The organism is Methylophaga sp. OBS4, from assembly GCF_026319305.1.
Classification (GTDB): Bacteria; Pseudomonadota; Gammaproteobacteria; order Nitrosococcales; family Methylophagaceae; genus Methylophaga.
The window spans coordinates 1-52460 of record NZ_JAPDMV010000006.1 but is presented as its reverse complement, the minus strand read 5'-3'; the positions used below and the strand labels follow the sequence as shown (position 1 = coordinate 52460).

At 51.7% G+C, this 52460-nt stretch carries 75 protein-coding genes and 2 tRNA genes (1 of these 77 running past the window's edge); 32 read left to right on the top strand and 45 right to left on the bottom strand.

The genetic code is table 11. From position 1 onward, the window contains the following. The 3 genes from rnr to OMP95_RS02870 form a co-directional block, all read left to right on the top strand. Nucleotides 1-1258: the 3' portion of a ribonuclease R gene (gene rnr / locus OMP95_RS02880; RefSeq protein ID WP_266325751.1), read on the top strand. It extends 911 nt beyond the left edge of the window; the window shows 1258 of its 2169 coding nt (coding positions 912-2169); the start codon falls outside the window, past its left edge; it ends in the stop codon at nt 1256-1258. Nucleotides 1259-1419: 161 nt separating this feature from the next. Continuing rightward, nucleotides 1420-1495 (top strand) — tRNA-His (locus OMP95_RS02875). 191 nt (nt 1496-1686) lie between these two features. Continuing rightward, a tRNA-Thr gene (locus OMP95_RS02870) sits at nt 1687-1762 on the top strand. Between the two features lie 344 nt (nt 1763-2106). Here OMP95_RS02870 and OMP95_RS02865 read toward each other — a convergent pair. The 36 genes from OMP95_RS02865 to OMP95_RS02695 all read right to left on the bottom strand — a co-directional run bounded on the left by OMP95_RS02865 (nt 2107) and on the right by OMP95_RS02695 (nt 27399). After that, the gene (locus OMP95_RS02865) at nt 2107-2646 is read right to left on the bottom strand and encodes a glycoside hydrolase family 108 protein (protein WP_266325749.1); all 540 of its coding nucleotides are present in this window, start codon (nt 2644-2646) and stop codon (nt 2107-2109) included. Further along, entirely contained in the window at nt 2643-2765 is a 123-nt protein-coding gene (locus OMP95_RS02860) for a hypothetical protein (RefSeq protein ID WP_266325747.1), read from the bottom strand. Before OMP95_RS02860 ends, OMP95_RS02865 begins: the two co-directional genes overlap by 4 nt. Then, the gene (locus OMP95_RS02855; RefSeq protein WP_266325745.1) at nt 2762-3211 is read right to left on the bottom strand and encodes a DUF1353 domain-containing protein; all 450 of its coding nucleotides are present in this window, start codon (nt 3209-3211) and stop codon (nt 2762-2764) included. The genes OMP95_RS02860 and OMP95_RS02855 overlap by 4 nt, the downstream gene beginning before the upstream one ends. Continuing rightward, complete coding sequence (locus OMP95_RS02850; protein WP_266325743.1) at nt 3208-3612, bottom strand: hypothetical protein; 405 nt, start codon at nt 3610-3612, stop codon at nt 3208-3210. Before OMP95_RS02850 ends, OMP95_RS02855 begins: the two co-directional genes overlap by 4 nt. A gap of 68 nt (nt 3613-3680) precedes the next feature. Continuing rightward, nucleotides 3681-4211: a hypothetical protein gene (locus OMP95_RS02845; protein ID WP_266325741.1), complete on the bottom strand. Its 531-nt coding sequence runs from the start codon at nt 4209-4211 to the stop codon at nt 3681-3683. Next, nucleotides 4211-4987 carry a hypothetical protein gene (locus OMP95_RS02840; protein WP_266325739.1) on the bottom strand — a complete coding sequence of 259 codons (777 nt, stop codon included), beginning with the start codon at nt 4985-4987 and terminating at the stop codon, nt 4211-4213. The genes OMP95_RS02845 and OMP95_RS02840 overlap by 1 nt, the downstream gene beginning before the upstream one ends. Next, nucleotides 4987-5625 carry a hypothetical protein gene (locus tag OMP95_RS02835; RefSeq protein WP_266325737.1) on the bottom strand — a complete coding sequence of 213 codons (639 nt, stop codon included), beginning with the start codon at nt 5623-5625 and terminating at the stop codon, nt 4987-4989. Before OMP95_RS02835 ends, OMP95_RS02840 begins: the two co-directional genes overlap by 1 nt. A gap of 86 nt (nt 5626-5711) precedes the next feature. Beyond that, nucleotides 5712-6842, bottom strand: coding sequence for a hypothetical protein (locus OMP95_RS02830; RefSeq protein ID WP_266325735.1), 1131 nt, complete (start codon nt 6840-6842; stop codon nt 5712-5714). Continuing rightward, nucleotides 6842-8905 carry a hypothetical protein gene (locus tag OMP95_RS02825; RefSeq protein ID WP_266325733.1) on the bottom strand — a complete coding sequence of 688 codons (2064 nt, stop codon included), beginning with the start codon at nt 8903-8905 and terminating at the stop codon, nt 6842-6844. The genes OMP95_RS02830 and OMP95_RS02825 overlap by 1 nt, the downstream gene beginning before the upstream one ends. A 3-nt stretch (nt 8906-8908) precedes the next feature. Further along, nucleotides 8909-9541 carry a hypothetical protein gene (locus OMP95_RS02820; RefSeq protein ID WP_266325731.1) on the bottom strand — a complete coding sequence of 211 codons (633 nt, stop codon included), beginning with the start codon at nt 9539-9541 and terminating at the stop codon, nt 8909-8911. 65 nt (nt 9542-9606) lie between these two features. Beyond that, nucleotides 9607-11394, bottom strand: a complete 1788-nt coding sequence (locus OMP95_RS02815; RefSeq protein WP_266325729.1) for a hypothetical protein — start codon at nt 11392-11394, stop codon at nt 9607-9609. Further along, nucleotides 11394-11534: a hypothetical protein gene (locus OMP95_RS02810; RefSeq protein WP_266325727.1), complete on the bottom strand. Its 141-nt coding sequence runs from the start codon at nt 11532-11534 to the stop codon at nt 11394-11396. The genes OMP95_RS02815 and OMP95_RS02810 overlap by 1 nt, the downstream gene beginning before the upstream one ends. Nucleotides 11535-11608: 74 nt before the next feature. Beyond that, nucleotides 11609-12046 carry a phage tail assembly chaperone family protein, TAC gene (locus OMP95_RS02805; protein ID WP_266325725.1) on the bottom strand — a complete coding sequence of 146 codons (438 nt, stop codon included), beginning with the start codon at nt 12044-12046 and terminating at the stop codon, nt 11609-11611. Further along, nucleotides 12046-12528: a phage tail tube protein gene (locus OMP95_RS02800; RefSeq protein ID WP_266325723.1), complete on the bottom strand. Its 483-nt coding sequence runs from the start codon at nt 12526-12528 to the stop codon at nt 12046-12048. Before OMP95_RS02800 ends, OMP95_RS02805 begins: the two co-directional genes overlap by 1 nt. Before the next feature lie 262 nt (nt 12529-12790). Next, the gene (locus OMP95_RS02795; RefSeq protein ID WP_266325721.1) at nt 12791-13144 is read right to left on the bottom strand and encodes a DUF3168 domain-containing protein; all 354 of its coding nucleotides are present in this window, start codon (nt 13142-13144) and stop codon (nt 12791-12793) included. Next, nucleotides 13141-13668 carry an HK97-gp10 family putative phage morphogenesis protein gene (locus OMP95_RS02790; RefSeq protein ID WP_266325719.1) on the bottom strand — a complete coding sequence of 176 codons (528 nt, stop codon included), beginning with the start codon at nt 13666-13668 and terminating at the stop codon, nt 13141-13143. The genes OMP95_RS02795 and OMP95_RS02790 overlap by 4 nt, the downstream gene beginning before the upstream one ends. Then, nucleotides 13668-14030 carry a phage head closure protein gene (locus OMP95_RS02785; protein ID WP_266325717.1) on the bottom strand — a complete coding sequence of 121 codons (363 nt, stop codon included), beginning with the start codon at nt 14028-14030 and terminating at the stop codon, nt 13668-13670. Before OMP95_RS02785 ends, OMP95_RS02790 begins: the two co-directional genes overlap by 1 nt. Further along, on the bottom strand, nt 14030-14374 hold the full coding sequence (locus OMP95_RS02780; protein WP_266325715.1) for a head-tail connector protein: 345 nt from the start codon (nt 14372-14374) through the stop codon (nt 14030-14032). Before OMP95_RS02780 ends, OMP95_RS02785 begins: the two co-directional genes overlap by 1 nt. Beyond that, the gene (locus OMP95_RS02775) at nt 14371-14985 is read right to left on the bottom strand and encodes a methyltransferase domain-containing protein (protein WP_266325713.1); all 615 of its coding nucleotides are present in this window, start codon (nt 14983-14985) and stop codon (nt 14371-14373) included. Before OMP95_RS02775 ends, OMP95_RS02780 begins: the two co-directional genes overlap by 4 nt. Next, nucleotides 14954-15553: a sulfotransferase family 2 domain-containing protein gene (locus OMP95_RS02770; protein ID WP_266325711.1), complete on the bottom strand. Its 600-nt coding sequence runs from the start codon at nt 15551-15553 to the stop codon at nt 14954-14956. The genes OMP95_RS02775 and OMP95_RS02770 overlap by 32 nt, the downstream gene beginning before the upstream one ends. Then, on the bottom strand, nt 15537-16364 hold the full coding sequence (locus OMP95_RS02765) for a hypothetical protein (RefSeq protein WP_266325709.1): 828 nt from the start codon (nt 16362-16364) through the stop codon (nt 15537-15539). Before OMP95_RS02765 ends, OMP95_RS02770 begins: the two co-directional genes overlap by 17 nt. A gap of 157 nt (nt 16365-16521) precedes the next feature. Then, complete coding sequence (locus OMP95_RS02760; RefSeq protein WP_266325707.1) at nt 16522-16983, bottom strand: hypothetical protein; 462 nt, start codon at nt 16981-16983, stop codon at nt 16522-16524. A 47-nt stretch (nt 16984-17030) separates the two neighbouring features. Further along, nucleotides 17031-17345 carry a hypothetical protein gene (locus OMP95_RS02755; RefSeq protein ID WP_266325705.1) on the bottom strand — a complete coding sequence of 105 codons (315 nt, stop codon included), beginning with the start codon at nt 17343-17345 and terminating at the stop codon, nt 17031-17033. A 64-nt stretch (nt 17346-17409) separates the two neighbouring features. Next, nucleotides 17410-18648: a phage major capsid protein gene (locus tag OMP95_RS02750; protein ID WP_266325703.1), complete on the bottom strand. Its 1239-nt coding sequence runs from the start codon at nt 18646-18648 to the stop codon at nt 17410-17412. Continuing rightward, nucleotides 18648-19307, bottom strand: a complete 660-nt coding sequence (locus tag OMP95_RS02745; protein WP_266325701.1) for an HK97 family phage prohead protease — start codon at nt 19305-19307, stop codon at nt 18648-18650. The genes OMP95_RS02750 and OMP95_RS02745 overlap by 1 nt, the downstream gene beginning before the upstream one ends. After that, nucleotides 19297-20568 carry a phage portal protein gene (locus OMP95_RS02740; RefSeq protein ID WP_266325700.1) on the bottom strand — a complete coding sequence of 424 codons (1272 nt, stop codon included), beginning with the start codon at nt 20566-20568 and terminating at the stop codon, nt 19297-19299. The genes OMP95_RS02745 and OMP95_RS02740 overlap by 11 nt, the downstream gene beginning before the upstream one ends. After that, nucleotides 20565-22310 carry a terminase large subunit gene (locus OMP95_RS02735; RefSeq protein WP_266325698.1) on the bottom strand — a complete coding sequence of 582 codons (1746 nt, stop codon included), beginning with the start codon at nt 22308-22310 and terminating at the stop codon, nt 20565-20567. The genes OMP95_RS02740 and OMP95_RS02735 overlap by 4 nt, the downstream gene beginning before the upstream one ends. After that, a complete protein-coding gene (locus OMP95_RS02730; RefSeq protein ID WP_266325696.1) occupies nt 22307-22759 on the bottom strand; it encodes a P27 family phage terminase small subunit in 453 nt (150 codons plus the stop codon). Before OMP95_RS02730 ends, OMP95_RS02735 begins: the two co-directional genes overlap by 4 nt. A gap of 170 nt (nt 22760-22929) precedes the next feature. Continuing rightward, nucleotides 22930-23187 carry an HNH endonuclease gene (locus OMP95_RS12525; protein WP_416234625.1) on the bottom strand — a complete coding sequence of 86 codons (258 nt, stop codon included), beginning with the start codon at nt 23185-23187 and terminating at the stop codon, nt 22930-22932. 98 nt (nt 23188-23285) lie between these two features. Continuing rightward, complete coding sequence (locus OMP95_RS02725) at nt 23286-23489, bottom strand: hypothetical protein (RefSeq protein WP_266325694.1); 204 nt, start codon at nt 23487-23489, stop codon at nt 23286-23288. 84 nt (nt 23490-23573) lie between these two features. Continuing rightward, nucleotides 23574-23834 carry a hypothetical protein gene (locus OMP95_RS02720; protein WP_266325692.1) on the bottom strand — a complete coding sequence of 87 codons (261 nt, stop codon included), beginning with the start codon at nt 23832-23834 and terminating at the stop codon, nt 23574-23576. A 106-nt stretch (nt 23835-23940) separates the two neighbouring features. Next, entirely contained in the window at nt 23941-24393 is a 453-nt protein-coding gene (locus tag OMP95_RS02715) for a hypothetical protein (protein WP_266325690.1), read from the bottom strand. Beyond that, on the bottom strand, nt 24393-24806 hold the full coding sequence (locus tag OMP95_RS02710; RefSeq protein ID WP_266325669.1) for a hypothetical protein: 414 nt from the start codon (nt 24804-24806) through the stop codon (nt 24393-24395). The genes OMP95_RS02715 and OMP95_RS02710 overlap by 1 nt, the downstream gene beginning before the upstream one ends. A gap of 18 nt (nt 24807-24824) precedes the next feature. Further along, nucleotides 24825-25607: an ATP-binding protein gene (locus OMP95_RS02705; protein ID WP_266325667.1), complete on the bottom strand. Its 783-nt coding sequence runs from the start codon at nt 25605-25607 to the stop codon at nt 24825-24827. Between the two features lie 2 nt (nt 25608-25609). After that, entirely contained in the window at nt 25610-26518 is a 909-nt protein-coding gene (locus OMP95_RS02700; protein ID WP_266325665.1) for a hypothetical protein, read from the bottom strand. A 344-nt stretch (nt 26519-26862) separates the two neighbouring features. Then, the gene (locus tag OMP95_RS02695; RefSeq protein ID WP_266325663.1) at nt 26863-27399 is read right to left on the bottom strand and encodes an AAA family ATPase; all 537 of its coding nucleotides are present in this window, start codon (nt 27397-27399) and stop codon (nt 26863-26865) included. Between OMP95_RS02695 and OMP95_RS02690 the strand changes: the two genes are divergently transcribed. Continuing rightward, a complete protein-coding gene (locus tag OMP95_RS02690; protein WP_266325661.1) occupies nt 27372-27797 on the top strand; it encodes a hypothetical protein in 426 nt (141 codons plus the stop codon). The two genes, OMP95_RS02695 and OMP95_RS02690, sit on opposite strands and share 28 nt — an antisense overlap. Nucleotides 27798-27915: 118 nt before the next feature. Here the strand turns inward: OMP95_RS02690 and OMP95_RS02685 are convergent, their stop codons facing one another. Beyond that, the gene (locus OMP95_RS02685) at nt 27916-28335 is read right to left on the bottom strand and encodes a helix-turn-helix domain-containing protein (RefSeq protein WP_266325659.1); all 420 of its coding nucleotides are present in this window, start codon (nt 28333-28335) and stop codon (nt 27916-27918) included. 91 nt (nt 28336-28426) lie between these two features. Between OMP95_RS02685 and OMP95_RS02680 the strand changes: the two genes are divergently transcribed. Further along, nucleotides 28427-28633, top strand: a complete 207-nt coding sequence (locus OMP95_RS02680; protein WP_266325657.1) for a hypothetical protein — start codon at nt 28427-28429, stop codon at nt 28631-28633. Between the two features lie 2 nt (nt 28634-28635). Here OMP95_RS02680 and OMP95_RS02675 read toward each other — a convergent pair whose 3' ends face one another. Then, nucleotides 28636-28833, bottom strand: coding sequence for a hypothetical protein (locus tag OMP95_RS02675; protein WP_266325655.1), 198 nt, complete (start codon nt 28831-28833; stop codon nt 28636-28638). After that, a complete protein-coding gene (locus OMP95_RS02670; RefSeq protein ID WP_266325653.1) occupies nt 28830-29009 on the bottom strand; it encodes a Cro/CI family transcriptional regulator in 180 nt (59 codons plus the stop codon). Before OMP95_RS02670 ends, OMP95_RS02675 begins: the two co-directional genes overlap by 4 nt. A gap of 71 nt (nt 29010-29080) precedes the next feature. Between OMP95_RS02670 and OMP95_RS02665 the strand changes: the two genes are divergently transcribed. Continuing rightward, nucleotides 29081-29788 (top strand): helix-turn-helix domain-containing protein, encoded by a 708-nt coding sequence (locus OMP95_RS02665; protein ID WP_266325651.1) that lies wholly within the window; start codon nt 29081-29083, stop codon nt 29786-29788. A gap of 25 nt (nt 29789-29813) precedes the next feature. Here OMP95_RS02665 and OMP95_RS12520 read toward each other — a convergent pair whose 3' ends face one another. Then, nucleotides 29814-30089, bottom strand: coding sequence for a DUF2845 domain-containing protein (locus OMP95_RS12520; protein WP_416234626.1), 276 nt, complete (start codon nt 30087-30089; stop codon nt 29814-29816). A 109-nt stretch (nt 30090-30198) separates the two neighbouring features. Further along, a complete protein-coding gene (locus OMP95_RS02660) occupies nt 30199-30906 on the bottom strand; it encodes a type VI secretion system-associated protein TagO (RefSeq protein WP_266325649.1) in 708 nt (235 codons plus the stop codon). Between the two features lie 197 nt (nt 30907-31103). Here OMP95_RS02660 and OMP95_RS02655 point away from each other — a divergent pair, with 197 nt between their 5' ends. The 20 genes from OMP95_RS02655 to OMP95_RS02565 all read left to right on the top strand — a co-directional run bounded on the left by OMP95_RS02655 (nt 31104) and on the right by OMP95_RS02565 (nt 42752). Further along, nucleotides 31104-31250 (top strand): hypothetical protein, encoded by a 147-nt coding sequence (locus OMP95_RS02655; RefSeq protein ID WP_266325647.1) that lies wholly within the window; start codon nt 31104-31106, stop codon nt 31248-31250. A gap of 97 nt (nt 31251-31347) precedes the next feature. Continuing rightward, the gene (locus OMP95_RS02650) at nt 31348-31620 is read left to right on the top strand and encodes a sigma factor-like helix-turn-helix DNA-binding protein (RefSeq protein WP_266325645.1); all 273 of its coding nucleotides are present in this window, start codon (nt 31348-31350) and stop codon (nt 31618-31620) included. Continuing rightward, entirely contained in the window at nt 31617-31925 is a 309-nt protein-coding gene (locus tag OMP95_RS02645) for a hypothetical protein (protein ID WP_266325643.1), read from the top strand. The genes OMP95_RS02650 and OMP95_RS02645 overlap by 4 nt, the downstream gene beginning before the upstream one ends. Then, entirely contained in the window at nt 31922-32260 is a 339-nt protein-coding gene (locus OMP95_RS02640) for a hypothetical protein (protein ID WP_266325641.1), read from the top strand. The genes OMP95_RS02645 and OMP95_RS02640 overlap by 4 nt, the downstream gene beginning before the upstream one ends. Then, on the top strand, nt 32257-32454 hold the full coding sequence (locus OMP95_RS02635) for a hypothetical protein (protein ID WP_266325639.1): 198 nt from the start codon (nt 32257-32259) through the stop codon (nt 32452-32454). Before OMP95_RS02640 ends, OMP95_RS02635 begins: the two co-directional genes overlap by 4 nt. 8 nt (nt 32455-32462) lie before the next feature. Next, nucleotides 32463-32978, top strand: a complete 516-nt coding sequence (locus tag OMP95_RS02630; RefSeq protein WP_266325637.1) for a hypothetical protein — start codon at nt 32463-32465, stop codon at nt 32976-32978. A gap of 514 nt (nt 32979-33492) precedes the next feature. Beyond that, the gene (locus OMP95_RS02625) at nt 33493-34119 is read left to right on the top strand and encodes a hypothetical protein (protein WP_266325635.1); all 627 of its coding nucleotides are present in this window, start codon (nt 33493-33495) and stop codon (nt 34117-34119) included. 196 nt (nt 34120-34315) lie between these two features. Beyond that, entirely contained in the window at nt 34316-35902 is a 1587-nt protein-coding gene (locus OMP95_RS02620) for a DNA cytosine methyltransferase (RefSeq protein WP_266325633.1), read from the top strand. Continuing rightward, nucleotides 35899-36042: a hypothetical protein gene (locus OMP95_RS02615; protein WP_266325631.1), complete on the top strand. Its 144-nt coding sequence runs from the start codon at nt 35899-35901 to the stop codon at nt 36040-36042. Before OMP95_RS02620 ends, OMP95_RS02615 begins: the two co-directional genes overlap by 4 nt. Beyond that, nucleotides 36039-36563: a hypothetical protein gene (locus OMP95_RS02610; protein ID WP_266325629.1), complete on the top strand. Its 525-nt coding sequence runs from the start codon at nt 36039-36041 to the stop codon at nt 36561-36563. The genes OMP95_RS02615 and OMP95_RS02610 overlap by 4 nt, the downstream gene beginning before the upstream one ends. 12 nt (nt 36564-36575) lie before the next feature. Continuing rightward, complete coding sequence (gene csrA / locus OMP95_RS02605) at nt 36576-36764, top strand: carbon storage regulator CsrA (protein WP_266325627.1); 189 nt, start codon at nt 36576-36578, stop codon at nt 36762-36764. A 172-nt stretch (nt 36765-36936) separates the two neighbouring features. Further along, on the top strand, nt 36937-37152 hold the full coding sequence (locus OMP95_RS02600) for a hypothetical protein (RefSeq protein ID WP_266325625.1): 216 nt from the start codon (nt 36937-36939) through the stop codon (nt 37150-37152). Next, a complete protein-coding gene (locus OMP95_RS02595; protein ID WP_266325623.1) occupies nt 37125-37448 on the top strand; it encodes a hypothetical protein in 324 nt (107 codons plus the stop codon). The genes OMP95_RS02600 and OMP95_RS02595 overlap by 28 nt, the downstream gene beginning before the upstream one ends. 21 nt (nt 37449-37469) lie before the next feature. Beyond that, complete coding sequence (locus OMP95_RS02590) at nt 37470-37796, top strand: hypothetical protein (RefSeq protein ID WP_266325621.1); 327 nt, start codon at nt 37470-37472, stop codon at nt 37794-37796. Beyond that, the gene (locus tag OMP95_RS02585) at nt 37796-38197 is read left to right on the top strand and encodes a hypothetical protein (protein ID WP_266325619.1); all 402 of its coding nucleotides are present in this window, start codon (nt 37796-37798) and stop codon (nt 38195-38197) included. The genes OMP95_RS02590 and OMP95_RS02585 overlap by 1 nt, the downstream gene beginning before the upstream one ends. Before the next feature lie 81 nt (nt 38198-38278). Further along, nucleotides 38279-38482 (top strand): DUF4224 domain-containing protein, encoded by a 204-nt coding sequence (locus OMP95_RS12515; protein WP_416234624.1) that lies wholly within the window; start codon nt 38279-38281, stop codon nt 38480-38482. Nucleotides 38483-38629: 147 nt separating this feature from the next. Next, entirely contained in the window at nt 38630-39790 is a 1161-nt protein-coding gene (locus OMP95_RS02580) for a site-specific integrase (RefSeq protein ID WP_266325617.1), read from the top strand. A 2-nt stretch (nt 39791-39792) separates the two neighbouring features. Continuing rightward, nucleotides 39793-40002 carry a hypothetical protein gene (locus OMP95_RS02575; RefSeq protein ID WP_266325615.1) on the top strand — a complete coding sequence of 70 codons (210 nt, stop codon included), beginning with the start codon at nt 39793-39795 and terminating at the stop codon, nt 40000-40002. 322 nt (nt 40003-40324) lie between these two features. Further along, nucleotides 40325-40516 carry a hypothetical protein gene (locus tag OMP95_RS02570; protein ID WP_266325613.1) on the top strand — a complete coding sequence of 64 codons (192 nt, stop codon included), beginning with the start codon at nt 40325-40327 and terminating at the stop codon, nt 40514-40516. 472 nt (nt 40517-40988) lie between these two features. Beyond that, on the top strand, nt 40989-42752 hold the full coding sequence (locus tag OMP95_RS02565; protein ID WP_266325611.1) for a SulP family inorganic anion transporter: 1764 nt from the start codon (nt 40989-40991) through the stop codon (nt 42750-42752). A 13-nt stretch (nt 42753-42765) separates the two neighbouring features. Here the strand turns inward: OMP95_RS02565 and OMP95_RS02560 are convergent, their stop codons facing one another. Continuing rightward, nucleotides 42766-42966, bottom strand: a complete 201-nt coding sequence (locus OMP95_RS02560; RefSeq protein WP_266325609.1) for a ribbon-helix-helix protein, CopG family — start codon at nt 42964-42966, stop codon at nt 42766-42768. Nucleotides 42967-43342: 376 nt separating this feature from the next. On the opposite strand from OMP95_RS02560, the gene OMP95_RS02555 reads away from it, so the two are divergent. From OMP95_RS02555 to OMP95_RS02545, 3 genes are all read left to right on the top strand, one after another. Then, entirely contained in the window at nt 43343-43864 is a 522-nt protein-coding gene (locus OMP95_RS02555; protein WP_266325607.1) for a SixA phosphatase family protein, read from the top strand. Nucleotides 43865-43992: 128 nt separating this feature from the next. Then, nucleotides 43993-44355, top strand: a complete 363-nt coding sequence (locus tag OMP95_RS02550; protein ID WP_266325605.1) for a DUF2089 family protein — start codon at nt 43993-43995, stop codon at nt 44353-44355. 313 nt (nt 44356-44668) lie between these two features. Then, complete coding sequence (locus OMP95_RS02545; protein WP_266325603.1) at nt 44669-45550, top strand: CHAD domain-containing protein; 882 nt, start codon at nt 44669-44671, stop codon at nt 45548-45550. A 124-nt stretch (nt 45551-45674) separates the two neighbouring features. On the opposite strand, the gene OMP95_RS02540 is transcribed toward OMP95_RS02545, so the two are convergent. After that, the gene (locus OMP95_RS02540) at nt 45675-46106 is read right to left on the bottom strand and encodes an RrF2 family transcriptional regulator (protein ID WP_266325601.1); all 432 of its coding nucleotides are present in this window, start codon (nt 46104-46106) and stop codon (nt 45675-45677) included. A 135-nt stretch (nt 46107-46241) separates the two neighbouring features. Between OMP95_RS02540 and OMP95_RS02535 the strand changes: the two genes are divergently transcribed. Genes OMP95_RS02535 through OMP95_RS02525 form a run of 3 tightly spaced genes read left to right on the top strand, consistent with a single transcriptional unit; the run spans nt 46242 to nt 48867 of the window. Next, nucleotides 46242-46538, top strand: coding sequence for a metal-sulfur cluster assembly factor (locus OMP95_RS02535; protein WP_266325599.1), 297 nt, complete (start codon nt 46242-46244; stop codon nt 46536-46538). 6 nt (nt 46539-46544) lie between these two features. After that, entirely contained in the window at nt 46545-47660 is a 1116-nt protein-coding gene (locus tag OMP95_RS02530; protein ID WP_266325597.1) for a hypothetical protein, read from the top strand. Further along, nucleotides 47647-48867, top strand: coding sequence for an NnrS family protein (locus OMP95_RS02525; RefSeq protein WP_266325595.1), 1221 nt, complete (start codon nt 47647-47649; stop codon nt 48865-48867). Before OMP95_RS02530 ends, OMP95_RS02525 begins: the two co-directional genes overlap by 14 nt. 10 nt (nt 48868-48877) lie before the next feature. Here OMP95_RS02525 and OMP95_RS02520 read toward each other — a convergent pair whose 3' ends face one another. Further along, complete coding sequence (locus OMP95_RS02520) at nt 48878-50602, bottom strand: bifunctional protein-serine/threonine kinase/phosphatase (RefSeq protein WP_266325593.1); 1725 nt, start codon at nt 50600-50602, stop codon at nt 48878-48880. 349 nt (nt 50603-50951) lie between these two features. Next, complete coding sequence (locus OMP95_RS02515) at nt 50952-52418, bottom strand: NarK family nitrate/nitrite MFS transporter (protein ID WP_266325591.1); 1467 nt, start codon at nt 52416-52418, stop codon at nt 50952-50954. Nucleotides 52419-52460: the final 42 nt, after the last annotated feature.

The following is a 52460-nucleotide window of genomic DNA, read 5'->3' as shown; positions in this document are numbered from 1 at the left end:
CGATGTTTCTCATTATGTAGAGCCGCAAAGTCCGTTGGATGTAGATGCGCAGGAACGCGGCACTTCCGTTTACTTTCCAAGTCAGGTCATTCCGATGCTGCCGGAAGCCTTGTCCAACGGGCTTTGCTCGCTGAATCCGACCGTGGACAGACTGTGCATGGTCTGTGAAATGGAAATCAACACCGATGGTAAAACAGAGTCGTACCGCTTCCATGAAGCTGTGATGCACTCCAAAGCCAGACTGACCTACGACAAGGTTGCCGCCATTCTGGTCGACAAAAACAAGACGCTCAGTGATGAATATTCACACGTTCTGCCTGCGCTGGAAACCATGTTTGAGCTGTACCAGACCATGCTCAAAGCACGTGATGAACGTGGCGCCATCGATTTCGAAATGACTGAAACCCAGTTTCTGTTTGATGAAAACCGCAAGATCAAATCCATTGAACCACGTGAACGTAACGACGCTCACCGTCTGATCGAAGAATTCATGATTGCGGCGAATGTCAGCGCCGCCTGCTTCCTGTTGGAAAATAAACTTCCCGTTCTCTACCGGGTACATGAACTGCCGTCCGCGGAGAAATTATCCGGCCTGCGTGATTTTCTTGGTGAGCTGGGTTTATTTCTGGGCGGCGGTGATGAACCCGAGCCGCGTCACTATGCATCCCTGCTGACCACAGCCAGTAAACGTCCTGACGGACATCTTATACAAATAGTCATGTTGCGCAGTATGAAACAAGCTATGTACAGCCCAGACAATATCGGACACTTTGGTCTGGCGCTGGAGGCGTATGCGCACTTTACTTCGCCGATCCGTCGTTACCCTGATTTGCTGGTGCATCGTGCCATCCGTCATATCATCGCCGGCAAAAGCGGAAAGAAATGGCGTTATTCCCACGAAGATATGGTCCAATTGGGTGAACACTGCTCGATGACCAGCCGCCGTGCTGATGAAGCCACCCGTGATGTCAGTGACTGGCTCAAGTGTGAATATATGCGCGATCGGGTTGGTGAAACCCATGCAGGTGTTATCAGTGGCGTCACTGGTTTCGGCCTGTTTGTTGAACTCAGTGATATCTATATTGAAGGTCTGGTACACGTCACATCGCTGAAAAACGATTATTACCAGTTTGATCCCACCGGTCACCGCCTTACCGGCGAACGCACCCGTAAAGTGTATCGGCTCGGCGACACGCTCACGGTAAAAGTGGTCAGAGTAGATCTCGACGAGAAAAAAATCGACCTGGAACTGGTATAGGGTTTGCTGGCGTACAAAAACAGTCCCCGCAGTGGTAAATACGAGATACCCACAAACCCTAAAAAACACAGATTTTCCTTGACCAGAAAAATAAAGGCAGTAGAATTACTTTCTTTCCCAAGCACGGGGTTATCAACCCCGTTATCTTGCAGCAATTAATGGTGAGTGTAGCTCAGTTGGTAGAGTCCCGGATTGTGATTCCGGTTGTCGTGGGTTCGAGCCCCATCACTCACCCCACCTCTTTGCGATATCCGAAACTAACCATTATAAAATACGTATTCGCAAATTAGCCGTTGTACAAAAGCTGGGCTGATAGCCAAAATTCAAGTTTGCACTAAATGAAACAAAGACTTGGCTGACACGGTCTGCATCGTGGCCCATTTCGCTTGCATGGTCATTCCGGCATCCGTATAATGCGCTTCTTCATTGCCGGTGTAGCTCAGTTGGTAGAGCAGCTGATTTGTAATCAGCGGGTCGTAGGTTCAAGTCCTATCACCGGCTCCAATGATATCAAGGGTTTAGCGTGAATTGCTAAGCCCTTTTTTATTGCCTCCCTAAAATACTCCCTAAAATAAAATTGAATTAATCCATTTATCCGGGGATGCGCCGGGAGTAAAATAGAGTATGTAGGACACTCTATTTACATGGCCATCTGGAGGCTGTAATGGAACGGTGCAGATACTATCGGGCAGGACTGAAAAAGAGCAGTGAACTCTCCGTGATGATTAAACATGCGGTTGGCACGAAGAGATGCACACATAAAGACTACACCCCACGAGCAGGAAAGCGGCTGGCGTGTGAGGGTGATCTTTCAAAATGTGAGCTACAAAACCCACCTTATTGACGGCTTACAGTGAAACCCTGTTTCGGATCCAGCCATAAAGAAACTTGCGGTCTTTCTTTCTGGCTTCGGTGAGTGCCAGGTATCGGTCTCCCTGGGTGCAATTCAGTGCGGTGAGCAAAACCCGCTCCCCTTCTTGCCCACGTTTGTGCAGATAGGCGGCAAGCGCATTGATTGTGATCCTGCCGACACGGCCATCAACGAACAGATCCTGATGCTCACCGAGATTGAACCCGTTGAGCCAGCGCTGCAGGAACTCTGACGCACGATGCGGGCCCATGTTGATGCCGGTGTCTATCAGTTCGGCAGCGATAGGCTCGCTGTAATCAAGCACCAGGTGAAAGTTGGGATCGTTGATGTAGCGCTTTGTGTAGATCTGTCTGGCGAATGACACTGGCATATCGATCATCGGGCCGTGATAGCCGTTTTCTCTTGCCACCTCGATGGTGATGCCGTAGTTCGTTTCGCCGCCGGAGTCATGCCGGTCATGCACATAGCCGCCTTCGGTCGCCAGCACGTCATCAATAATGCGGTCGACACGGATCATTGCCGGTCACCCCTGTCGCGCCGTTTATACCTGCCTCGCAGAATCAGGGCTGCGAGCAGGGAGACGCCACCACCGGCGATGGCGGCGACCAGTAGCCAGAAATCAAAAGCTGTTGTCATGTCAGTGCCGCTCCATAAAACGGGTTACCCAAACGCCGGGCGCGCTTGTTGTAGAACCGCCAGCCACCGGCACGAACGCCTGCATAGGCGGCATAGGCTTTTGTGGGGCGCATGCCGGATTGCTTGATGATGCCGTGGAAATGCTGGTCAGCTTCTTTGCGGACTATCCAGTCGTTTTCAATCTGCTGGATCTCATAGAGATAGTCATGCACCAGCGCGGCGATATTGATGTGCCGATCATCGCGCGGGATATACCACCACACGAGCCGGGGCACGCTGGCTTTGTCATAGATAAACCCGATAGGAATGTGGATCTGCCGGCCGTCGGGGAGCTGAATATCAAAGTCGCTGGTCGTTATCCACCGGTCTACAAACTCTCCCGTTACCGGATCCCACAGCCGCTGTGGTGACCGATACTGCATCGGGTCGTAGACGTAATGATTCATCGATACAGCCTCGCGGCCTGATCAATCCAGCCCAGCAGCGTGAGCAGCCGGACTTGCCGTTCGCTGGGCGGCGAGTCTGGGCGCACCTGCGTCACGGCCTGCTCGATGTTGTAGAACAGCAGCCGCAGATACAGCTGGCTTTCGGGGGCGATGTTATCGATGCCGTAACGGATCACCGCATCAGCCAGCAAGGCTTTGACATCAACATCCGGATCGGCATTAACGATCTGTCTGAAGTGCGCCGTCTCGCGCATCACGATATCGGGCGTGATCTCTGGGTTCTCCTGCATCGTTTTCATCAATGCAAACTGCACCGGCACGCGGGCGCTGGATGTCGTTGCATCAATGGCCGCGCAGGCGGTCATCAGTAGCATCAAGCCGATCAGCAATAGTGCTTTCATAAAAACCTCCGGACATAAAAAAACCGCCGGGTGGCGGTTGGGTGTGGTGCTTATTTGGCGGTTACGTGTTAAGCCGCGTCCTCAATGGCTGGGGCGGCCGGTAGTTGAGTTTCAATCTCGTCCCACGTTGGAATGGGTTGAGGGTTATCGGTGGCTTGTGATGCTTGCCACTCATTTAAAATCGCGTGCGCCGTGTCCCATGTGTCAGCCACCCAGGCGCCCAGCGCCTCAGCTTCCAGGCGGAACTTGTTATCATAGCCCTGATACTTGGCAATCGAATCAATGCTGTTGTACGTGCGTGACTGCGCTTCTGCGTTGAGTCGCTGTTCAATTCTGGCGTCATAATCTGCGATGACATTAGCAGTGGCCTGCTCGAACGGCAAGTCTTCTGGCGGCAGGTATTCGCCATCGTCTCCCAACTGTGGCCGTGATTGTGTCAACCGGTCATATTTCGGCATGACAGCGTCGTCGTGCAGCGTGATGCCGTTATCACTGCGCCATTTGTCTGTTTGACCAGATAGCCACTGGACTGATTTAATCCGCACCCCGTCAATGACGGCAGGGAATGTTATTTTGATATTGTTTTGTCTTGCGTACATTATATGCCCGCCTTAGTCGCTAAATACGCGTTGAGATTGTTTCTTTGCGCTGTTGTCAGCTCTGTATCTCTAATCACCGCGCCATACAGTTTCCCGTCAAAATAAAACGGCCCGGCTTGCTGCCGGCCCAGCTGGATAAATCGGGATGCATTAAAGCTGCCGCCGGGCGTGAGTGTCGAAGATTGCGCTGTATTGTCAATATAACCCCTTGCAGTAGATCCGTCATGAGACATGATAAACACCTTGGCTGTTCCGTCTATTTCAGAATCAAGATCAATCGCGCGCGTCGTCCCGTCAGGCGAAAAGAAGGAGTGTCTTTTTGTTCCTGATCTCGTATCAAAAAACATAACGATGCGCCTGCTGTTTTCCGGCGCTGCCTGCTGCTCTGCGAGAACGCCAGCTAGCGCCTCTGATTGATCTGATGCTGCGGAAAAAGCCATAGAACCCTCGCCATTATTCATCAGCGGCGCGGTCAGTGCCGAAGTCTCAAAATAGCTGGCACCATCAAAGTCAATCCAATGAAGATTACCGTCTGTCCCATAAGTAACGCCGCTGCCACCAGTTAATATCAAATTCAATCCGTTTCCAGACTTATCATCTATCCTGGCAATTGACTGTCCACTTGCTGTTACTGGGGTTGTGCCAGCAGTATCTTGCCATAGCGTTGAAATATCTGAAGGGACATACAGTCCGCCATATTCCCCATTGGCAAACAACTCTTCAGGGTCAAAGCCTAAATTCAAAAACTGAGGATTAATGCCGCCAGGAACAGACATTACGGCCCCACCGGATATTTAGTTGATGCGTCGATAGCGGTTGAGCTGATGACGCTGTAATAAATAGCTCCTTTCTCCCCCACTGCCATGCCGGAAAAATCATCTAAAGTTGTGGGCCAGTAGGTGCCGTAGGCGAGCGAGTCACCGGCGTTGGTTTTGGAGACGCGGATATAACCGGACTGTCCGACCGGCATGGTGCTGGGGTTGGGCAGTGTGTTGCTGCCGGTCAGGGTCAGATTGTAATTATTGCGCGCGGTCAGGTCTGGCGCGGTGTCTACGGTCAGCGTATCGGGCGGGCCGGACTGGCCGCCGGTCCATTCGTTGGCGGCGGATTTTTGGGCGACTTCTTCCAGCATTTCCTTGGTGATGCGCATTTCGATTGCGTCACCGTCGGCAAAGGCCAGCGCGGTGGTGCCCTCTCTGGCGCGGGTCACGGTGAGATCGTTGGTGCTGATGGCCGTGATATCGACAATCTCCACCGCGTTGTCGGAGGCGCGCTCGATGGTTGCCCGGACGGTTTTTCCGGATGCGGGCGTCGGGAAGACGCCGCCGTCGGTCACGGTGATGGTGGTGTCGGTATCGGCCACCGCGCCGCTCAGTGTGGTGGTGGCATTGTTTTTAAACAGAAACTCGGGCATGGTGACCTCTGGTGCTTAGATCCCTCGGCTGCGCTCGGGATGGCAAATTAATAAAGATCGGGATGACAGTTATCAGGGATAACTATTTATTTGGGCCGATGCTGGTCCATGAATGTCTCGGTGGCATCGCCTGCCCCCTGATATGTACCATCCTGCCCATAAACGGTGGCCCGCCCCGTGGGAACACCGCCGACGGTCTCGTAGATCATCGTGCCGCCGTTGGCGGTGACCTCTACTGATCCGGTGCGGCCATCGCCGAAACAGAAATCCACTTTGCTGCCGCCTGCCCCTGCCGGGGCTTCGCTGTCGTATTGGTTGGTGGTGAACTGGCCGTCTATCAGCGCTAGGTCATAGCATCCATCCTCTGGCCATTCGCTGGCTTTAGGCACCGCTGCAATGCAGGCGTCTGAAGGCACACCGACAGCACTGCAAGAACTTCTGTCGAGGTTTTGTGTTATCACGCCCGTTCCAACCCCCTCATCGAAGGCTGACCACTGGAACCGCCACCTGACGTCACTTATTTTTGTAAGGGGTGAAAAAACAGAAAAGCCGTCGATCTCAGGCATTGCAGTCAGTGCTGCAATAAAAGAGTCATACAGAACCGGAACGGCTGCTTCCTCGACAACAATGACAGAACCGTTGGCGGACGTGAATGTCGAACTCCAGTAATAATCTGGATCAAAATTCTCATAACCTTCAGCATCCGGAGGCGTATCCGCATCCTCCCAGCCTTCCGGCGCCGGGAAATTGCCATCGGTGTGGAAGTTAATGCATTGCCCCGTGCTGCAGTCGGTGGCACCGTTCATTGAGCGGATTGATGAATCATAGCCATCTGGCAGTGAGCCGTCCGGATTCGGTGCGGCTTGTGGCCCGTCAGTTTTATCTATGATGTCTTCAATGTCATAGTTGCCCTGCTGCGTTGCTGAGTCGGGGTTGCCGACTGTACCGCTGCCGCCGCGGTAGAATGTGTTGGGGTCATCCGGATTGGGGGCTTGCTGATCATTGCCCTGTTCCTGCTGCTGCGTTTCCGAGTTTGGCGCGTTGCTGGTAGGCGTTTCTCCGCTACCACCTGTGCCGCCTCCCAATGCGTAGGCATTGGTGACCAGCGTGACTGTGCCGCCAAGCACGGGGTCACGTTCCTGATATTCACCTAGGGCGCCCTTTCGGCGGGTGCCCCTGGCTATTCGGCGGATGTTATCGGCAAATTCTGTACTCATCAGAAGTTCACATCCAATGGATCATTTTGCAGCACCACGTTGTAGCTATAGCTGTCAGATGTTTTCTGTTGCTTACGGCTCATTTCATCGATGTCCGGCGCTTTCAGCGTGCTGTTTTTTACCGGAGGTGTGGCATAACTGGTGCCCTGCCCGAGCAGCCCACCACCAGATCCGCCGCCTTGCCCCTGATACAGCTTGTACGTCACATTCGATCCGGGGTTGCCGACCAGTGGTGCGTCCAGTATGGGGAACGACAGGCTGTCCTGAGACTGACCACCTTGCGCGCGTGACAACGCCAGCACTACATTCGTGGTCGCCCGCTTGCTCTTCGTGTTCAGCTTATGGACGATTTGCTTGACCTTGCCCCGGCAAGTGATCGTATCGGTGTTGATCGCTACTGTGTGATATAGCTCAACATCCGGCCAGAAGTTGCGTGACCTGAACGCCACCGTATTCTCGCGGTGCGACTTGACAATCGTTGCCTCACAGATTGAAAACCCTGTTTGCAGCGCCTTCTTGTAGTCTACTGCGCTGCCGCTTTTGTCCAGGTAATAGTCGCCGTTGCCGGCAGAGATAAACCCGCTTGGCGACTGGTATGTCTCGTTGCTCTCATAATCCTGCGTGTCATACTCTACGTCATAGCCGTAGCGGTTAGTCCGCTCGATAGCACCATACTGGCCGATCGACTGTGGGGCGTTCAGTGTGACGGTGATGCTTTCACTGATATCCTGTGCCCAGCGTTTCGCTGCCGTCCAGTTTGCCGACAGGCAGAATATGGGTGCCGCGCTGGAACCCGCCACTGGTTCATAAACCGGATTGCCGCTAGCGTCATAAACAATATCGCCATTCTGATCACGCACCACCTTGACGCTGCCGAATCCACGCGGCGGCGTCCAGATAAATTTCCCATTGCCACAGTTGTAAACGCCCGCATCAGGCAGATAGGTAAAATCAATCGTGCTCGGTTTGACGGCCCACGGAAAAGAATCCAGCGTCTGATACACGCTATCAATGCGCAAGTAATCAAGCCCCTGCACTGTCATATAGTCACAGAAGGCGGGGGCTTCAATTTTGAAGCTTTTCTCCCGGTGCCGCAGACGGGTCCATCGCGCCTCGAATTCCATGCGCACGCGATTAACCAGCCTGGACCGGGTGGATAAATTCAATACCGGTATGTCGTTGGAGATATCGCAACGCTCCAGCGTAAAATCCGGTGTCGATTTCGCCAGCAGGCTGGTGACACGATGCTGGCCGTAGCTGTCAAAGTCCAGCGCGTGCGGTGTTGTCTCCAGTCGCTGCCGCAACTCCTCGGCCGTGTCTTCTGGTGTTTCGAAGATGTCAGGGGACCAAAAGCCCACAAACTTCACCTGGCTGGACAGTTGGGCATTGACCCTTTCCTCGCGGCGGTCAATGCAATCAAGCCGGATTGTTTTATTCACCAGATCTGTGCGTGGATAATCAATCGTGCCGGTGAATATCCGGCGCGTGCCGGTGTCGGTATCCGCATCGATGAGGATCTGCTTGCCGTGCCAGGCATCAAAATCCTGCTGACCGGTTTTGTTGACCAGCGTCACTTGCGCCAGCGCCGACGCGTTTTCGTTGCGTGTAACCGTTATTTCACCCCCGATCTCACACAGCGGCACCAACTTGCCATTGATAGTGATGCGGGCATCCCAGCCAAAAAGATCCAGGTGCGATGCGCTGGCATTAGTATCACGCACCCGCTGCTCAAACTCGACCGCAATGCCTGCGGCCACCGCCTGGACAACCTGCTCGAACTCGACAGCGATGCCACTGCCAACGGCAGAAAACACCACAGACTGCTCGAACTCGACCGCAATGCCACTGGCGAGAATGCCGACAAGCTGCTCAAACTCGACAGCCGTGCCCGAAGCGACGGCCCCAACGCTTTGCTCAACCTCGACAGCGGTGCCCGCCGCAACAGCAACAACAGACTGCTCGAACTCGACCGCAATGCCGCTGGCCACAATCGGCCCGCTGGTAGGGATATGCCCCGGGCCATTGATGGCCTCGCCATTAATGCCGGCGCCATTAATTAGCATGACTTAGCTCGTTGCTGATTCGATGATTTCGTTGAACTGAAATGCCAGCTCCGGGTTACCGGCATTGTTGCTGATGATGTCTACCGCGTTCTCTATGCGGATCCACACCTCAACTGCATTGGCGGTACCACTGTTAATCGTGGCACCAAGCGACAAGGCGGCGCCCGGCGTATTGCCGTCCAGATCAGACTCACTCAATGCCAGCGTCATTTCTGTCGGCTCATGGGTTTCGGATGTTAACTCCCACACCACGCCGTTATCATTTACCGTGGAGCCTATCCCGGATGTTGGCCATGTAGGTTCTGACGAGCCAGACGTGCCACCCGTGGTGCATACATAGCGAAACCCGTTTTGCACGGTGGGCTCCACCGTATCGCCAGCCGAGTAGGCTGTACCCGCCTCCCACTCGGCCAGCTGCTCAACCGGTGTAAGCGTGATATTGTCCACCCCGGGATCACTGTTCGCCTGTAGCTGCCGATTGGATACCGTGCTGCCCAGATAGAGCGTAAAGTCCTGAGGGTTATCACTGAAATTAATGTTGTGAGTGAGCTGGTACAGATTACTAAACGGCGTGGTCAGCGCTGAGTCTATGTAAAATTTATAACTCAGGTTGTCCAGTGATGCATCGCGTGACATGTGTTTTCCTCAAATGCAAGGCGCAAGCGACTCTCCACGGTTAAGTGGCTTGCTGCGCCCTGGGTTTAATTGCCGGCCGCGGCGCGGGCCTCGTCGTTAACGAAGTTGTTCAAAAAGTCCTGCAGGTTACTGATCTGCTCGCTATTGGCCTGAACCTGCGCTTCGACGACATTGCCGTTGCCATCATCCAGCTTCAGCGTCAGCTCGCCGATATTGGGCAGCTCCTGCTTGATCACCTCGGCCATGCTGCGGGTGCTTTCGTCTATGGTCTTCAGGTAATCCCTGCCCTGCTCGGCGAGCTCCTTCGCCTGCTGGAAGTAGTCCTTGAACATTGACACAGGGTTATTCGGGTCGCCCTGCCCGCTGGCTGTCGGCAATTGCCCCCGCTCCAACTGCTGAATGATGGACTGCCGAACAGCAATTGAATCGGGGTTCAGCCCTGAGTTGATCTGATCCTGCACAATCTCTTTCAGTGTGCTGATACGGTCATCCAGGAACTGGCTACCGGAGACCACATCCGATTTCGCCAGATTCACGTACTGTTCAAACTGGAAGTCCAGTCCGGACAACTGTCCGGAGTTTACAAACTCCTGTGTTTGCTGGAGCTTTTTCAGGTACTCATCCTGGGCTTTTGTTTGCTCTTTGGTGAGATCAACGGAATCCGTTCTGAACGTCTTTTCTTTGTTCTGCGTGGCTTCAAACTCGGCCCTTGCCGCTGCCATATCCTGTTTCATTTTATCGGCCAGGTTTCTCAGCCGATCACCGCCAAGCGGGGCGGTCAGATTTTCATTGATTGCCTCAATGCCCTGAGCGGCCACATTGGCCTGAAGCTGTTGAAACTCACGCATTGCCCGAATATCTTCGGCATCCACAGCCAGGCGCACAGTCGGTATCTTGTCCAGAATTTCAAGCACCCTGGCGGCGCTGCCTGCAAGCACCTGCAGCGCACCCGCAAATGTTGCCACCATTGCATTGCCCGCAATGATAAAGACGCGCTTAATACCGTCGACCGCATCAACGACAAACGCCGCGCCTTTGATCATATTGTCAAACGTTGTTTCAGCAACCTTGTCGAAGCCACCCATTTCTCGGACGTTTTCTTCAATCTGTTTGCCGATATATTCCAGATAAGGGGCGGCTTGTGCAGCCAGTCGCTGCTTAACGCTATCGACGATATCGCCGAAGATGCCCAGCGCTTCATTGGCTTTTTCTACCTGGCTGGCTTCGAAGTCACTCAGCGACAAGCCCAGCTCTTTGACATCTTTAGCGTATTGCCTGATCGCATCGCCGCCCTTAATAAAGAACTGAGCGGCTTCTTTTTGCTCAAACCCTAAGTCCTGGGCATAGCGGGCGGCCTCTGCTGAGTTGCGTGACACCGCCTGGATCCTGTCTGCGATGACCGCGAGACGCTCATCGGCCGGCAGGTTGGCCAGCTCCGTCAGGTTCAGGTTCAGTTCTTCAACGGCTTTAACCGCTGAGCCACGACCCAGCGCTGCCGCACCAAGTCTGCGGTTCAGCCTGTTGAGTGAGGCTTCATAACCGTCAATCCCCGCATCACCAAACGCCATATTCAGCGCAGTGATGGAGTCATACGTGGTGTCAAGCGACCGCGCCAGCTTGGCCTGCGAATCCACTGCCTTCAGCCCGTCAGCCGTGTACTTGATCAGTGCGGCACCGCCTGCGGTGATCCCCGCGCCCAGCGCCAGACCAAATGCCTTGCCGAACTTCTTGGCGTCTTTCAGCATCTGGTCGGTGTTTTTCTTTACCTTGCCCCGCGCTTCCTCAAGCGGGCCGGTAAAGCCGCCGATCTTGGCGACCAGATCCAGTGTTAATGTGCCCAGTTTTGTCGACATCAGTCCCACATCTCCTGCAGCTGCTCAAGCGTCCATTCAGGTTCTTTCAGATACGGCATTACGTCCCAGGGATATTTCACGTCCTGATCAGCCGGGCGATGACGATTGACAAACGCAGCCATGAAATTGCCGATGGCCATGTCCATTCGCATCATCGGGTTTAAAGGGCCGTGTTGATTGCGGTAATTCAGCCAGGCAAAGAACTCCGGGATGCTTATTTTCTGCTTCGCTTCCGCGATGGTCTGGCCGCCGATGCCGCAGAGGACGAGCTCGTGCCAGACCTCGTCGAGCTCCGACGGCGCTTCGTCTTTCCCGCGTAATGGTTGACCTCGCCCACCACGTTGACCAGCGCAATGAATAGTTCGCGGCGCATCGGCCCGCGTTCGGGATCTGCCGCACCGGTGATATCGCCAGCCGTGAATACTGGCTGACCGTTTTCATCACAAACACACAACGCCACCTGACGCGACAACCGTTCATCCATATTCATAGCAGCCGAGTCATCCACTGCAGCCTGATAGGGCAGCTTACGGACGAAGACCTCAGCCTCCAGTTCCTCGCCATCCTGTTTCCATTTCACGGTCTTCTTCACCGGTGGCCCGGTGAAATTGTCAGCATTGAGCAGCTGACTCGCATCAAGTTTTGTTGTCATTAACTAGCCTTTCTATGCCAGCCACTATCGCTGGTGTTTTTCTTGCGCTGTGTTGTGACCTGTGTGCTTTGCACCGCATTCAGCTCAAACACAAACGGGAAGTCTGCGATATAGGCGTTCCAGGAAAAATATGTTCTTGTAGTCGGAAAGACCCAGTCACCATTGGAGTCAACTGTAGGAGCGGCAGAACCATCAGGCCAGCCAATTGCCCACTTGGTGTTATCTACTGTGTCATCCTCATACAGCTCATGCATTCGCACGTGACTGTCTTTGCTTGGGTCAACATTGATCGTGATACTGCCCTGACCGGGTGTTCTCATGCCCGGCTTATAATCACGCTCTGTATCTTCGAGACAGGTTGTTTCTACCTGCTCTTTAGGAGAAGTGCCGGGCGTAACGTTTGTCGCACACTCAACTACGACAACCGAATTATCGGCCGGATCCATCATGTAGACATGCATGCCTTTACTTACTACTGCCATTGGTATTGCCTCCGAACGTAATGCCTCACGGCATGAAAGAAATCGGGTGCGCCCGCTTCTCTGTCTCCCGACAGTGATTAGGGCGGCTTAAACAAAAAAGCCCGCACAGTGGCGGGCTTCTTAAACTCAATTTTTATTAGTGCTCAGTTGTCTTGTTGATTCATTAAGCAAAATCTTTCAATGCTTTCAATAAGGCCAATCACAATGTATGTGAATGAACTGATAACCAGCAGTGCAACAAGCATTGCCAATATAATTAGAATCATCTCGGCACCATCCACTCAACATCAAAAGAATAACGATATAACCGTGTGCCCTGCTCTCTGCCGGTACCGCGCCAGGCAACAATATTTGCAGCGGGTTCGACGGCGTCTCGCAAGGACTTAGCCAGCGTCTCGACCGTGTACTGATCTTTGGCGTAGCAATCGAACTGGATGTTGTAGCTGTCGAGATCGGGCAATTGATTAATGTAGTTCTCGGGGGTTCCCCCTATCATCTGCCACACAACAAACGGGGCATTAACGCCTTGCTCGGCTTCGTCCTGATACAGCCTGTCACCGATAATGTCCGTGACCGCTGTGCTGGCCATGCATGTCTGAAAAACCGGTGGCGTCATTTGCCTGCCTTCGCTGCGCGCTTGATGGCTCTATCCAGCCCTTTGCCGTATTGCTTGATGAACTCGGCCTGGGCTGCACCCACATTGCGGCTGAGCGCGGGACGCATAAAGGGTTGTGCCCGTGAGCGACTGGTGCCGAACTCGACCAGACGCCAGTGCCAGGTATCACCACCGGGGTTGTTTGAGCTGCCGCCAGTTGAATACATTTCACCGACACGACGCTTACGACGGTTTTCGCGTGTGTCTCCATAGGCACGAGCACCACCACGGACGCCGATTCTGAAACCGAGATTGCCGGTCTGTTTGAACCGCTTGCCGTCCCATCGAGTGGCGATATTTGCCGCGATGTTATCGGCCGTCATCGGATCGTCAATTTTCTGAGCATTGGAGATAGCAGCATCACGGATGATGTTGGCTGCCTTACGCAGAGCCGCACGCCCCGACTTGTAGCGAATATCTTCGGTCACCGCTTTGAGCTTTGCGTTGATCTGCTCAGCACCAAGCAACTCAAACTGTACGTCCATCAGTCACCCTCATTCATGCCTGCAACGCACTTGGTGCGCCACTCTATTCGGCCCGTGGTATCTGCTTCAATGCTTTCAATGTTGTAGATTCGTCCGTCGACCCGGATCCGCATTTTTTGCGTTAACCCGTCAAACCAGCGGAAATTGATACGGGCATCGATGCTGGCTTGCTTACTGCCTGACTCGATACTTTCTCGCCCGGGGCCGAGCAACACTTCTGCCGGCACACCGTCCAGCGGCGTATCGCTATCCAGCGAGACAGTCTGCCAAGTTGTCGTTCGGCGTCCTTCACCGTCTATTGATGCAACTGGTTCTTCGATCGCAATGCGGTGCCGATACTTGCCTGCCTTGACTTGATACATCAGACGCCCAGCCCGATCCGATGCTGGAACAACAGGCTCATTGCACCGGGGTTATCTGCCAATGATCCGCCTTTTTCTCTATCACTGATTCCATCCAACACAACCATGATAATGGCCTGCACCACTGTGGCCGGGACCGTGTTCAGCGTTTCACTGGAACCCGAATCCACATCGATGTTACTAACAATCCACGGTACAGACTGGTGATCACTAATGCGCGGACGGTTCATATAGCTAGCAGCCTCAGCTTCGGCCGAGTCAATTTTCCCTTGTATCCAAACATCATCAGCATCGTGATAGATAGCGGCCTGCGATTTAACTAGTGATAAATCAACGTAACTCATCGCACCCTCTTGAATACATAAGTTTTAATGCCTTCACGCCCGATGTCTGTTTCCATCTTGTTATGCATGACATAAGCGAAGCCGAGCGAGTGGAACCAGCGCTGCAGGCCTTCATGTGTCCAGTACCACAGATGCTCACCGGGTTTGTAATGCTTGCTTTGCAGCACGTCATCAGCGTCCTTGTAAATCGGCATCGAGACGAAGACCAGGCACTTGACCTGAGCGATCAGTTTTTCCGGCTCCGGGATATGTTCCAGCGAGTCCCAGCAGGTAATGCAGTCGACCGGTTCAACATAGGGGTCACAGAACAGGGACTCCCGCTTGAGCCAGTTGACGGCCTTGTCATTAACATCAAAACCGAAACAGCCTTTCTCTTTAACAAAGCGTCCAGCCCCCACGCCGATATCCACGACTTCGCCATTCCAGTAATTCTCTACCAGGTTCACGCGGGCATGATTCAGCCTGCTGCCCATTTCCGATGCATCCAGGCTCAGATAGTTATCGAAGTAATCTTCGTCATAGCTGATGGCCGGGGCCGTGTGATAGCCCATGCCGTATTCCGGCAGCCACACCAGCGCATCAGAATTGATAGCCAAGCTGCTCAATTTCATAGCGGTAAAACTCGCCTATTAATTTGCGTGAATAATCGTCGTAGTGATCGCGGTAGCTTTCGTCACTCTGCGACCGGTTCAGGTGCGGCAGATCGCCTTTCAGATCAAAGTCCAGGCTGAGCCGCTGGTAGTCATCATCCAGATGTTCATATCGGAGAACCCGATCAGCACCACGGCACCAATAAAACTGAGGCTGCAACAGCAGCACATTGGACTTTTGAAACACTTCAGCAAAGCTGCCATGTGGCGGCAGATCTTTGTCACCCAGGCGGAGCTTGTGAAGATAGAAGCTATATAGCCGCGCCCATGGGTTGCGCACCACCGCAAATGAAACATAGCTCTGGCATACAGGGTATTTCGCATGCACTTCCTCCAGCGTGTCGTGGACGTTGATGCCATTAGGCCGGAACTGAGGCGGGATATTATTGCCCACGCCATTGTGTTTAAAATCACGCTTGCCGGTTAAGTCCAACCCGTGCGCCATGCTCAGATGCTTGCAGATCGATGTACCGGCATTCTTGGGTATATGGATGAAGACCAGGCGTTTCTCATTAGATACAAACGCCATGCCGCCACCTCTCAAACTGCGCTTTGTGATTACTGATTGTTTTATTGCACTGATGTCGCTTATCGCTGCATCGGCAGAAGTTGTCCGGCATCGCAAAGCCGATGCGGCTACAGTCCTGTGATGGATGCGTTATCAGCTCCGGTGCGTTAAATGCACCATGGCCGCCCAGCACCACCCAGGCTGGAATGCCAGCCGCTATCGCTGCAGGGACCAACCAGCCCACACCACCAACTATCGCCTTGGCATGCTGCACCAGCGCCATCAGCTGGCTAACATCAAGCTCACCCTGTAAATATTCGATATCCGATTTTGGGAGTGGACCGTCTGGCCATTCCACGTTGGGCACGATATCTGCCACACTGACAACCTGGTAATCCCTGCCCAGCGCTGCTGCCGCTTCGTTCACATACTCAGCCAGCGGATTGCGACTTTGTGCCAGCCACTCGGTTCGTAGTGTGACCGGGCGAACAATGATGTAATCGCCGTCAACCGGGCTTGGCCCGTAATCTGGCAGGGTTAACGGTTCCGGCTTTAAGCCGATCTGCTCTGACATGCCATGCAGGATGCCAGTTTTGCCGTACTTGACCCTTACCCCACTGGCCGCCTGGGTTCGCCAGCGATATGAAGGCTGGCGTTCGATATTCTTTTTCTGTGTCCTTAACCGTGTCTGCGGGTTAATGAAGTGAATGTCTTGCTGGTCCTGATACAGCTCAGGCCAGGGTGTTGTTAAATACAAAGGCCGCGGAAGCTGATTGATAAACGCTCGCTGGTAGATATTATCGCCCAGACCGAGCATGCCTTTTAGGTGCATAAACTAGGCGGCCTTCCTTGGGTCATACCCCACAACACGGGGATCGTTAAGCGCCAAAACTCCTGTGCCTTTACAAAATTGACACGACTTTTGACGGAATAATTTAGCCGGTATAACCCCATATCCACCACATTCAGGACATAGGTAGTCATTGCCATCAGACTGGAGACGTCCGTATTTCGAAACCTGCGCGTACTTGCTTGTTGGGCTGTAATAGTTTTGTTTTCTCACTTAGCACATCCTCCAAAGTTTCAACAGGCCAGATATCAAGCGCTGTTTGACGTGACGCATTAACAACTTCCAGATCCCCGACATACTCTTTCATCTTCTTGAATTGCGCTGACCATTTATGCACACTGCCGGCATTGCCGAGCGGCTTGGGGTGGTCGCCGTGGTGGTGGGCTTTGCCATCGGTCAGTTGGCAGTCGTACCCCAGCAGGATGACGCGCTCAGCACCGAAGTGTTGTGCCAGTGATATAGCACCGGCACCACTGTTACCGCCGTGAAAAAACCTGACATGGCTTGCACCGAAAACACCTTCAGTACTGCTCAGACATTCGCCTTTAAATCCACTGTCACGAACCTGCGGCCAATAGTGATTCCACCAGGCGCGATCCATGCCATACAAAACATCTGCCCATAGCACTTTGGCAAACGTGGTATTCGTTACGATGACGCCTCTTTCTTTCCGAAGACGCGCCCTAGAAAACCGGTTTTCTTCTTCTGCGTATCGCCACTTTCGGACTCGCTCGATGTCTGCATCGGTGAGGCTTGGGCCGCTGGCGATGCAGACGACGTGTTTCCAGCGGCGTTGCCCTTTACCTCTGGCACCGGTGCCACTCTGGTTTCACGAACCAATCCGTTCTTGATCAGATCATCGGCATAGCCGTCTTCACATTCGAATGGCGATGAGCTTGGGTTGACGTTCTCGCGGGTATCAGACCGGCGAAAACTTTTTATCGGTGCGACTATCTTGGTCATTGCTTTGCCCCAATAAAAAAGGGGCAGCGATGGCTGCCCCTTTTAAGTGATTACCGATTACTGATTAGCTTGCGCCGCTCAGGTTACCGTGAACAAATGCCAACGGACGTTTTACTGCCAGGGCAAGACGTTCTTCGAACAGGATGGAAACCATGTTCTTGATGAAGTCGTCTTCGTTTTCCGTTGACAGATAAACCGCTGCATTCATGCGGTCATAGATAGTCGCTGCAGTGGCGAAGGCACCGACCATGAATTGACCTGATGTAATCGCATCGGACTCGACCACCGGCAGACCCCAGAGACGGGCATCAGCACCATCACGAGCCGAGCTGAACAGGTAGGCATTGTCTGCGTCTTTCAGCAGTTCAATGGCTGCCCAGTCAGCAGGGTTCAGGACGATACCTGTTGCGCCATAAAAAGACTGACGAACCTGCAGGATTGAGCGACGAATCACATCAACCTGTGTATCACCTGATTGGGTCAAATCAGTATCATAGTCGGTGGCCTGTGGAATCATACCCAGCAGATTAACGCCGGTGCCATCGCCAGACAGAAGCTGATCTTCTTCTTCCTGCCGCAGCATTTCGAAACCTTCAGTATCAACTTCGGCACGCAGTCTCTGAAAGTCTGCCAGCACTTCGGCTGAGGTTTTGAAGTAATGCGCAATCTTACGAACGGCAGTTTCTTTACGATCGTAAGTCAGTTCCGATTTCGGCTTGGCACCTGTTTCAGATACGGCAGCAGCGTTGTTGGTGCGAACATTAGTTTGAACCCATTCGACCAGGTTGGAGTCAACCGGCACGGTCGGGATCAACGTCCGCATCATGCGTGAACGATAAGGATTGCTGACCAGCTCAGGGTCACGGAACGACCAGATGCCATCACCGGCAGAGGCCGCACCGCTGGTGATATCTTTCAGCTGCAGCGGGACAGATTGGCCTTTGTGGTATTCCTTTTCAGCATAACCCTTGGTGCCTTCATGCTCGATGAGCATTTGACCGAGAGATTTGACTTCAGGCTTGCCACCCTTGCCACGAACAGCTCGTTGCTCCAGCTCAGTGAGGCGGGTTTTGATGTCATCATTGAATGATGTTTCCAGACCTTCCTGCTTTTTGCTGAGCTCAGCAATCTGGTTTTTGACGTCATCTGAGATCTTGCCGTGCTCTTTGAACTCGTGTTCAGATTTAGCGATGGCATTGTGTAGATCGGTCATTTTTTTATTCAGGTTATCCTGAATACCCTTGAGTTCTTTTTCGACCTCCGCCGCCAAGCCTGTTGGCTCGTTAGTATTTTCTTTACCCATTAGTGGATACCTCGATTAAATTGTTGGAGAGATGCCAATAAAGATTTGGCTTCTTCGTTGCTGGCAGGCTCCCCCCGCAACAACTTGCCCAGGCCGTGATTGGTGATCGCGGCGGCCTGGGTTTTCGAGAATCCTGCCTCACGCAGGAAGTCCTCAAATTCGCGCTCAGTCGGCAGTTCGCCCTGAGTCAAAATGGATTTCACGGCATCGACTTGTGCCGCCTCATTAGCCGGGAAGGTGACAATAGAACCTTCCCAGAGATTAAGCTTGGTAAGCCGACGAAGACGATTGTCCTTGTCCCACTCTTCGCCGATGGTTTCAAAGCCGATACTCATGCCGCTGATGACCTTTTCTTTTAGCAGCTCATAGGCTTCTTTGGCTTTCTGAACTGTGCCAATCAGCAATCGGCCTTCAACATACAAGCCGGTGTCGTCTTCTTTCATTTCCGTGAATGGGCCGATGGGGCTATCCGGTCTATGCTGCCAGAGTATGGGTGGCAGGCGGCCTTTGGTTGCCCAGTTGCCCAGCGACTCGGTAAAGGCGCCGGGCATGACAACTTCACGGTATGAATCGACATTGCCGAATACGGACAGATAACCAGAGAACTCGCCTTGCTGATCGAGCTCTTTGATCTCCAGTGGGAATGATTTATGTTTCATCGCTTTCCTCTCTTAGCCAGTGGCGCAGTGCCGCCTTGACGGTTTCGCCCTCTCCGGCTTCGCCGAGTTTGTCGAGTGGGATCAGGTTTGATTGCACGGTATAAATGTCACCGCCTGGAATGTTCGGCAGATTTTCCAGCCTTGCTACTGTGGTCCGGTTCATCCAGCCATTCTGCAGAGCAGTGCTATAGAACTGGGCACGGGCTTGTGTATCTGCCCTGAGCAGGCCTTCAACGCTGTACTCTGCATACATGCGGTTACGCTGGGCCGGGGTCATCAGTTGCGCCCAGATTGATTCTTCAATTCGCTTCAGCCAAGGGCGAAGACCGTATTGCAGGAACCAGATATTGATCTGTTCACTGGAGCTGGCCCAGCTGCTAGCTTCATCTTTGACCCCGACCATACGTCCCGGCACGCCACACCAGCGGCAGATCTCTTCTGCACTGAAGTTACGTGACTCCAGAAGTTGGGCGTCCTTGGGGTTGATGCCGATCTGAACCGGCTCCATGCCACCCTCAAGCAAGGGTGACTTACCGGCATTCATGGCGCCGGTGATGCTTTCCATGTTTTTGCGGAAGTCCGTGCGTTGTTCAGGCTTAAGGATTTTGTCAAACTTGAACCCTGTCACTGGCATCAAGCCGTTTTTGAATGTCTTGTTAGCGGCCTGCTCGCTGGCCAGTGCAGAGCCAAACACTTGTACGCCATATTTAATGACGCTGAGTCCGAACTTGCCACTGATGGTAAAGCCGGGCAGATGGTAGATTTCTTCTTCAGGTATCTCCTCGGGGGTGCCGCTGTCATTGATGTAGCGGTACCAGTAGCCGCCTTCTTGCTTCTTTCCCCATGTCAGCCGGTCAGTGACAAGCGGTTCCAGCGACACCAGACGCTGCCCGATATAAAGCTTTCTGGCAAAGCCGTTACCAGTCAGCATGGCGTTAGCGACCAAGGTTTCCCAAAACAGGACGGCTGTCATATCTGCATTCGGTTTTTTACGAAGCAACAAAGACAGATCGTCTGTGACTTTCTTTCTGCTGCCGTCTGGTAGTTCCTCATACAGGTTCAGGGGCAGCGTTGATATGGTTTGGGCTATCAGCCTTACGCACGCCCAAAGTGTCGACAGGGTCAGCATCTTGTCGGCTGAGACGGTGATGCCGGTGTCTGATGTTGCGCCGAACTGGTTGGCCCATTGGTCGTAGGTCAAACCGAGCCACCGCTGCACCGCCGACTTGAGACGGCCGGGTTTGCGTTGTTTGTTCTTCATACGATGATTGGGTCCAATAGAAAGTCTTCGAGATCGCCGTCATCTTCATCTGGCCGATAAGCAGCGATGAACGCCATCAGCGCCGCCACAGCGCCGTCGATTTTGTTATCCTTGCCTTCCTTGACCGGGCGCATCATCTTGCCGTCGCGCGTTTCCTGGGCAACGACGTTGCCAAACATCCAGGTCAAACAAGGGTTGCCGTCGTGGTGGATCCGCCCCGCCTTGAGCAGTCGTTCAAAATCACGCATCGGCGCAGAGAAATTGCTGTATGTCTGGCCGACTTTGACGGCTTCCATGTCGTGATGTTTTTGCAGGCGCAGCGCCATGTCGGCAGCGCCGTGCGGGTCGTAGAACACGTCAGGGATCAGGAACTGTTCAGCGTCATCTATGATGTCGTGTTCAACATCATCGGTGTCGATATAGTCTCCATCACAGGCATAGAGGTAGCCGGCACGGACCCATTCATCGTAATGGTCGTGCTCTGCCACCTTGGCTTCTGTTGTGTAGTACCGGCCAAAGAAGTAATAGTGATCAAGCCCATCTGACTCAATACGGCGGAAGCATTTAACTGCTGCAGTCAGGTCGTCAGACTCTGACAGGTCTAATCCCAGCTTGGCTGTTTCGCCAGTAAAATCGTCCGGGCTCAGCGTTGAGTCCGCTGCTCTGGACCAGTCCAGCATGTTCAACCAGGCATTCTTTGCAGTCACCCAGATGTTGAAATGCTTGGTAAGGATTGAGCTGCGCTTCCTCGGGTTCCTTTTTGCTGTCTCGACTTGTGACTTCAGGTATTCCATGTAGACTGAAACACCCGCATTTGGGTTGGCTTTGATAATGCCTTCTTCGGTCATCCACTCTTTTTCGATGTCGTCTACGGTGTAGATCATGCCGTAGAGTTCTTCGTCTATGCTGTGCCCTTCAAGCACGGCTTCGATTTCCTTTTGCAGCGCGTAGCCAGGGCCAGCCGTGTTGTTGCCAGCGGTGGTGATAGCCAGCAGCAAAGGCTGTTCGCGTGCACCCATACCGGTGAGCATGGTGTCATAAAGCGTGTCGTCAGGATGCTCATGGAGCTCATCCAGTATCGCGCAGCTGGGTGAGGCACCATCACCGGGCTTACCGATGACGGGTTCAAAGCGTCCGCCGTCTGGCAGTCTTCGGCGGCCATCAGCCAGTGGCTTTCTGCCCGGCATGTCGACTTCAATCTTTTTGGCGTGAGAGGTTACACCGTAGGTCCTGCAGAAGGCGGGTTGCTTTTCTGCCATCTTCTTGGCAGGCCGATAAACCTCCCAGGCTTGCTTCTCACTGGTCGCGCCACAGTAGACTTCGGCACCATATTCGCCATCTTCAACCAGCATGTATAAACCGATGCCAGCAGCTTTGACTGATTTGGCGTTCTTACGCGGGACATAGAGTCCGGCGCGGCGGTACTTTCGCAGGCCGCTTGCCTTGTGAACCCAGCCGAATATCATGGCCAGGTTGAACTTCTGCCAGGGCTCCAGCTTGATGCGGTTTGCTTTGCCGCCTACTGCTGCCCATTTACCCTTTACATGAGGGAACAGTTCGATGAACTTGATGATCCTGACTGCAACTTCAGGTTCGAACTTGTATGGGAAGGCCTTTTTCTTTGAGCGTTTCAGGTCATTAAGGTGTCGTTCAACGGCCAGCTTTTCCCATTTGCATGCAGGTCGCTTGCCTGACTTGACGTCTTTACAGTAGGACTCGACGTCCTTGATGTGGTCGGTCATACACTGCCGAAGTCGTCGTCATCAAACAGGCTGCCCTGCTTGTCGTTGAACCGCAGTTCTGTCGCCGGAGACAGTCCAAGTTGAGCAACCAGTGAGTTCCATTTGCGCCAGTCATCGTTCAGCTGCGCCACTTCTGGACGGCTTTTATGCTGTATACCGTGACGTCCGGTGGTGATATATGACCATTCATTTTTATCCAGGAACACACGCCACCCATCCATGCGGGCCTTGACCGTACAATACTCAACAACGAAATCGATGAAGTGACGCTTCAGTCTGTTGAGTTTGCTCAGCTCAGGTGCCAGACGGTTCCAGACTTTCTGTTCATCCTCACCGAGATCCGCCGGCATCAACTCATTAGCGATCGCGACGTGCTTTTCGTGCTCCTTCTCATTCGTCAGGACAGAGGGGTGCGTGGCCACGTTAGATTCTTTATATCTTCCGGCCATAACTATTCCTCTTCATCACTGGATTGGCACAGCCCTGAACCACATCGATGCTCTGATATGGCGCTAACTCAGCGACTGCATCACCTTCCAAGTGGTGAAACTCTTTTCAATTCTTTGCGTATAAAAATGAACTTGAGGGGGCGGTGTTCGGCAGTTGGTGTTGGAACTTTCTACCCGCCCCTCCCCGCTAGAGACTCTGCATGGGTTTTTGCCTTATCACATGCCGGGCAAATGGTTTGCAGATTTGCATCGTCATCTGTACCGCCTGCGGATAGCGGGATAATGTGATCACAAATCCCAGCGTTTCTGCCATGGAGATTAACGAACGTTAACTTGCCGATCTTTAAGCATTCCTGGCATCGGTAATTATCTCGCTCGAAGACTGCCTTGCGCTTTCTTTGCCAGGGCCTGCCACCGCGCCCTGACATTTTATGGATAGGCTTTTGCCAGGCTGGGCGGTCAGGGCATTGCCCTGCATGTGCCTGCCGGCATCGGGCGCACCATCGCTTCGGCTTGGTTGCCATTATTAGTTTTGGATGACGGGTTCGCCATCCAGATACATCTCAGCGCCGCCTTCAGTCTCGCCATCATCCTCACCGAATGCTGACTCTAGTAACTCGGCGTTGACTTGTAGCACTTGGCTTATCAGATGATTGTTCTGCTCCATCGCTGCCGCCAACCTGTCCAGCCTTTCCGTCTGGGCTTTTAGTTGCTCCAACAGTTCTTGCATCTGCTTCACCTTTAAGCTTGCTTGACACATTACGCACAAAACTCTTTATCTTCTGCCGCCGCCTTTCACATCCGCAAGCCATGGCTACCCCTCGCTATGATCCACCTGCCTCTGGCGTTCCATATCATCCACCGTCATGTTCTTAATCTTGATGGAGAGATTGCGTTCTCGCACGGTCAGAACGCCAACCCAGATCAAAAACATTAAACTGACCAGGCTGGCGATGGCTGGCACCAGTTCCATAAAGGCGGCTGCCGCCACAAGGATATTTCCGCCGGTCAAAGCCATGAGTAGCTTTGTCAGGGATGACCATACGCCATCGCTTACCTGATGAAATTCTTGCATCGGCCTTCCTTACGGGCAATAAAAAAGCCCCGACAACTCAAAGAATCATCAGGGCTTTGTTCAAATACTTAGTCACCAATCGGCACTATGGGGCTAACCGTAATATCTATTTGCGCAAATTGCAAACTTTTTTTTCAACAACCAATTCTTCCGGTGGTTCAGCAAGCATAGACGGATAAGCCAAAGCCATAGCGACCTTACCGATTGCGCAACCAATCACATCATCAAACTGGTGCCGGCTCATGCGGATACCCTCCTCTCTACAGCGCCGAAGCACGAAGCTGCGGTTGCACGTAACGGGCTCATTGGCCTTCATCCTATCCGGATAAGGCTGGTAATACATCTTCACCAGCCTGCTTTCCTCGGCTGTCATGCAATGCACCACCACGAAACCAACCGTTTCCGTAATATTATCGTGCCAATCGACAGGGATACCTCTCGCCTTTGGCACAAAGTTAGCCTCGCGTGGATAAGCCTGCGGCCCGCCATACCGCTGCCGCCTACCCCACAGAGCCAAACACTGGTTCGCAAACTCTCTATCCGCCGGATGTCCATACATCAGTGCTTAACCTCCACGCTCTTACCTGACAACTGCTTCTTGATGCTATCCAGCTGCTGCCTGCCATAATTCAAATCACGCTTGACCGGCTTCCTGTCCTCAATCACCTGATCCACATAACTCACAAAACTGGACAGCGACGGCGGCATTGCATTGCCAAGACACACAACCACCGCAGCACGAACATCTCGCTCCGAGTGCTGCTGCAATGAATTCAGCCACTCCCCGGCAATCGCCTCACACCCTGCCTGGCTACCCATGCGACGGCGCCACTCATCCCGCCACCGCTCCTGAAAGCGCTGAAACACATAATCCACCACACCAAACCCGCGAGGCGGCTTGATAGATTTATCTACCTTGCCTCTCCCCTCACCGGCCATGCTCAACAACTGCTCATGTCCACTTTCAGCCATAAACACCCCCACTACGCACTATGAACCTGTGCCACCTTGTGCCGCCTTGGTTCGGAACGACTCCCAGCTGAACTCAATCAGCGCCCCGCCATCCTCACGCATCCGGTCGATAATCCTAGCCCCAAGAACCGGATCCAGATCCGGAACACTCAGGTTGGATATCAACACCGTTGGCTTCATCCAACCATAGCGAGCATTAATCACATCAGTCAGCAACAGCAGCTCATCATCGGTACCGCTTTGAACCCCAACCTCATCCAAGATCAGCAAATCCAGATCTCGAAAATGATTGATGGCCTCCTGAAGCTTTGTTTCAGAATCCTTCCGATAGCTCTCCCGCAGATTGCGAATCATTTCCACCACAGTCATAAACACCACCGACTTGCCTTTACTCTCGTATGCCATGCCGATGGCACAAGCCAAATGTGTTTTCCCCGTGCCGGGCCCACCGCTCAGAATCAAGCCGCCACAACCGCCATCACAAATTCGCGAAGAATAAGCCCTTGCTCTGCGAAGCGCCGCCTGCTGTCCTGTATTAGTAGCCTGGTAGTTATCGAAACTACGAGACCGGAACCGCGGCGGTATCCCTACACGCTCAAACCGCTGAGACTGCTGCTTACGCTTATGATCCAGACTCACCACCCGCGCCTGCTCTGTCACCTCGCGCTGGTTCTCTTTTGCCGTTGCCGCCACAAACTCCCTGGCGCACTCAGGACAAACACCTGATTCAATCTCAGCACCACCAACCGTCTTGATGGTCTGCTCATAAGTGATTTTGTGTTTAGTGCAAGAAACCTTCATCGCTAATCCTCAGTGTTAAACCCATGCCCGGCGTCACCAGGCGGACTGTTGCCAGACTTCGTAGAAACCAATCGCAACCCATTGCGAGGCTTGTTTCTCTCCTGCCATGACTCCTTGAATCGTTTTTGCTGAATGCAATACTTCACAAACTCCGCATCCCAACACTTACTCGTGAATCCTGAAGACTCATTCGCATTGACGAACTCCTGAACCAACTGCTCAGCAAATGGAATTGGCACCATCGACCTGAACAATCTCGCCTTTACCTCAGCAGTAATAGAAAAATCAGGCGGAACAGGCTCCCTCTCGCGCGTGCGCGTTTTATGTGTATATGTTTTAAGATCGGGATCCGGTGGTATGTCGCACTTCTCAAGGTTGCCCTGTCGGGCTTCCTCCGGATGGTCTGCTGTAGGTGCTGCCGTACCTCTGCTTCTTTCCGACTCTAAGGCCGCGTTTTTACTGGCTTCCCGCTTCCGCTTGCCCTGCTGTACTTCCTGCTGTACTTCCTGCTGTACCTCTGTCGTGCCTCCTGTCGTACCTCTGTCGTACTTATTTCGGACAGACGAATCCATATCAGCTAAAAGACAACGGAAAACGAGACAAGCAGACCTGTCACCATGGCCTGAAACCCGAGCAATCAAACCGACATTAATGAGTGTGTTTACCGCATGCCGAAGCGCCGACACTGAAGGCTGATCAGAACCATTGCGGCCCTGCGTCTCATGCACCTCCACCTGCTCGCGGATAGCTTGGTAACTGATCCTCTTCGTCCGACTGGTACGGATACCGACCACACCACTCGCATAATCCATATTCGGACGAATCGCCCGCATATAAATCAACTGAGGCAGCCACGGCAGCCCCCAAAGCGCCTCAAGCTCATCTGAATTGAAAGCAACCCGATCAGCCATGTTTACGCCCGTAAAAAAACCAGTGTCCAAAAAGCGCTATTGCGTGACCATAAATAGGAACAAAAGACCAATCCAATGGACTGGTAATTAATGCGGTAGCAATCAGATACCCCAGCGATACACCGCAAAACGCCTCGACATAGGAGAGCAAGCTCACAGCGCCACCCCCTGCCGCCGCAACCGCTGCAACTTCCGAGAACACTTAGGATGAGGCTGACTAGAATGCTTCTTCTGCCCGCACCCCGGACAAATCGTCCGTATCGGCAACCCGGCCGACTCATGGCGGCAGCTATCGGCTGGCGTATTGTCATCCGTATTAGTGCTGGATCCCATATTGCGCGACATCAGGCATTCTCCTGTTGGATATACTCATCAATGCCATCACCGTCATAAACAGGGGTAAAGGTCAGCACGCGACCCTCAGTCGGGATAGGCTCAAACGCCTCGGCCATGACGGAAAGAACCGTCAAAGGCACCTTATGCTGATTGCCGTAATCTCCAACACAATCAATCACTCGAACATCCGCGCCGTGATAGCGCGCGACATCGATATATGGTTCCAGCTCATCCAGCTTCGCGAACACATCACTCACCACCACATCCTCGCCACGCGACAAAGCAAAATCGGCCATCATCAAAACCCAGCCTTTTGCCTGCTCAAATACCTGCATATCGAACCGGTACCGGCCCCGCGTATCGCAAAACAAATGATCCGGCTCATAATGCAAATGTTCAGGGAAATCCTTTGCCGCCTTAGTGCTCTTGCCACTGCCAGGCAAACCACGAAGCACAACCAGCTCAGACCGCTTGAAGAACTTAGCCTTTTTCAGCCTTACACCCTGCGGCCTAAACGGTGGCACGTTATGATCTGACGCAACCATATAACCTCCTCAACAATCTCACCGGCAACCCAAACAACCACGCCACCGACGACACCAACACCATCACCGCCGACACTACAGCCAACGCCAGAAATGCCAGCACAAACAACACCCACACCAAAGGGGCCGCGCCGTTGACACCCATACAATCAAAGCTCCGTTTCATGCGTGCCCGGCGGTTGGATATCAACCCCCGGCTTCTTTATCTCCTGCAACACATCCACCTGATGATTTGCGTGCAAAGGGCTCGCCGCAGCCATCTCCGCAAAACTCACCACGAAAACAACCGCCAGGAACAAAACCAAGCCAACAAGGCATCGCCAACAAAACATCACACCACCCTCATCACCAGCACATCGTTATGCACCCGCAACACCTGCCGCGCGTTATCAGCGTGATGTACCGTTGACATCACCCGGCCCTTAGCCCGCAACACCCACAACTGCACTGAAACCTGATTATCAGCAACAAAACGAAACCGATCCCAATTAGCTAAAGACTGCATCGTCTGCACCGCTAACCCTCCCAGCGTCGCGAAGGATGCCTCAATTTCAGCTGACTGCCTGTTCTGAGCCTGGCCCCTCCACGAACCCGCAACCGATTAAGCGGAATCTCAGGGCCGGAATCAGACGAAGACGCATAAGCCTGCGAAGGCAGCACCGCATTACCGGCGCTGACCAGCACCAGGCACAACACCAAAATCTGCCGCGCCCTGACCATGCCGCGCACAAAAGCCGCCGTAATCGCCTGCCGGGAATTATCCACACCCAGCTTCTGGTACGAATGCAGCAAATGCGCCTCCACCGTCTTAATCGACCGATGCAAAATCACACTCATGGCCTGCTGAGTTTTGCCCTGCACCAGCAACGCAAACACCCGGTTCTCTGCGGGCGTGAGCGGCGACACATCACTATCTATTTCAACCTCAAAATCCATGAGAGGCCTCACTTTCAGGGTTTCCCCCAATGTTTACGGAATAACGGCGAGCGACAATCTCACCAACGGAATAAAAAACAAGGGCCCGCGAATGCAAACCCAAGAACACAACCAGCCGCTGAAAACAAAAAAACCGGTTGCGAGAGAGAAATCGATATATGCCAAACACAGACAACAAATCCTGCGCCAGGCGGGCTACCTGCTCAGCATAGAACTGCAACATCAGCGCCCGCCCCGTTCGACGAGCTGGACAGACGCCGAGCGGAAAGCAGAAACCAGACTGAGACTTGCAAAATGACATCACCGCAGCGCCTCCCGAATCTCAATAAACAACAAATACAAATCGTGGATCCGCTGAGCGACAGACAAGTTTGGATCTGTCAATGCGCCATCAGCTATCAGTTCGACATCATTCTCATCAATACCCGAATGTCTCGAAATCCACACAGGCGGAAGCCCCGCCCCGATCATTTCGTTAACCTCGGCGGCAGGATTCATGCTGCTGACAACTTTTTTCTGTCAGCCTTGAGCGCCCCATCCGTCAGTACCTGGATCTGGTATTGCCGCACATCAGGAATGTCATCCCAGTTGTTCACGGCCTGCTTTGTGATACCCAGGGCGTTGGCCAACTTAGATGCGCCGCCAAAGTGTTTGATAGCTTGATCTTTAGTCATGGAGAAAGTAAATCATGGTTTACCGCATAGAGTCAAGCATAAGTTACCCACAGTCAATTAAAATTGACAGAATGAGCGTCGGAGATAGAGTTAAGCATGCAAGAGAGAGTGCCAAGCTAACAAAGGCAGAGCTGGCGCGCGCCTGCTCGATCAGCAAGCAAGCAGTTGGCCAAATCGAGAATGGCGCAACCAAGTCGCCCAACCCGACGACACTGTTTGCTATAGCGAAAGCAACAAAATTTAATGCCGAGTGGATTGCTACAGGGACAGGAAAAGAAAGGCAGATCGCAAGCGGGCAAGGCGAACTAGCTAAAGCCAGACAAGAAGTCAGAGAGCCGTCACCCACCGGTACGGAACATGCTCAAGTAAACGATGACGGGGTAAATCGTCAAAATCGTTTACAAATAAGGAGCGTTCCAGTGCTTAGCAATAAGGAAATAATAGAGGGCAAAAAACAAGATTTGCCTGACAGGCAATATATCGCTGCACAACAAGTCAGCGACCAGGCATTTGCCTACCCGGTGAAAAACATCCCCAACCCCAACGACCGTTATGGCATCGACCCCGACATGTATATCGTGATCGACCCTGATGCTGAATGGGAAAACGGTAAACCGCTACTGCTGCAGGACATTAACCAGAACCTGATAATCCGCCGTTATGAAATCGTCGGCAGCAAGCGCTACTTGGCGCCCTATAACGACAAATACGACCCGATAGAAATGGACGACAGCTTTATCGTTATCGGAAAAATAGTCAGCCGTCACGCCGTCTATTAACCGCCCTGCCGGCAGGGATGCCGGCCTAACGCCTCCCCTGCACGATCTTCTCCAGATTCCCGTTGCGGAATATCAGATAAGTATCAAACTTGCCATACTCCGAATAAGTATGGCGCTCCATGGCATCAGAACGCGCCTGGTAATCACCACCCTGCCGCGAAAAGCTACCCGAAGCCCGCGACTCCGTCCAGCGGTAAACTCCGTCACTCGGCCCGCACACATCCTGAACCTCATACAAGCTATCGCCGACAGAAACAAGGCTATTCCCACACCGATATGAATGGCTGTCTGTCCTTGCCATAACGTCAGCGCTGATCAGCCCTGCCAATATCATCATCCCTAACCGCATAAATCCTCCCGTCTATTAAGCCAAGCGCTGCTGGCCTGAACCATAATAACCATGCCCGTGATCATCTTCCCAATATCTCGAACATAGACGGTTCCCCTTTCCTACTGCACCTATCACGCAAATAGGCCGACACATCACCCGCCCCGGAAATGGTAAACCCCGCGGTCACTGGATCACTGTTCGGTGGTGACACCCTGAACCAAGCAGAATCAGCCCCGACCATCTTATACAGCAATCCCCCAGCCAGTTCACGAGGATAAAACGTAGCCTCTCCACGTCCGGATACCTGCCACTCATCCGTAACACTGCTCTTGTCGCCAATCTTCGACACAACAAAAGCCGAACCCTGACCAATATACGTTTTCCAGTTCACATATGCATCAAGCCGCCCGGCTTTGCAGCGCATAACAAGCTCTGGCTGAACCTGCTCGCCATATTCAATAGTTATAAACTCAGTCGAGCGAGCATAAATCAGCGTGAAATGTTCACCGGCGGCATCCAGCCCATCCTCCAGAACTGACCATGCGCCGATCTTCTTGCGCCCCTCCGGAGCCAGGTTCATCTCAGCTGGCGCGGTGCCTTGTGCCGGCGTGCTGATCGAACCCCGTTCGAACGAACTCCCAGTAATCGCCTGCATCGCCCGGTCATAACACTGCAAGCGTTCAGCGCTGTCACTGATAGGCTCGCACACCTTCAGATCATACAGCCCCGCTGAAAATGCCGGTGTCCAGAGCAGTACCGTAAAAGAAACCAACCACCATCTGTGCATACGCAAATCCCTGCCAACTTAGTCACAAAAATTCAAACTACCAAAATAAAAGTAAACTATGCTTGACCGCGTAGAATAAATTATGATTTACTTATCCCCGCAGCAACAAAAAAGCTGCCCCGCCCGGTCAACAAATAATGACTGACGAAATTTGGAAACCACTTGACCGGGCGGGTTTTTAAAACAGGGAGCCAACCATGCAAACAGGACACAGCACAATAGAATGCCGGGGCAGCCAGCCAAAAAAGCCACCGTTCAGCATCGGGCAAGCGATCTACTGCTTCGCCGGTGCCGGGCTTTTCGCGCTTATGTTCGCCATCGCCCTGGCGGAAATGCTCACATGACCGGCACCTGGCACCCGGCGCTTGACGCCCTGACGATCATCCTCGTCATCGCCGCTGCCGCAGGCCTGCCCGAAACAGTGATTAACTGGCTGGGGCTATGAAAGCGCACATCCGCCCAACCAGCCAAAGCAAGGACATCGACCTTGGCTTAGCAGTGCTCGACATTGTGCGCCCAATCGGCAGAGCGCTAACCCATGCCGAAATAGGCGACATCTGCGGCTGCTCAGGTGCCTACATACACCAGGTAGAGCAGCGCGCCATCAAAAAAATTAAACGAAGACTCGGCAACCTGAGCGACTTTCTGGCTGAAGACGTGATTGAACGTCACGCCCAAACCATCAGCTACCAACTTGAAGGAGTTATATCGTGAACCTACAACAAGCCAAAAACGAACTCGCTGCCCTCGCACACGGCGAATATCACTTAATCAAATATGAACTGACAGAGTTTGGCAGCGGTAAGCAACAGCAAGAATGCGTTGTTTATATTCACGGGCATGGCTTCTTTTCTGGGCCAACATTCAAGCAGGCGCTGGGACTATTGAAAAAAGCTATGGACCCCAAGCGCCATATCGACAAGCCTCAAAAACCACAGCAGGGCATTGCTGAAAACATAACTGACGCACCTCGAACGACCGTTCAGCAATACATCGACCGTGTTCAGGTGGCCGCATGAGCATCTTCCAACCCCTTATCGACCAGGCAGACGCCGTCACCCGTGAAGCCAACCAACTGCACGACTCAATCAAGCAATGCCAAGACTTTATCGACAAAGTACAGCCCCAAGCCTGCCCGAAGTGCCAAGAGGCTGACAACGTCCGGCTGATCTACGCGCCGCCGACGATAAAAGTGCTCAATGCGCACGGCATCGCCATCCACTGCTTCAGCTGCGGCATACAAACCGCCCCGCAATACTGGCATTTATCTGAGCCCGTCACCAGCCCCTACAGCGCCCTCTATGACGCCTACGAGGCATGGGGGTTCACCGAAAAGAAAAAGGAACAAGCATGAACATGACCCTAGCAAAGGCGCAAACACTGATCGGTGGCATCCTCTCCGAACTGGAGAAAGACACCGGCCAATTCGTCGTTGACCTTGACATCATCGATATTGAAACCACACAGGTTCAGCATACCAATCGGCAAGTAACCCGCCACGTAAGCATCGAGCTGCACCGCCTGCCCGGCACTAACTGGGGCAAGTAGAGGAAGCCATGTCCATATCAAGCAACCAACTCTGGCCACAAATCCGCGACGCCTTCGGCATATCGCCCGACCTGAAGGTCAAGGACTTTCAGCTAAGCCTGGCTGCGGATTCTGCCGCCCAAATCAACATGGAAATACTTGCTGATTGCGACCCCGCATCGCCAGAACTAAAAACCATCCGGAGTAAATTCAATCTCGGCGAATCCGGCATCCCCAAAGAGCAGGCAGAAGCTGCCTACTGGTCAGGCGTCAATGACGGCTTCCAGGCAGGAAAAGACCCCGACTGGATGCACACATCACACATCATCGCCTTTAATGCAAAAAAGCAACTGCAAGACATGGCCAACAAATTCAGACAGGAAAAACTGGGTTTACCACCAACCAAACCAAACGATCCATGGCTGATGGACGGTTACCCCATCAGCAGGCCTGGCGACGTAAAGTCTGCAGCAGGTGGTATGGAGCGCTCCTATAAACAAAAGCTCGCCGAACCTGCCGGCCGGTACCGAGGCACCGGTCAGTGAAACACCACCGGTCAGGCAATCACCTGACGCCGGAAACGTAACCGGCACGTATTACAGAGCGGCCTGAGCAGGTTGTTCTCTAATGCGGAATACACCCAGAGGCCGTGCAGCGAAAGCTGTAATCCGGGAACTGTCGTTATGGACGGGTAACTGGTAGGCCGCAATCAGATGCAGTGACGGCATATCACGATCACTGCCCCAATCCACTGGGAAGTGTGGATCTAATCCGCTGACTAAACACCCGCTGCATGGGTTGATCGCAGCGCCGGACGAGGGTAACCGGCACGTATTCGCATGGTGACTGGCCGGAACCTTAACCGTACAAGTCTGTGCTCGCGAGCAGATGAAGACAGTCACCAGCCGAATGCGGTGCGGCGTGGAAATTCGCAGACACGCACACAGAGGGCTTACGAGCCTCGCCCTCTCTAATCAAAAGCGGCTGGTTGGCAACCGCCATATTGCCATAGCCGGAGTAGCGACCGGCCACCGCAGATTAATTAACAAGGAGTAAGGTATGAAGGAAAGACCAATCATATTCAACGCCGACATGGTTCGCGCCATTCTGGATGGACGCAAAACGCAGACGCGGCGGCCAATGAAGCTACAGCCGGGCAAAGTAACTGATTCTGGTCGGCCATTATTTTATGAGCATGGGGTCCATGGTCGCAGGGTTTCGCCTAAATTCCCCTTCGGCCAACCAGGCGACCGGCTCTGGGTGCGTGAGACATGCAAAGCCGAAGAGCTTGAATCAGGTCTTGATGGTGTTCGATATGCAGCTGATCTCGCCTTTGTGCCAATCAAAGATTCAAAACAAGCTGCTGAGGATTGGTTGATTCTTAGCACTTACAGAAAGAAAAAGAATCAGCACGGCCAATCAAACACAGTGCCATCAATCCACATGCCCCGCTGGGCCTCTCGAATCCTGCTGGAAATCACCGATGTTCGCGTTCAACGGTTGCAGGATGTTTCCAAAGATGACGCCAAGGCAGAAGGCTGGCGCTCATGCGTCACTAACCCCGGTGACATGCCGCCGCTTTTCTGGTTCCACGCCATATTCGAAGACATATATGGCGCAGAACTCTGCGACAAAAATCCTTGGGTCTGGGCTGTCGAATTCAAACGCATCGAGGCCGACGCATGACCACAAACATCGGCTACTGCACCACCTGCACCTACAGCAACTGCCCAACGCCCGGAGTCAAGAAAAAGCCCGGCGGCAACTGCTCGTTTTGGACAGGCTGCAAACCATGCCCACCGATGGAGCCAGAACCCACCATCGACGACTGCAACTGCAAACACTGCACCACGCAGCGGAAAACAACACGGAGTGAAACACAGTGAGTAATCTTTTCAGGGAAATCATCGTCGACAACTTCGCCGGTGGCGGTGGTGCCAGCACCGGCATCGAGCAGGCAACAGGTCGTAGCGTGGATATTGCTATCAACCACGACCCGGACGCCATCGCCATGCACAAGACCAACCACCCGACCACCGAGCACTATGCCGAATCAGTCTGGGACATCAACCCGCGCGACGTCGTCAAGGGCCGCGCCGTGGCGCTGGTCTGGCTCTCTCCGGACTGCAAACATTTCAGCAAGGCAAAAGGCGGCAAGCCGGTTGAAAAGAAGATTCGCGGCCTCGCATGGGTGGCCGTTCGCTGGGCAGCCACCGTCAAGCCCCGCGTCATCATGCTCGAAAACGTGGAAGAGTTCCAAACATGGGGGCCGCTGAACGGTGACAAGCCCTGCCAGAAACGCAAAGGCCGCACCTTCAAATCATTTATCAATGCACTCAAGCGGCAAGGCTACCAGGTAGACTGGAAAGAGCTCCGCGCCTGTGACTATGGCGCCCCCACTATCCGCAAACGCCTGTTCCTGATTGCCCGCCGCGACGGCCAGCCGATTACATGGCCCAAGCCAACACACGGCGCACCTGACAGCCTGCCGGTTAAAGCAGGCAAGCTGCTGCCCTATCGCACCGCTGCGGAATGCATCGACTGGTCAATTCCCTGCCCCTCGATATTCGACCGCAAGCGGCCACTGGCTGAAAACACCATGAAGCGGATTGCCCGGGGCATTCAGAAGTTTGTGATCGACAATCCGGATCCGTTCATTGTGACCTGCAACCACAGCGGCGAACATTTCCGAGGACAAAGCCTGTCAGAGCCAATGAAAACAATCACGGCCAGCCGTGATGCTCATGGCCTTGTTTCACCGGTGCTGACACCCTTCATCACCGAACACGCCAACGCCAGCAATCAACGCAACATGCTCATCAATGAACCACTGCGCACCCAATGCGCTGCAGTCAAAGGTGGGCACTTTGCTGTGGTTGCCCCGGTCATTGCCCGTCAGTTCGGCAACAGCATCGGTTTCCCTGTGACAGAGCCTGTTCACACCATCTGTGCAGGCGGGGAGGCTAAGCGTCCAGGCACTGCAATCACACAAGGGCTCGTCACCAGCAACCTGATCAAACTACGCGGCACCAACACCGGCACCAAAACAGATGAACCGGTACCGACCATAACTGCCGGCGGTCTGCATATCGGCGAAGTCCGGGCTTTCATCCTCAAATACTACGGCACCAACATCGGCCACAAAGTCGATGAGCCGCTGCAAACCATCACCGCCAAGCACCGCTTCGGCCTGGTCACCGTCAAGGGCGAAACCTATCAGATAGTCGACATCGGCATGCGTATGCTGCAGCCACACGAACTATTCAAGGCGCAAGGCTTCCCCGATGACTACATCATCGACGTAGACCACACCGGGAAACGCTACCCAAAAACCAAACAGGTAGCCCGCTGCGGCAATGCCGTGCCCCCACCCTTTGCAGAGCACCTGGTCAAAGCCAACCTGCCTGAAATGTGCCAGGGCGGCCATCTCTACGACGAAGCCAGAACCAGGCGCGGAGAAGCATCATGACCACCCGCAAATACCAATGCACCCGCTGTCACCACGACTGGGAAGCACATCAAGACCAACACGATGAAGACATCCGGCACTGCCCGTGGTGTGAAAAACCAACAGCACAAGCTGTTCAGGAAATGGAGGAAGAAGGATGACCGATCAAATTAATCACATGGAGTATGTTGCGAACTTCATCAATCAGATGAATCAGCAAGATAACCGAATTACAGCCACGCCCTACTTTTACCAGATTGAAGACATTGAATATGTCGCGTCATATCACGAAGACGAATGGGATCGGTTGGTTGTCGTGAGCGACTCAGAGCAAGTAGCCGTTGGAGAAACGATTGAGGAAATCTGCTCTGTGCTGATCCAAGCTGAGTATTTCACTGAAAATGACTTCGTTGATGCTGATGGTGATGGCGTCGACTTTATCTGGGAACTAGAGGATGTTCTGCGCCGCAGCGATATGCAAGTTTTCCGTGAAAAGCAGAGAGAGAAATACTCGGGCTGTTTTTTCACTGAAACAGATGCCCTGGCGCATCTTGAAAGAAACAGCCACCACTACTCCCCAAAAGCTAGGACTTATGTTCAGCACTGCTGGAGAGCGCCAGAACTTGAGCAGTTTTTTAAATCCGTGGGCGAGATCTGCGGTGTGCCATTTCAAACCAAATAGAGGAAAGGAATCATGCTAATACTCACCCGCCGCATAGGCGAAACACTCATCATCGGCGATGACGTTGTAGTCAACGTGCTCGGCGTCAAAGGCAACCAAGTCAGGATCGGTGTTGAAGCACCCAAGGATGTCTCCGTGCATCGAGAGGAAATCTACGACCGCATCCAAGCTGAGAAGCCAAAGGCGGTGATCAATGATTAGTCACTCATCCTTTATGCAAGCCATGGCGATGCTGGGCACACAAGCAGAGCAGGCAATCCCGTCACTTAAAAGTTTTGGTTGTTCGGCCCGGCGGCGCGGCAAATACGGACGCAACCTAAACCGCCCCTGCAAGCTGCTCCGTCGAATCAAAACAACGTGTTGAGGTGAAATTATGATGACAGCAGGAGTGGCAATTGACGCTTGGAAGCTGGCCATATTCAAGAAGCATCTTGATGACGCTGGATATGAGTACACCGAACACCCTGGCGTAACAAAAAACACGTTATTGCTTCAGGTGAAAACAGTCAGTGCAAAAGACCTTAAGCCGGTTATACAAAACGCCAATACGGAGTGTGCCCAATGGAAGCAAAATCAAAAACTGAATTAGTAAGTGGCAGCCCTGTCCCTGAGGATCAAAGCCACACAACATTAAAAGAAAATGGCCAGCAAAAAGATTATGTCGTTTTATCGCCAGAAGAACGAGCTAAAGGCTTTGTTAGGCCAGTGCGCAGGTCATACATACATAATACGTGTGGGGGGCTGACTAGCATGAATCAGTCCATAGCTGAGACTTACGCTAGAGATCCTGGGTTTTACAACGGCACTTTCTGTGTGAGTTGCGGCGCACACTTCCCGCTTGAAGAGTTTGTGTGGGATGGCACCGATCTTCAGGTAGGGTCATAGTCAGCACCGCGGAGAACAACGATGAATGAACTAATAGGCCAACACTTTATTGGTAACTCATTTTGGAATGATGAAGGTGTTGAACTTGTATCAATCCACGATGAAAACGGCATGTGGGTGCTGGATTGCTTTGAGTCAGGCTCAGAAGAAATCCTGAAACGCATCAACGGCTATGAGCAACTTCAACAGAGCAACAAGAAAATGCTTGATGCATTAAAAACCCTGGTTACCAAATACGCATACAAGGATGAGTACGACTCCAGATTTTTGAACGAAGATGATCAGCCTCCGGCAATTGCTAAGGCGATACAGGCAATTAACAACGCAGAGCAACGGGAGAATGAGTGATGAAATCATTAAAAAACTTAGCGGGATTAACCCTAGTGTCTTTGTTTAGCATCTCAGCGGGGCTCTATGCTGGCTTTGACATCAAGTGGTGGGCTCCACTGGATGGGTTTGGTTCTGGTTTTCTGAGGATGATGCTTCTATTGATTGCTCACATAGGGGCGCTTTTAGCGGGCTTGGTTTTATTAATAGAGGATACAGACGAGGTCACTGATGGTGAACTCACGATTACCGTAGGTCGCGAAGATGGAAAAGATATTGTCCTGCTGTCGGCCCTTGGCAAAAAGTTGAAGGTTGATGCGCATGAGGTGACAAGCGCCATAGAAAAACAGCTGGGCGTACCAAAATATCTATCAACAAGTGAAGATCGACAAAGCCAGCAGGAGAAGGATGATGAGTCCTGATGAAGCGGTCCGCATAGCTCTGGCAGCGTTTCTTACAGCTTACGTTCTATTCGAGCTTATTTGTCACGCTATAGGTTGGAAATGACAAACCAAAACGTCCTAAAATTTGATGACCTGAAGGAGCTCACCGGCTACGAACGTGCCGGGGACGTTGAGCGCGTCCTGCGTCAAAGTGGCATTCGCTACTTCCCCAGTCGCAAAGGCTGCTGGACTACGCTTGCCCTGGTCAACGCTGCCGGTGGTATAGTAAATGACCAGCATCAGGGTGATGGAGATATCTTGTAATCATGAAAAACACATCTTCTAAGAGAGATTCTTGCCAGCAGATTGACAATCAAAAGCTGGCTAATGACTTATCAAGAGGCGCCAAAACCTGCAGAGAAGCTGCTGATGCAGTAAATCGGCTTGGCAGGTCTCTCAAGAGTATTAGGCATGGAAAACAGAGGCCGTAAACGTAACAAGCATAACCCCAACATCCCAGCACATATCGCGCAGGATAAGCTGCCTGACAACTGCTACTGGGACAACTCCGGCCGTGGCCGCTGGTTTACAACTTACAGAGACGAAACCGGCAGGCAACGCACCAAACGCATCGCCGGACGCGATGCCACCCTCAGCCAACTGCACAAACTCATCGAAGAGTATAACGGCATTGATCCGAACACATTCAATTGGCTCACCGGCAAGTTTCAGGCAAGCACCGACTTCAAGCAGCTAGAGAAAGGCACTCGCAAGGACTACCAATACTGCAGTAACATCATCGCCAAACATCCTACCAAAAAACAGATCCTACTCGGTGCTGTTGGCCTGAGCCAATGGTCACGCCCAATGGTTCGCAAACTCATGGATCAGATCATCGAAGTGCGCGGCCCCTCTGCTGCCAACCACGCCCTGCGCTACCTACGCCGCCTGCTCGGCTGGGGTCTTGAGCGCGGCTATGTCAACGAGAACTATGCCCAGGGCATCAAACAGGCAAAAGAAAAGCCAAAGCAACACTACGTTGATAACGACGCCTACATGAAAATGCTGGCCTACGCCAAAGAATGTGGCGCCAGAACAGTCAACGCCAAAGACAGCTGCCCGGAATACATCTGGGCCGTGATGGAAATTGCCTACCTCTGCCGCATGCGAGGCATCGAGATAGTCAACATGAACGAATCGCACTACACCGAACTTGGCGCCTTGTGCCAGAGAAGAAAAGGCAGCCGCACCAACATCGCCGCCTGGAACGACAGACTCAAGGCAGCGTGGAACGCGCTGATCACACGACGCAACAAGATTTGGGCGAAAAAGAAAATGCCGGTACCCGTCAAACCAGAAGACCGGCCGCTGGTTGTCACCAAAACGGGTGCCATACTGAAAAAGTCATCCCTCGAAACAGCCTGGCAAAGACTCATCACCCGGGCGCTAGAAGGTGAAAACCCGATCATCACCCAGGAACAACGCTTCAGCCTGCACGACCTCAAACGAAAAGGCATCACCGACACCCAAGGCACCCGTGCAGATAAACAAGATGCCGCCGGCCACCGCAGCCAGCGCATGATGGATGTCTATGACAAATCAATTCCGGTTGTTAAACCGAGTGGGGAATGAGGATGAAGAAGAAAGAACCGCAAGAATTTTGGGCAACCCTATCAAATGGGCCTGAATATCAATTCCCAATGACAGCTCAGTGCTGGATGAGGATCAGGGCAGAAATAGAGCGCGAACATCAAAAGCAACGCATAAGACGTGAACGTCCGATAAATATTATGGTGGCGTTATTTATAATAATTATCGTGTGCCAAATGATTTCTGGGATATAAGGCATCACCGACACCGAAGGCACCCGCGCAGACAAACAAGACGACGCCGGCCACCGCAGCCAGCGTATGATGGGTGTTTACGACAAATCAATTCCGGTTGTTAAACCGAGCGGGGAGTAAGCATGTCACTTATTGATGACTGGGAGAAGCAACGAGAGGAAGAAGAAAGGCTTCACCAACAATGGGAACTTGGCGAATATATTTCAGAGCCGTGCCCAAGGTGCGGCCGCCAACGACTCTGCTTGTGCCCGAACGGAAAGCATCGGTGTGAAAAATGCAACTGGGTGCCAGAAGACAATAACTACTGCGAGGTAAGACAGCCATGAAAGGTAACGATATTGGAACAAAAATTGACAGAGCTGTTCGTTTGGCTGGGTGGGGAAACGAGGATATCACCTATATAAAAATAGAAGGAGAACCGGAGAACATGTCCGTTGTTCTTGGTATTACTGATGAGAGCGACAGGATAACAACAATAAGCTTTTCTGAAGGCGAGCCATCAATTAAAGATTAAATTACCTCCCTAAAATAATCTATAAACCTTTGATTATTAAAGACTGAAAATGGCGGCACTCCCTAAAATAAAACAACCTAAAGCATTGATATAAATAATAACGCACCTAGATTTGTAATCAGCGGGTCGTAGGTTCAAGTCCTATCACCGGCTCCATGAATATTGAAAGCCCCGGAAGTTTTTTGCTTCGGGGGCTTTTTTATTTCTCCGCTCATTTCTCGGGCAATTTAGCCTCTCCTCAGTTTTTCTCACTGGCATATCCCTGCTCAGGCCCCCGGTTTTTTCCAGTGCATTTATCCGGTAAATATCCCATACCGCATAATGGATTCCAGATATTTCATGATTTACAGATCACCATGACGGCTCATTCAATACTGATGGTCGTTAAATAAGCCAGATGATTGCTGTACACATATGATTAACATGTCATTATAATTTTGTTTTCATAAAATCAGCTTAAACAGGTTTCCCTATGCTGGCGGTGATCGAAGCGCATCGTGCAGGTTTGCTAACCAGGCATCACTGGCTGCCCAACATTGTCTCAGGTGTAATTGTCGGTATCGTGGCACTCCCGTTAGCCATGGCTTTTGCTATTGCCTCAGGCGCCAAACCAGAACAGGGAATCTATACGGCCATCATTGCGGGTTTTTGCGTATCAATATTTGGCGGCTCTCGACTGCAAATTGCCGGTCCTACCGGGGCCTTCATTGTGGTACTTGCCAGCATTTCGTCTCAATATGGTATAGAGGGCCTGCAGGTCGCGACCCTGATGGCGGGAATCATATTGCTGCTGCTGGGCGTTACCCGGATGGGCGCGATCATCAAGTTTATTCCCGATCCGGTCATCCTCGGTTTCACCGCAGGGATTGGTGTCATCATCTGGGTTGGACAATGGAAATATTTTTTTGGACTACCCGCCATCGAGGGAGAGCACTTCCACACCAAACTGTTCCATTTGTTGCAGGTGTTCCCCGAAATGCATCTGACAACAACAGTATTGGCCACCATCTCGCTGGTACTGGTTATTTATACTTCCGGAATTCCCGGGCTCAAACGCATCCCAAGCCCTCTGATTGCAATGATCGTCGTGACATCAATACAGGCCGTATTTGATTTTGATGGGGTACGCACTATTGGCTCAACTTTCGGTGGGATTCCGGAGGGCTTACCGTCCTTTCATTTACCCAGCTTCGATCTGACGCAGATCATTACCCTGATCGGCCCGGCCTTTACAATTGCCATGCTGGGCTCTATTGAATCCCTCCTGTCTGCCGTCGTCGCAGACGGCATGGCCGGAACCAGACATAACTCCAACCAAGAACTTATCGGGCAGGGACTGGCCAATATTGTTTCACCACTGTTCGGCGGTTTTGCGGCAACGGGGGCGATTGCCCGTACCGCGACTAATATCAGAAATGGCGGCACCAGCCCAATTTCAGGCATTATTCACTCAGCCACACTGGTTGCCATCCTACTGTTCTTGGCCCCGTTAGCGTCTCATATTCCACTGGCAGCACTGGCCGCCATCCTGTTCGTTGTCGCCTGGAATATGAGCGAAGCCAGACATTTTATAAAAATGGTCAAACGTGCTCCTAGAGCGGATGTTGCGATCCTGCTGATTACTTTCACTTTAACCGTATTTGCTGACTTGGTCGTAGCAGTTAATATCGGTGTCATTCTTGCCACCCTGCATTTTTTGCATCGCATGGCAACAAGTGTCGAAGTCAGGCAAGCCACTGAACAAGAACTTGTTCAGGAATTCGCACACCAGGGAATAACCCAGTTACCACCCGGTGTACAGGTGTTTACGGTCGAAGGGCCATTTTTCTTCGGTGTGGTTGAGAATTTTGAACGGGCATTAGCCGGAACGCATACTGACCCGTATATACTCATTATCAGACTGAAATGGGTGCCGTTCATTGATGTCACCGGATTACAAACGCTGGAAGAAGTCATTCAGGATTTACACAAACGAAATGTAAAGGTAATGATTTCAGGTGCTAACGAACGCGTGGCAGCCAAGCTGATCAAAGCCGGTATCGTTGAATTGATCGGTCAACATAATAATTTCAAGGATTTCAGTCTGGCGCTATCAGCATGCCGGCAACTGGCAGTGGAAGATCCGGCATTGGCTGAAGCCGAAAGCATGATTTTTTCTGACATAGCCAACACAGTGCTGGCAACCAGCCGTGACTATTTCATGCGCGATGATAAGCAACGAAAATCGGATGATTAATACAAAATAGTGCTTATCGTGTCTTATCTGCCACCAGTGGATTTTTTTGTGGTACATCCCGGCTATAAGCTACGCCATGTTCATCCAGATAGTCGCGAATAAGTTGCCGAACAACTTGGGAAGCCGTTAAATCCTGTGATTCACATAATTTCTCAAACGCTTTTTTCTTGTTTGGGTCAATAAGTACCGTTAACCGTGCCGTCTTGTTTTCCATTCATTATCTCTGGGTCATATTATGATAATGAAATTATAATATGATGCGCGCCATAATGAAGATATGGCACCACTGTTTTTCATTGCTGTCTTTTATACCTTCTTTTTTATGCTGTCAGCGTTGTTTTATTTATTCACAAAATCTGTGGATAAGTCTGTGATTAAATCGTGTGTAAATCTCTAAATATCTCTTGCGCCTGTTTTTATCATTTCTGATTAAAAAATAATCACGTCTCCTCCATAGCAGCCTTGCTTCTCAGGAAACCATGGTTATTGCAGGTCTGCTTGAGTCGGATTATGCTGATAGCTATGTGACTCAACTGAATCAGTTTTTTTCGGTTTTATTATATTCTTGTCGGCGCTGAAAGGACGGTGTGATGGGCAATAACAGTAAACAGTTGTTCGTATTAAGACATGCCAAAGCTGACTGGGATATGTCGGTTCCTGACTTTGACAGACCACTGACAAGCAACGGGAAAAAACATGCCCAAAAGCTCGGCTTTTGCATGCAGCAACAAGCGCTTATTCCCGATCTGGTGCTTAGTTCAGCGGCAAAAAGAGCGATTGATACTGCCTCCCTGGTCTGTGAACAACTTCGCATTGATTCTGAACAAATCCACATTAATAACAGCTTCTATGACGCTGATGAACATGAAATTCTGGCTGCAGTGAAACAAATCCCCGCCCATTATCAAACAGCGCTACTTGTCGGTCACAATCCGGCTTTTGAGCAACTCATCGCTTACCTTGCCGATGAACCGTTTGTCAGTGATTTGGACAGTGGCAAGCTTATGCTGCCCGCCACGCTGGTAATACTGGATTTTGAAGGTAGCTGGTCTGATTTGGTTGCACATCACTGCCATCTGAACCAGCGCATTCACGGTAAACACCTGCGTTGAAAAAACATCTCGTTTTCGTCTCGCAATAAAGCATATCCGCGTATTCACCAGCATACTTGCCTAGCAAGCTATTTTTAATTATATTAAATAATATTAGCTTATTTTTTAATATAAATAAAGAAGCAGACATGAATATTTGTCCGATCTGTCACAGTTCTGATTTTCACCCAGTCAAAATGCGTTGTGCTGACTGCAATATAGAAGTGGGTGGCAAACTGCATATATCACCACTGGGGCGTTTGAGTGGCGACCATCAGAGCCTGGCTATGCAGCTAGTCTTGCATGGAGGTAATTTAAAAACATTGGCAGAAGCGCTAAATATCACCTATCCGACTTTGCGTAGACGCCTGGACCAAACCATTACCGAATTAAAGAACTTGCTCGCAGCGGATGAAGCCCTGATAGCAAGCCTGCTCGATCAAATTAAACATGGAGAAATTAAAAGCGAAGAAGGCATTCGCCGTATCAGGGAGATACAGAATGAGTTATGACACTCAATTAAACCGTATGGTTGAAAATGGCATTCTGTCGCAGCAACACGCGGATCAACTGCAAACGACTTCGGTAAACAATACACTCGAGGCCCCCCCCACCCAGGCCCGAAGCTGGCAAGCTCATCGATTGACGATATCAACAACAGCATCAAACTCGCCAAAGCGGGGGATATTATCACCGCCACAGTATGGCGAGCCGGAGACACCACCTCCTTGAGCCATACCGCCAGAGCACGCCGTAAAATGGCTGAAGTCAGATAAACACGTTGCGGTATATGATAGTAAGGAACCAGACTTCCTGACTATCGCTATGAGTAAAGTTTCTATCCCGACAAAGGCTTCAGCCGCTTCAGCACTGAGAATTATCCTGTTGCAGGAAATCGCTCATATCAAAAAATGGCGCAAAGTCGCCATCAAGGGCAAGGATCCCGAAGGCGTTCACCAGCTTCGTGTCAGTCTAAGGCGGATGCGGACCGCACTGGAAATTTTCAGTCCGGTATTACAAAAAGAATACCGCCGAAGCTGGCGCGCGAAGTTGAATTTCTTTGCCAAGGAACTTGATGCTGCTCGCGATCTTGATGTGTTTCTGCTGTCCCATTTTGCTGGCAAAACCAACCAATCCAGCCTTCATCATGAGCTCAGCAGTCAGCAACAAACGGCATACCAGCGCCTTGCCAAATTACTGAAAAGCAAACATTTCAACAAGCCCGTACGCAAACTCAAAAAACAGCTCAAACATAAACAATGGGCTGAACGGCATTGCCGCCATCCGCATCAAAAATTGAACAGGCTCGCGAACCAAAGACTGTCGGTCTTGTATGAAAATGTGCTGGAACAAGGCAAAGGGCTCGATTTGAAAGATGAAAACACGCTGCATCAACTGCGCATTGCCTGTAAAAAACTGCGTTATGGCAGTGAGTTTCTTCATCCTGTTCTTGATGCTGAGCTTAACCGGCAGTTCACCGCCGCACTCAAGCAGTTACAGAACACGCTGGGTGAGATTCATGACGCTTATGTTCAAAAGCAGATGCAGCACAATTTGTCAGAAACAGCTACGGGCACGGATGCAGCCAGCGAATTGGAGCAAATCCTGCAAACCAGCGAACGCAACAGTCAGGCTATGAAAACTCGCCTGATTGAAGATCTGAATGCTTTTTCCCGGATGGAATGTCCGTGGAGACAGGATAAGTAACGTTATAGCGCAAGCCAGGTTTCCATGCGCCTTACGGACTTTTTCAAAAAACAACAGCGGCGGAGATGAAGTGTCGCTTTAGGCAGTTCAGGACAGAGCAGCAGATAAAGCGCCTTCAGAAAAATTATTGTGGTAGTAATATCTGTTTTAACGGCGCTTCGTTAACCAGCAGATCGGCTAGCGTGTACTTTTCCAGCACGTGATACAGCGCTTCTTGTGATTCATGTAAGATTCGTATTAATTTACAGGCGGACGTAATACAGCAATTGCCTTCGCCATCCATACAGGGGAGCAGACCACTTTCCCCTTCTGTTTCTCTGATCACTTTACCCAGATTAATATCCTTCGGTTCTTTGGCTAAACGCATACCACCGCCTTTACCCCGAATTGTTTCTACATATCCGCGCTGAGCAAGCTGGTGAACAACTTTAGTTAGATGATTTTCAGAGATTTGATATGCTTGGGCGATATTGGCAATGGTTACCAGGCTTTGCCGTTGCAAACCGAGATACATCATTACCCGAATCGAGTAATCAGAAAAAGTGGTCAGGTGCATATTAATATCTCACAGCTATTTAAAGGTGCATTTCAAATATTGTTTTAAACGACTCTCTATGCTAGATTTAAGTTGTATTTTACATGCATCTTTGATAAAAAGCACGAGCATTCAACCAGCTGGATATTCTAACGTATGGAACAGATCATTCGACAAGCTTTGGCACAGATCAGCGATCCGGAAGTCGGAGAGAATATTGTTGATCTGGGCCTGATATACGATATCACCGTCACAGAAGATGTAGCCTGTATCACGATGACCATGACCTCTCCCTCCTGTCCCATGGGTGAAATGATCATCGAGGAAATCAGAAACACGATGACAGCAGTACTGCCGGACTCTATGGCACTGGATATCAATATGGTGTGGGAGCCTGCCTGGTCACCGGACATGATGTCAGCAGCAGCCAAACAACGTTTAGGCTGGCGGTAAATTCATATGTCCTCGATAACGGTACCCGCCCTTCCGGTTAAATACCGAATCCCGCTGCTGATGCTGGGCTTTATCAGTCTGATTTTCGGCATCGCCGGTGGCTTATTACGTCTAGGCTGGTCTATTCCATTTATTGAGTTGAATGTGGCTGCCAGTCACGGCGCTTTAATGATAGGCGGGTTCCTGGGAACGGTGATTTCGCTGGAGCGTGCTGTTGCCATTAGTCATAAGTGGGCTTATCTGGCCCCGCTTTGTGCTGCTGCCGGCGGCCTGGTGCTGATTACCGATAGTCCAGTCATACTGGCAGCAGTCTTGATGTGTGGTGCCAGTTTTATTCTATGTTTGGCGACATATCTACTGCTCCGGCGCCAGTATGCCTTGTATCAGTTAGTACTGCTGCTCGGCGGTCTGTCCTGGCTGTTAGCTAATATATTGTGGCTGTTTGGCGGTACTTCGATACAGCTGGTTCCCTGGTGGCTGGGATTTCTGATCTTCACAATTGCCGGAGAACGCCTGGAGTTGTCGCGATTTCGGCCCCAGTCAGCCAACAGTAAACACGTATTTATTGTATTTGTTCTGCTATATCTTATCGGCAGCATTACAGCCACCGTATCAGCCAACGGGAATCTGCAACTGTTATCAGCAGCGTTACTGGCCTTAACCTTCTGGCTGCTCAAAAACGATATTGCCAGACACACTGTCAAGCAACATGGGCTGACCCGTTATATGGGATTTTGCTTATTGTCAGGTTATATCTGGTTGTTAGCCGCAGCATTAATCGGACTGATATACACGCCACTTGTGCCCGGCGCGAGCTACGATGCCTTTATGCATGCCATTGTAATCGGCTTTGTGTTCTCAATGATTTTTGCCCATGCCCCTATTATTTTCCCGGCGGTAGCCAAAATACAATTACCCTATCACCCTGTTTTCTACCTGCCCCTGTCGATATTGCATCTGTCGCTGATAATGAGAGTTAGCAGTGATATGGTACTTGCCATTAACTTAAGTAGACTGGCTGGGGCATTAAACGCCGCTGCGATAGGGTTATTTATACTGACAATGATCACCGCCGCTATCCGTGGCAAAAACTCGGCGAGGAGCCGCTATGTTGAATCTTAATAAACGCTGGCAAACCTTCTCAGCTGCGCCTCACCGGCTGTTTTTCTTTGCCGGTGCCGTTCAGGCCTTACTGACAATCATCTGGTGGTTTAGCGATCTGGGAGGGCGTTTTACCGGTTTATATGCACCGATCTCCTGGACCATCTCACCACTGGACGCACATGCGTTTTTGATGATTTACGCCTTTTTTTCGTTCTTCATATTTGGCTTTCTGATGACGACCTATCCCAGATGGATGAATGGGGAAGAGGTCAACAAGCGACAGTACAGTCTGGCATTTATCTTACTGTCAGCCGGCACGGTGTTGTTCTATATTGGCCTGGTAAGTCATGTAGTAGTGTTAAAGCTGGCATTACTGGTTTTTCTGGCCGGCTGGGCAGCAGGTCTTTATGCATTGTTACGTGTTTACCTGCGAGCCAAACATCCAGACAAACGCCATGCCACGATTACCACCGTGATGCTGATCCTGGCCTGGCTGATGATAGCCGGTTTCACCAGTGGACAATTTGAACTGGTACAGCTTGCCAAGACGGGTGGGATCTGGCTGTTTTTATTGCCATTGTTCTTCGCTATCAGTCACCGGATGATTCCGTTCTTCTCCGCCAATGTCATTATTGGCTATGACATTAGCCGCCCTTATTGGGCATTGTCATGGGTGTTGATTCTGGCTACAGCACATGCCGTGATGGAAATACTGAATCTACCTGCCTGGCTCTGGCTGGTTGATCTGCCTATGGCTGTTATCGGTTTTTACCTGACCACAAAATGGCAAATTCTGAAAAGTCTGTCGACACCGTTGCTGGCCATGGTTCATATCGGCTTTGCCTGGTTTGGTATCGCCATGCTGCTCTATGCCATGCAAAGCCTTTACCTCAGTCTGACAGGTGACTATATTCTGTTGAAAGCACCGTTACATGCTTTGGTAATAGGCTATTTCAGTTCAATGCTGCTGGCAATGGCGACCCGCGTTACTTTGGGACATTCAGGTCGGGTTCTCGCTGCCGACCTGATCAGCTGGGCCGTATTTCTAGTGTTCCAACTGGTGGCATTGTTGCGAGTTATTGCTGATTTCCCCGGCATTGGTTTTACGCTCAGCAGCAGGATTTATATCATAGCTGCCGTTATCTGGTTGTTATGCTTTGTTGTCTGGGTTTATAAGTTTCTGCCGATATATATACGTCCGAGATCGGATGGTCGCCCCGGCTGATAACCGCTTATTACTGTACCAGAAAATAAATCAAAACCAGGTTGCCGATAAACAACAGCAATGACAAAGAGCGCCAGAATCCGATCGGGTTACGCTGCAACAGTGGCAATTGTTCTTCACGCAGAAAATCAGGGTTGGGTTTGACTAAATCAGTTTCAAACTCTGACAGCGCGTCATAGCGCTGCTCGGGTGTCAGTTGAACGGCTTTGCGTATCGCTTTATCCACCCAGTGAGGAATATCAGGGATAACTTCGCTGAGCGGACGATAACTGAGGCGATTGATACCGCGCTGGTCACGGACACTGGCAAGTTTGTCGCCATACGGCAGTTTTCCGGTCAGCATCTGGTAGACAATACAACCCAGCGAAAACATGTCAGACTGCGGCACGCCCTGACGTCCCAGCAAATATTCAGGCGCCGTGTAATGCTTGGTGCCTAATAATTCGCGTCTTTCAACCGGTGTAGAGATATCGGCAACACCAGCGATTTTGGTAGAACCGAAGTCGATGATCTTTAACACACCATCACGCGAAATCATGATATTGCCGGGTTTGAGATCCTGGTGCAGCATATCCAGGCGATGAAAAGCCCGCAGTCCGGAAACAATCTGCGGCACCAATTCACGCACCGTTTTCAGATCCAGCGTACCTTCATCATCCAGCCACTGCTGCAGGGTTCTGCCGTCCACATACTCCATCACATAGTAAAGAAAACGCCGTGGCCGCTTCTGTTCAATGGTCTGAATCACATGAGCATTATCAATACGCCGCCCTATCCATTCTTCCAGCTGAAAGCGCTCCAGATAAGCCGGATCGTCTTCAAAATTAACCGAGGGGGTTTTGATCACAACTTTCTGATCCGTTTCCGTATCCACTGCCAGATAAAGCTGGCTGGTTGAGCTGGCATGCAACTCACGGGTAATACGGTAACCGTCGAGAATCACGCCTTCATACAGATCCGGCGGAAACGGCAAAGCGGTCAACTGGGCAAAAACTTCGTTGGGATCCTGGGTAGGTAACTGTTCGACCCGCATGATCTGGCAACTGACATTATCCCGGCTGCCGTTAGCGACGGCAGCTTCAGCGATTTTCCGGCTCCGCTGGTCCAGATCGTCTGAGTTTTCAGACAATAACTTTTTCAGCGCTTTGTCATTAAGCACATCATGAATGCCATCGGTGGCCAGTAAAAACTGATCACCCTCTTCTACCGTCAATGATTTGTAGTCGATATCCAGACGATAATCGACACCGAAAGCCCGCCCCAGATATTCCTTGTCGTTATCGATGCGAATCCGGTGATCGGTAGTGAGTTGTTCGAGTTCACCGTCGCGCAGCAGATAGATCCGTGAATCGCCGACATGAAAAAGGTGCGCCGTAGTCGACTTGATAACAATGGCACTAAACGTACTGGCCAGCCCTCGGGAGATATCTTTATATTGATTGCTCTGCCCGTGCAACCAGGTATTAATGGCCGTCAGTACCTTACCGCCGGATTGCTTGACCGACCATGAATCCGGCGTACTGAAGTAGTCACTGATAAAGCCGGTCACACAGGCCTGACTGGCCTGTTTACCCTCAGCACTGCTGCTGATGCCATCGGCAAGCGCACAAGCGACCCCTTTGGTTTCCAGCAGCGCCAGATTGCCGGGCACGGAAAAACCTATTGAATCCTGATTCTCTTCCTTAATGCCTTTATCAGAATACTGGCCAACCGTGACCTTTAACCTGGCTACCATAACCTGCCTTTATTGTTTAGGGTCTGTTGACGTTTCATCTTCGCCTCTGTTGTTGTCTGAAAAAGTGTCAATCAAGGCGCGAGGAGCGCGGTTTGTGAGATTACATCCTTGTATCTCACCCCTTCGGGGCTTACGCTCAAAAACGCTCCCGGCGTTTTTGTAGTTATTCTAAATAAGTGACGAGCAACGCCGAGTGGCACTTTTTCAGACACAACCCGAAAGGCTGGGGCTGTTTTTGCGCCCAGCGGCGTTGTCACTCGCTCATGTAGGGCAACTACATCACACTCATTCCGCCTTGCTGGGCGCAAAAACAGCCCCAGCAGTGGTGAATATGAACCGTCAACAGCCCCTAGTGCACATCAATCATCTGGACCGTACCATCCGGCAGGATTTCAGCCATCTGACCACGGGGTTCATTCATAAACTGTACCGCAATTAAGGTCACCACAGCAGTCGCAGCAATCACAAAGAAGAAAGTTTGTGCTGATACCAACGAAAGAACAGTCAGGAAAGTCACGGCACCGACGTTACCGTAAGCACCGGCCATGCCCGCTATTTGACCGGTCAAACGACGCTGAACCAGCGGCACAACAGCAAATACCGCACCTTCACCAGCCTGGACGAAGAAAGAACAGGCCATGGTTGCCAACACGGCAAAGACCAGCAACCACTCAGGGGTAATCATACCCATCACAAAATAACCGACGGCCAAACCACTGATGCAGATGGTCAGGGTCTTTTTACGGCCCAAACGGTCACTGAACAAACCACCGATCGGACGCGAAACCAGGTTCATAAAGGCATAACCTGATGCCAGCAGGCCGGCCTGCACCGGGCTGATATTAAAGGTATCACTGAAAAATAATGGCAGCATCGACACCACGGCCAGTTCCGAACCGAATGTAGCCAGATAAGCCAGATCCAGCACCGCGACTTGCTTGAAACTATAACGGTGAATTTCAGGCGTCTCTTTGACAAACACATCTTTGTTGACCTGGTAGATGTGGTAAACCTGATAGAAAAACAGCACCACAAGGCCCACATAAATCGCATAGGTCACGTTTTGGGACAATAAGCTGACACCGCTTGGAGAGAGCTTCCAGGCCAATAAACCCAGAGCGGCATACAGCGGAATACTCATCACAATATATAAAAAGAAATCCCCGCGGCTGGTCACTTCCATCGCACCGGATTTTTTCGGTTTGAAATAAGTCGAGCCTTTAGGGGTATCGTGAACGCTGTTGTAGTAAATAAAGGCATACACCAACGCGATAGCGCCGGTCAGACCGATCGCATAACGCCAGCCATTATCACCGCCGAACATCAATGCCAGGGTCGGCAAACTCATTGCCGCAGCGGCAGAACCGAAATTACCCCAGCCACCGTAAATACCTTCAGCCAAACCGACCTGCTTGGCAGGGAACCACTCCGAGATCATGCGAATACCGATAACAAAACCGGCACCGACAAAACCGAGCATGAAACGCGCCATCGCCATCTGTTCGAAACTGTCTGCAACAGCAAAAAAGAAACAGATAAAACTGGATACCCCGAGCAACAGCGTATACATGATTTTCGGGCCGTATTTATCGACCAGCATGCCGACCACGATACGTGCCGGAATGGTCAAGGCGACATTGAGGATCAACAGAGTTTTTATTTGCTGGTCGGTCAGACCAAGCGTTTCCCGAATGGACACCAGTAGCGGCGCATGGTTAAACCAGACCACAAAACTGATAAAGAAAGCCATCCAGGTAAGATGCAGCGTGCGAACGTTGCCGCTGAAGGATAAAAGGTTTAGCTTTTGACTAGACATGAATCAGTTCTCTCTTTAGAACACGTTACCAACATTGGTTCG

Excerpts from the sequence above, each read along its gene's own strand:
- OMP95_RS02815 (WP_266325729.1), bottom strand. The coding sequence starts at position 11,394 with ATGTCGACAAAACTGGGCACATTAACACTGGATCTGGTCGCCAAGATC.
- OMP95_RS02655 (WP_266325647.1), top strand. The coding sequence starts at position 31,104 with ATGCAAACAGGACACAGCACAATAGAATGCCGGGGCAGCCAGCCAAAA.
- OMP95_RS02800 (WP_266325723.1), bottom strand. The coding sequence starts at position 12,528 with ATGGCAGTAGTAAGTAAAGGCATGCATGTCTACATGATGGATCCGGCC.
- OMP95_RS02755 (WP_266325705.1), bottom strand. The coding sequence starts at position 17,345 with ATGACCAAGATAGTCGCACCGATAAAAAGTTTTCGCCGGTCTGATACC.
- OMP95_RS02675 (WP_266325655.1), bottom strand. The coding sequence starts at position 28,833 with ATGAATCCTGCCGCCGAGGTTAACGAAATGATCGGGGCGGGGCTTCCG.
- OMP95_RS02580 (WP_266325617.1), top strand. The coding sequence starts at position 38,630 with ATGGAAAACAGAGGCCGTAAACGTAACAAGCATAACCCCAACATCCCA.
- OMP95_RS02725 (WP_266325694.1), bottom strand. The coding sequence starts at position 23,489 with ATGCAAGAACTGTTGGAGCAACTAAAAGCCCAGACGGAAAGGCTGGAC.
- OMP95_RS02840 (WP_266325739.1), bottom strand. The coding sequence starts at position 4,987 with ATGTCTGTTCCTGGCGGCATTAATCCTCAGTTTTTGAATTTAGGCTTT.
- OMP95_RS02540 (WP_266325601.1), bottom strand. The coding sequence starts at position 46,106 with ATGCACCTGACCACTTTTTCTGATTACTCGATTCGGGTAATGATGTAT.
- OMP95_RS02825 (WP_266325733.1), bottom strand. The coding sequence starts at position 8,905 with ATGCTAATTAATGGCGCCGGCATTAATGGCGAGGCCATCAATGGCCCG.
- OMP95_RS02765 (WP_266325709.1), bottom strand. The coding sequence starts at position 16,364 with ATGCACCTAAAAGGCATGCTCGGTCTGGGCGATAATATCTACCAGCGA.
- OMP95_RS02785 (WP_266325717.1), bottom strand. The coding sequence starts at position 14,030 with ATGTATCAAGTCAAGGCAGGCAAGTATCGGCACCGCATTGCGATCGAA.
- OMP95_RS02865 (WP_266325749.1), bottom strand. The coding sequence starts at position 2,646 with ATGATCCGTGTCGACCGCATTATTGATGACGTGCTGGCGACCGAAGGC.
- OMP95_RS02560 (WP_266325609.1), bottom strand. The coding sequence starts at position 42,966 with ATGGAAAACAAGACGGCACGGTTAACGGTACTTATTGACCCAAACAAG.
- OMP95_RS02610 (WP_266325629.1), top strand. The coding sequence starts at position 36,039 with ATGACCGATCAAATTAATCACATGGAGTATGTTGCGAACTTCATCAAT.
- OMP95_RS02550 (WP_266325605.1), top strand. The coding sequence starts at position 43,993 with ATGAATATTTGTCCGATCTGTCACAGTTCTGATTTTCACCCAGTCAAA.
- OMP95_RS02520 (WP_266325593.1), bottom strand. The coding sequence starts at position 50,602 with ATGGTAGCCAGGTTAAAGGTCACGGTTGGCCAGTATTCTGATAAAGGC.
- OMP95_RS02660 (WP_266325649.1), bottom strand. The coding sequence starts at position 30,906 with ATGCACAGATGGTGGTTGGTTTCTTTTACGGTACTGCTCTGGACACCG.
- OMP95_RS02740 (WP_266325700.1), bottom strand. The coding sequence starts at position 20,568 with ATGAAGAACAAACAACGCAAACCCGGCCGTCTCAAGTCGGCGGTGCAG.
- OMP95_RS02750 (WP_266325703.1), bottom strand. The coding sequence starts at position 18,648 with ATGGGTAAAGAAAATACTAACGAGCCAACAGGCTTGGCGGCGGAGGTC.
- csrA (WP_266325627.1), top strand. The coding sequence starts at position 36,576 with ATGCTAATACTCACCCGCCGCATAGGCGAAACACTCATCATCGGCGAT.
- OMP95_RS02585 (WP_266325619.1), top strand. The coding sequence starts at position 37,796 with ATGAAATCATTAAAAAACTTAGCGGGATTAACCCTAGTGTCTTTGTTT.
- OMP95_RS12520 (WP_416234626.1), bottom strand. The coding sequence starts at position 30,089 with ATGGCAAGGACAGACAGCCATTCATATCGGTGTGGGAATAGCCTTGTT.
- OMP95_RS02525 (WP_266325595.1), top strand. The coding sequence starts at position 47,647 with ATGTTGAATCTTAATAAACGCTGGCAAACCTTCTCAGCTGCGCCTCAC.
- OMP95_RS02845 (WP_266325741.1), bottom strand. The coding sequence starts at position 4,211 with ATGTACGCAAGACAAAACAATATCAAAATAACATTCCCTGCCGTCATT.
- OMP95_RS02595 (WP_266325623.1), top strand. The coding sequence starts at position 37,125 with ATGGAAGCAAAATCAAAAACTGAATTAGTAAGTGGCAGCCCTGTCCCT.
- OMP95_RS02715 (WP_266325690.1), bottom strand. The coding sequence starts at position 24,393 with ATGTATGGACATCCGGCGGATAGAGAGTTTGCGAACCAGTGTTTGGCT.
- OMP95_RS02650 (WP_266325645.1), top strand. The coding sequence starts at position 31,348 with ATGAAAGCGCACATCCGCCCAACCAGCCAAAGCAAGGACATCGACCTT.
- OMP95_RS02735 (WP_266325698.1), bottom strand. The coding sequence starts at position 22,310 with ATGACCGACCACATCAAGGACGTCGAGTCCTACTGTAAAGACGTCAAG.
- OMP95_RS02810 (WP_266325727.1), bottom strand. The coding sequence starts at position 11,534 with ATGGCCATCGGCAATTTCATGGCTGCGTTTGTCAATCGTCATCGCCCG.
- OMP95_RS02515 (WP_266325591.1), bottom strand. The coding sequence starts at position 52,418 with ATGTCTAGTCAAAAGCTAAACCTTTTATCCTTCAGCGGCAACGTTCGC.
- OMP95_RS02680 (WP_266325657.1), top strand. The coding sequence starts at position 28,427 with ATGCAAACCCAAGAACACAACCAGCCGCTGAAAACAAAAAAACCGGTT.
- OMP95_RS02575 (WP_266325615.1), top strand. The coding sequence starts at position 39,793 with ATGAAGAAGAAAGAACCGCAAGAATTTTGGGCAACCCTATCAAATGGG.
- OMP95_RS02615 (WP_266325631.1), top strand. The coding sequence starts at position 35,899 with ATGACCACCCGCAAATACCAATGCACCCGCTGTCACCACGACTGGGAA.
- OMP95_RS02850 (WP_266325743.1), bottom strand. The coding sequence starts at position 3,612 with ATGAAAGCACTATTGCTGATCGGCTTGATGCTACTGATGACCGCCTGC.
- OMP95_RS02555 (WP_266325607.1), top strand. The coding sequence starts at position 43,343 with ATGGGCAATAACAGTAAACAGTTGTTCGTATTAAGACATGCCAAAGCT.
- OMP95_RS02635 (WP_266325639.1), top strand. The coding sequence starts at position 32,257 with ATGAACATGACCCTAGCAAAGGCGCAAACACTGATCGGTGGCATCCTC.
- OMP95_RS02640 (WP_266325641.1), top strand. The coding sequence starts at position 31,922 with ATGAGCATCTTCCAACCCCTTATCGACCAGGCAGACGCCGTCACCCGT.
- OMP95_RS02760 (WP_266325707.1), bottom strand. The coding sequence starts at position 16,983 with ATGGATCGCGCCTGGTGGAATCACTATTGGCCGCAGGTTCGTGACAGT.
- OMP95_RS02670 (WP_266325653.1), bottom strand. The coding sequence starts at position 29,009 with ATGACTAAAGATCAAGCTATCAAACACTTTGGCGGCGCATCTAAGTTG.
- OMP95_RS12525 (WP_416234625.1), bottom strand. The coding sequence starts at position 23,187 with ATGTCAGGGCGCGGTGGCAGGCCCTGGCAAAGAAAGCGCAAGGCAGTC.
- OMP95_RS02665 (WP_266325651.1), top strand. The coding sequence starts at position 29,081 with ATGAGCGTCGGAGATAGAGTTAAGCATGCAAGAGAGAGTGCCAAGCTA.
- OMP95_RS02705 (WP_266325667.1), bottom strand. The coding sequence starts at position 25,607 with ATGAAGGTTTCTTGCACTAAACACAAAATCACTTATGAGCAGACCATC.
- OMP95_RS02565 (WP_266325611.1), top strand. The coding sequence starts at position 40,989 with ATGCTGGCGGTGATCGAAGCGCATCGTGCAGGTTTGCTAACCAGGCAT.
- OMP95_RS02770 (WP_266325711.1), bottom strand. The coding sequence starts at position 15,553 with ATGGCGTTTGTATCTAATGAGAAACGCCTGGTCTTCATCCATATACCC.
- OMP95_RS02805 (WP_266325725.1), bottom strand. The coding sequence starts at position 12,046 with ATGACAACAAAACTTGATGCGAGTCAGCTGCTCAATGCTGACAATTTC.
- OMP95_RS02745 (WP_266325701.1), bottom strand. The coding sequence starts at position 19,307 with ATGAAACATAAATCATTCCCACTGGAGATCAAAGAGCTCGATCAGCAA.
- OMP95_RS02710 (WP_266325669.1), bottom strand. The coding sequence starts at position 24,806 with ATGGCTGAAAGTGGACATGAGCAGTTGTTGAGCATGGCCGGTGAGGGG.
- OMP95_RS02775 (WP_266325713.1), bottom strand. The coding sequence starts at position 14,985 with ATGAAATTGAGCAGCTTGGCTATCAATTCTGATGCGCTGGTGTGGCTG.
- OMP95_RS02695 (WP_266325663.1), bottom strand. The coding sequence starts at position 27,399 with ATGGTTGCGTCAGATCATAACGTGCCACCGTTTAGGCCGCAGGGTGTA.
- OMP95_RS02830 (WP_266325735.1), bottom strand. The coding sequence starts at position 6,842 with ATGAGTACAGAATTTGCCGATAACATCCGCCGAATAGCCAGGGGCACC.
- OMP95_RS02535 (WP_266325599.1), top strand. The coding sequence starts at position 46,242 with ATGGAACAGATCATTCGACAAGCTTTGGCACAGATCAGCGATCCGGAA.
- OMP95_RS02625 (WP_266325635.1), top strand. The coding sequence starts at position 33,493 with ATGAAGGAAAGACCAATCATATTCAACGCCGACATGGTTCGCGCCATT.
- OMP95_RS02855 (WP_266325745.1), bottom strand. The coding sequence starts at position 3,211 with ATGAATCATTACGTCTACGACCCGATGCAGTATCGGTCACCACAGCGG.
- OMP95_RS12515 (WP_416234624.1), top strand. The coding sequence starts at position 38,279 with ATGACAAACCAAAACGTCCTAAAATTTGATGACCTGAAGGAGCTCACC.
- OMP95_RS02530 (WP_266325597.1), top strand. The coding sequence starts at position 46,545 with ATGTCCTCGATAACGGTACCCGCCCTTCCGGTTAAATACCGAATCCCG.
- OMP95_RS02820 (WP_266325731.1), bottom strand. The coding sequence starts at position 9,541 with ATGTCACGCGATGCATCACTGGACAACCTGAGTTATAAATTTTACATA.
- OMP95_RS02685 (WP_266325659.1), bottom strand. The coding sequence starts at position 28,335 with ATGGATTTTGAGGTTGAAATAGATAGTGATGTGTCGCCGCTCACGCCC.
- OMP95_RS02730 (WP_266325696.1), bottom strand. The coding sequence starts at position 22,759 with ATGGCCGGAAGATATAAAGAATCTAACGTGGCCACGCACCCCTCTGTC.
- OMP95_RS02600 (WP_266325625.1), top strand. The coding sequence starts at position 36,937 with ATGATGACAGCAGGAGTGGCAATTGACGCTTGGAAGCTGGCCATATTC.
- OMP95_RS02545 (WP_266325603.1), top strand. The coding sequence starts at position 44,669 with ATGAGTAAAGTTTCTATCCCGACAAAGGCTTCAGCCGCTTCAGCACTG.
- OMP95_RS02780 (WP_266325715.1), bottom strand. The coding sequence starts at position 14,374 with ATGAGTTACGTTGATTTATCACTAGTTAAATCGCAGGCCGCTATCTAT.
- OMP95_RS02795 (WP_266325721.1), bottom strand. The coding sequence starts at position 13,144 with ATGACGCCACCGGTTTTTCAGACATGCATGGCCAGCACAGCGGTCACG.
- OMP95_RS02790 (WP_266325719.1), bottom strand. The coding sequence starts at position 13,668 with ATGGACGTACAGTTTGAGTTGCTTGGTGCTGAGCAGATCAACGCAAAG.
- OMP95_RS02570 (WP_266325613.1), top strand. The coding sequence starts at position 40,325 with ATGAAAGGTAACGATATTGGAACAAAAATTGACAGAGCTGTTCGTTTG.
- OMP95_RS02860 (WP_266325747.1), bottom strand. The coding sequence starts at position 2,765 with ATGACAACAGCTTTTGATTTCTGGCTACTGGTCGCCGCCATCGCCGGT.
- OMP95_RS02590 (WP_266325621.1), top strand. The coding sequence starts at position 37,470 with ATGAATGAACTAATAGGCCAACACTTTATTGGTAACTCATTTTGGAAT.
- OMP95_RS02700 (WP_266325665.1), bottom strand. The coding sequence starts at position 26,518 with ATGGCTGATCGGGTTGCTTTCAATTCAGATGAGCTTGAGGCGCTTTGG.
- OMP95_RS02835 (WP_266325737.1), bottom strand. The coding sequence starts at position 5,625 with ATGCCCGAGTTTCTGTTTAAAAACAATGCCACCACCACACTGAGCGGC.
- OMP95_RS02630 (WP_266325637.1), top strand. The coding sequence starts at position 32,463 with ATGTCCATATCAAGCAACCAACTCTGGCCACAAATCCGCGACGCCTTC.
- OMP95_RS02720 (WP_266325692.1), bottom strand. The coding sequence starts at position 23,834 with ATGCAAGAATTTCATCAGGTAAGCGATGGCGTATGGTCATCCCTGACA.